The 57,671-nt window shown below is 62.0% G+C and carries 44 protein-coding genes and 2 pseudogenes (2 of these 46 running past the window's edge); 14 read left to right on the top strand and 32 right to left on the bottom strand.

Annotated elements, in window-relative coordinates:
• On the top strand, nucleotides 1–441 hold the 3' portion of the coding sequence (locus V9K84_RS17190) for an amidohydrolase (protein WP_088515315.1). Its footprint begins 351 nt before the window's first position; the window shows 441 of its 792 coding nt (coding positions 352–792); the start codon falls outside the window, past its left edge; its stop codon occupies nucleotides 439–441.
• Nucleotides 442–519: 78 nt separating this feature from the next.
• Here the strand turns inward: V9K84_RS17190 and V9K84_RS17185 are convergent, their stop codons facing one another.
• Nucleotides 520–3,069 carry a sulfite reductase flavoprotein subunit alpha gene (locus tag V9K84_RS17185; protein ID WP_088515316.1) on the bottom strand — a complete coding sequence of 850 codons (2,550 nt, stop codon included), beginning with the start codon at nucleotides 3,067–3,069 and terminating at the stop codon, nucleotides 520–522.
• Between the two features lie 106 nt (nucleotides 3,070–3,175).
• The gene (locus V9K84_RS17180) at nucleotides 3,176–5,467 is read right to left on the bottom strand and encodes a TonB-dependent siderophore receptor (protein ID WP_058541413.1); all 2,292 of its coding nucleotides are present in this window, start codon (nucleotides 5,465–5,467) and stop codon (nucleotides 3,176–3,178) included.
• A gap of 217 nt (nucleotides 5,468–5,684) precedes the next feature.
• Here V9K84_RS17180 and V9K84_RS17175 point away from each other — a divergent pair, with 217 nt between their 5' ends.
• From V9K84_RS17175 to V9K84_RS17165, 3 genes are all read left to right on the top strand, one after another.
• Nucleotides 5,685–6,365, top strand: coding sequence for a Fe2+-dependent dioxygenase (locus V9K84_RS17175; protein WP_043862512.1), 681 nt, complete (start codon nucleotides 5,685–5,687; stop codon nucleotides 6,363–6,365).
• Between the two features lie 3 nt (nucleotides 6,366–6,368).
• Nucleotides 6,369–7,151: a tetratricopeptide repeat protein gene (locus V9K84_RS17170; protein ID WP_088515317.1), complete on the top strand. Its 783-nt coding sequence runs from the start codon at nucleotides 6,369–6,371 to the stop codon at nucleotides 7,149–7,151.
• A gap of 111 nt (nucleotides 7,152–7,262) precedes the next feature.
• Complete coding sequence (locus tag V9K84_RS17165) at nucleotides 7,263–7,742, top strand: hypothetical protein (RefSeq protein ID WP_054916403.1); 480 nt, start codon at nucleotides 7,263–7,265, stop codon at nucleotides 7,740–7,742.
• Nucleotides 7,743–7,808: 66 nt separating this feature from the next.
• On the opposite strand, the gene V9K84_RS17160 is transcribed toward V9K84_RS17165, so the two are convergent.
• Nucleotides 7,809–8,972: a type III PLP-dependent enzyme gene (locus V9K84_RS17160; RefSeq protein ID WP_043862509.1), complete on the bottom strand. Its 1,164-nt coding sequence runs from the start codon at nucleotides 8,970–8,972 to the stop codon at nucleotides 7,809–7,811.
• A gap of 620 nt (nucleotides 8,973–9,592) precedes the next feature.
• Here V9K84_RS17160 and V9K84_RS17155 point away from each other — a divergent pair.
• From V9K84_RS17155 to V9K84_RS17145, 3 genes and pseudogenes are all read left to right on the top strand, one after another.
• Nucleotides 9,593–10,081, top strand: coding sequence for a sigma-70 family RNA polymerase sigma factor (locus V9K84_RS17155; protein ID WP_043862508.1), 489 nt, complete (start codon nucleotides 9,593–9,595; stop codon nucleotides 10,079–10,081).
• Between the two features lie 17 nt (nucleotides 10,082–10,098).
• A complete protein-coding gene (locus V9K84_RS17150) occupies nucleotides 10,099–11,073 on the top strand; it encodes a FecR family protein (RefSeq protein ID WP_054916402.1) in 975 nt (324 codons plus the stop codon).
• 107 nt (nucleotides 11,074–11,180) lie between these two features.
• Nucleotides 11,181–11,855 (top strand): annotated as a pseudogene (locus V9K84_RS17145) (secretin and TonB N-terminal domain-containing protein); the annotation flags it as partial.
• A 384-nt stretch (nucleotides 11,856–12,239) separates the two neighbouring features.
• On the opposite strand, the gene V9K84_RS17140 reads toward V9K84_RS17145, so the two are convergent.
• Nucleotides 12,240–12,623: a hypothetical protein gene (locus V9K84_RS17140; protein ID WP_043864217.1), complete on the bottom strand. Its 384-nt coding sequence runs from the start codon at nucleotides 12,621–12,623 to the stop codon at nucleotides 12,240–12,242.
• A 946-nt stretch (nucleotides 12,624–13,569) separates the two neighbouring features.
• Nucleotides 13,570–14,484, bottom strand: coding sequence for a replication initiation protein (locus V9K84_RS17135; RefSeq protein ID WP_338791582.1), 915 nt, complete (start codon nucleotides 14,482–14,484; stop codon nucleotides 13,570–13,572).
• A gap of 374 nt (nucleotides 14,485–14,858) precedes the next feature.
• Between V9K84_RS17135 and V9K84_RS17130 the strand changes: the two genes are divergently transcribed.
• Nucleotides 14,859–15,404 (top strand): type 4 pilus major pilin, encoded by a 546-nt coding sequence (locus tag V9K84_RS17130; protein ID WP_338791580.1) that lies wholly within the window; start codon nucleotides 14,859–14,861, stop codon nucleotides 15,402–15,404.
• Nucleotides 15,405–15,648: 244 nt separating this feature from the next.
• Here V9K84_RS17130 and V9K84_RS17125 read toward each other — a convergent pair whose 3' ends face one another.
• The 3 genes from V9K84_RS17125 to V9K84_RS17115 all read right to left on the bottom strand — a co-directional run bounded on the left by V9K84_RS17125 (nucleotide 15,649) and on the right by V9K84_RS17115 (nucleotide 20,910).
• Complete coding sequence (locus V9K84_RS17125) at nucleotides 15,649–16,773, bottom strand: DnaJ domain-containing protein (protein WP_338791577.1); 1,125 nt, start codon at nucleotides 16,771–16,773, stop codon at nucleotides 15,649–15,651.
• A 103-nt stretch (nucleotides 16,774–16,876) separates the two neighbouring features.
• Nucleotides 16,877–18,715 (bottom strand): hypothetical protein, encoded by a 1,839-nt coding sequence (locus V9K84_RS17120; RefSeq protein WP_338791575.1) that lies wholly within the window; start codon nucleotides 18,713–18,715, stop codon nucleotides 16,877–16,879.
• Between the two features lie 521 nt (nucleotides 18,716–19,236).
• Entirely contained in the window at nucleotides 19,237–20,910 is a 1,674-nt protein-coding gene (locus tag V9K84_RS17115) for a recombinase family protein (RefSeq protein ID WP_017736445.1), read from the bottom strand.
• Between the two features lie 46 nt (nucleotides 20,911–20,956).
• On the opposite strand from V9K84_RS17115, the pseudogene V9K84_RS17110 reads away from it, so the two are divergent.
• Nucleotides 20,957–22,720, top strand: a pseudogene (locus V9K84_RS17110) (TonB-dependent siderophore receptor); the annotation flags it as partial.
• 93 nt (nucleotides 22,721–22,813) lie between these two features.
• Here V9K84_RS17110 and V9K84_RS17105 read toward each other — a convergent pair.
• Genes V9K84_RS17105 through V9K84_RS17090 form a run of 4 tightly spaced genes read right to left on the bottom strand, consistent with a single transcriptional unit; the run spans nucleotide 22,814 to nucleotide 26,251 of the window.
• On the bottom strand, nucleotides 22,814–23,968 hold the full coding sequence (locus V9K84_RS17105; RefSeq protein ID WP_058541415.1) for an ABC transporter ATP-binding protein: 1,155 nt from the start codon (nucleotides 23,966–23,968) through the stop codon (nucleotides 22,814–22,816).
• Nucleotides 23,965–24,618 carry an ABC transporter permease gene (locus V9K84_RS17100; protein ID WP_043862504.1) on the bottom strand — a complete coding sequence of 218 codons (654 nt, stop codon included), beginning with the start codon at nucleotides 24,616–24,618 and terminating at the stop codon, nucleotides 23,965–23,967. Before V9K84_RS17100 ends, V9K84_RS17105 begins: the two co-directional genes overlap by 4 nt.
• On the bottom strand, nucleotides 24,615–25,523 hold the full coding sequence (locus tag V9K84_RS17095; RefSeq protein WP_088515319.1) for a glycine betaine ABC transporter substrate-binding protein: 909 nt from the start codon (nucleotides 25,521–25,523) through the stop codon (nucleotides 24,615–24,617). Before V9K84_RS17095 ends, V9K84_RS17100 begins: the two co-directional genes overlap by 4 nt.
• Nucleotides 25,524–25,537: 14 nt before the next feature.
• Nucleotides 25,538–26,251 carry an ABC transporter permease gene (locus V9K84_RS17090; protein ID WP_054916398.1) on the bottom strand — a complete coding sequence of 238 codons (714 nt, stop codon included), beginning with the start codon at nucleotides 26,249–26,251 and terminating at the stop codon, nucleotides 25,538–25,540.
• 342 nt (nucleotides 26,252–26,593) lie between these two features.
• Here V9K84_RS17090 and V9K84_RS17085 point away from each other — a divergent pair, with 342 nt between their 5' ends.
• Nucleotides 26,594–28,177, top strand: a complete 1,584-nt coding sequence (locus V9K84_RS17085) for a peptide chain release factor 3 (RefSeq protein ID WP_043862501.1) — start codon at nucleotides 26,594–26,596, stop codon at nucleotides 28,175–28,177.
• A 53-nt stretch (nucleotides 28,178–28,230) separates the two neighbouring features.
• On the opposite strand, the gene V9K84_RS17080 is transcribed toward V9K84_RS17085, so the two are convergent.
• From V9K84_RS17080 to V9K84_RS17010, 15 genes are all read right to left on the bottom strand, one after another.
• Entirely contained in the window at nucleotides 28,231–30,927 is a 2,697-nt protein-coding gene (locus tag V9K84_RS17080; protein ID WP_338791568.1) for a DUF6543 domain-containing protein, read from the bottom strand.
• Between the two features lie 293 nt (nucleotides 30,928–31,220).
• Complete coding sequence (locus tag V9K84_RS17075; RefSeq protein ID WP_338791566.1) at nucleotides 31,221–33,698, bottom strand: hypothetical protein; 2,478 nt, start codon at nucleotides 33,696–33,698, stop codon at nucleotides 31,221–31,223.
• Nucleotides 33,699–33,815: 117 nt separating this feature from the next.
• Nucleotides 33,816–34,895: a polyamine ABC transporter substrate-binding protein gene (locus tag V9K84_RS17070; protein WP_054916396.1), complete on the bottom strand. Its 1,080-nt coding sequence runs from the start codon at nucleotides 34,893–34,895 to the stop codon at nucleotides 33,816–33,818.
• Nucleotides 34,896–34,949: 54 nt separating this feature from the next.
• Nucleotides 34,950–35,291 (bottom strand): cupin domain-containing protein, encoded by a 342-nt coding sequence (locus V9K84_RS17065; RefSeq protein WP_043862498.1) that lies wholly within the window; start codon nucleotides 35,289–35,291, stop codon nucleotides 34,950–34,952.
• 25 nt (nucleotides 35,292–35,316) lie between these two features.
• A complete protein-coding gene (locus V9K84_RS17060; protein ID WP_088515321.1) occupies nucleotides 35,317–36,723 on the bottom strand; it encodes an FAD-dependent oxidoreductase in 1,407 nt (468 codons plus the stop codon).
• A 38-nt stretch (nucleotides 36,724–36,761) separates the two neighbouring features.
• Nucleotides 36,762–37,595, bottom strand: coding sequence for a nuclear transport factor 2 family protein (locus tag V9K84_RS17055; RefSeq protein ID WP_043862496.1), 834 nt, complete (start codon nucleotides 37,593–37,595; stop codon nucleotides 36,762–36,764).
• Nucleotides 37,596–37,725: 130 nt separating this feature from the next.
• Entirely contained in the window at nucleotides 37,726–38,694 is a 969-nt protein-coding gene (locus V9K84_RS17050) for a peptide ABC transporter ATP-binding protein (RefSeq protein ID WP_043862495.1), read from the bottom strand.
• Complete coding sequence (locus V9K84_RS17045) at nucleotides 38,694–39,662, bottom strand: oligopeptide/dipeptide ABC transporter ATP-binding protein (protein ID WP_043862494.1); 969 nt, start codon at nucleotides 39,660–39,662, stop codon at nucleotides 38,694–38,696. Before V9K84_RS17045 ends, V9K84_RS17050 begins: the two co-directional genes overlap by 1 nt.
• A gap of 10 nt (nucleotides 39,663–39,672) precedes the next feature.
• Entirely contained in the window at nucleotides 39,673–40,602 is a 930-nt protein-coding gene (locus tag V9K84_RS17040; RefSeq protein ID WP_338791557.1) for an ABC transporter permease subunit, read from the bottom strand.
• An 11-nt stretch (nucleotides 40,603–40,613) separates the two neighbouring features.
• On the bottom strand, nucleotides 40,614–41,624 hold the full coding sequence (locus V9K84_RS17035) for an ABC transporter permease subunit (protein WP_043862492.1): 1,011 nt from the start codon (nucleotides 41,622–41,624) through the stop codon (nucleotides 40,614–40,616).
• Nucleotides 41,625–41,696: 72 nt separating this feature from the next.
• On the bottom strand, nucleotides 41,697–43,292 hold the full coding sequence (locus tag V9K84_RS17030; RefSeq protein WP_054916391.1) for an ABC transporter substrate-binding protein: 1,596 nt from the start codon (nucleotides 43,290–43,292) through the stop codon (nucleotides 41,697–41,699).
• A gap of 74 nt (nucleotides 43,293–43,366) precedes the next feature.
• Nucleotides 43,367–44,764 (bottom strand): OprD family porin, encoded by a 1,398-nt coding sequence (locus tag V9K84_RS17025; RefSeq protein WP_088515323.1) that lies wholly within the window; start codon nucleotides 44,762–44,764, stop codon nucleotides 43,367–43,369.
• 71 nt (nucleotides 44,765–44,835) lie between these two features.
• Nucleotides 44,836–46,431, bottom strand: coding sequence for an ABC transporter substrate-binding protein (locus tag V9K84_RS17020; protein WP_088515324.1), 1,596 nt, complete (start codon nucleotides 46,429–46,431; stop codon nucleotides 44,836–44,838).
• A gap of 237 nt (nucleotides 46,432–46,668) precedes the next feature.
• On the bottom strand, nucleotides 46,669–48,294 hold the full coding sequence (locus tag V9K84_RS17015) for an ABC transporter substrate-binding protein (protein WP_058541423.1): 1,626 nt from the start codon (nucleotides 48,292–48,294) through the stop codon (nucleotides 46,669–46,671).
• 133 nt (nucleotides 48,295–48,427) lie between these two features.
• Nucleotides 48,428–49,141, bottom strand: a complete 714-nt coding sequence (locus V9K84_RS17010) for an SIMPL domain-containing protein (protein WP_088515325.1) — start codon at nucleotides 49,139–49,141, stop codon at nucleotides 48,428–48,430.
• Nucleotides 49,142–49,340: 199 nt separating this feature from the next.
• Here V9K84_RS17010 and V9K84_RS17005 point away from each other — a divergent pair, with 199 nt between their 5' ends.
• The 4 genes from V9K84_RS17005 (at nucleotide 49,341) to V9K84_RS16990 (ending at nucleotide 53,668) form a co-directional block, all read left to right on the top strand.
• Nucleotides 49,341–50,597 (top strand): ATP-binding protein, encoded by a 1,257-nt coding sequence (locus tag V9K84_RS17005; RefSeq protein ID WP_054916388.1) that lies wholly within the window; start codon nucleotides 49,341–49,343, stop codon nucleotides 50,595–50,597.
• Entirely contained in the window at nucleotides 50,597–51,157 is a 561-nt protein-coding gene (locus V9K84_RS17000) for a response regulator transcription factor (RefSeq protein WP_043862485.1), read from the top strand. The genes V9K84_RS17005 and V9K84_RS17000 overlap by 1 nt, the downstream gene beginning before the upstream one ends.
• Nucleotides 51,158–51,302: 145 nt before the next feature.
• A complete protein-coding gene (locus V9K84_RS16995; protein WP_054916387.1) occupies nucleotides 51,303–52,244 on the top strand; it encodes an AEC family transporter in 942 nt (313 codons plus the stop codon).
• A gap of 50 nt (nucleotides 52,245–52,294) precedes the next feature.
• Nucleotides 52,295–53,668 carry an amino acid permease gene (locus V9K84_RS16990; RefSeq protein ID WP_043862483.1) on the top strand — a complete coding sequence of 458 codons (1,374 nt, stop codon included), beginning with the start codon at nucleotides 52,295–52,297 and terminating at the stop codon, nucleotides 53,666–53,668.
• A gap of 20 nt (nucleotides 53,669–53,688) precedes the next feature.
• Here V9K84_RS16990 and V9K84_RS16985 read toward each other — a convergent pair whose 3' ends face one another.
• The 5 genes from V9K84_RS16985 to gatA all read right to left on the bottom strand — a co-directional run.
• Nucleotides 53,689–54,066 (bottom strand): carboxymuconolactone decarboxylase family protein, encoded by a 378-nt coding sequence (locus V9K84_RS16985; protein WP_043862482.1) that lies wholly within the window; start codon nucleotides 54,064–54,066, stop codon nucleotides 53,689–53,691.
• A 10-nt stretch (nucleotides 54,067–54,076) separates the two neighbouring features.
• Nucleotides 54,077–55,120, bottom strand: a complete 1,044-nt coding sequence (locus V9K84_RS16980; RefSeq protein WP_043862481.1) for a calcium/sodium antiporter — start codon at nucleotides 55,118–55,120, stop codon at nucleotides 54,077–54,079.
• 62 nt (nucleotides 55,121–55,182) lie between these two features.
• A complete protein-coding gene (locus V9K84_RS16975; RefSeq protein WP_043862480.1) occupies nucleotides 55,183–55,557 on the bottom strand; it encodes a septal ring lytic transglycosylase RlpA family protein in 375 nt (124 codons plus the stop codon).
• A 107-nt stretch (nucleotides 55,558–55,664) separates the two neighbouring features.
• Entirely contained in the window at nucleotides 55,665–57,110 is a 1,446-nt protein-coding gene (gatB, locus tag V9K84_RS16970) for an Asp-tRNA(Asn)/Glu-tRNA(Gln) amidotransferase subunit GatB (RefSeq protein ID WP_054916385.1), read from the bottom strand.
• A gap of 11 nt (nucleotides 57,111–57,121) precedes the next feature.
• Nucleotides 57,122–57,671: the end of an Asp-tRNA(Asn)/Glu-tRNA(Gln) amidotransferase subunit GatA gene (gene gatA / locus V9K84_RS16965; protein WP_043862478.1), read on the bottom strand. Its footprint extends 902 nt past the window's final position; 550 of the gene's 1,452 nt are visible here — the last part of the coding sequence; its start codon lies off the right edge, out of view — the gene reads right to left on this strand; its stop codon occupies nucleotides 57,122–57,124.

The following is a 57,671-nucleotide window of genomic DNA, read 5'->3' as shown; positions in this document are numbered from 1 at the left end:
CTGTTCCGCATGGCCGGCGAGCACAAGCACTACACCCCCGGCGAGCGCCAGGTGCAGTTCGAGCTCAAGGGGTGGCGGGTGCGCCCGCTGATCTGCTACGACCTGCGCTTCCCGGTGTGGAGCCGTGATGCACAGGACACCGACCTGCTGCTGTACACCGCCAACTGGCCGGCGGCGCGGCGACTGCACTGGAACCGCCTGCTGCCGGCACGGGGCATCGAGAACCTGTGCTACGTGGCGGCGGTGAACCGCGTGGGCACCGATGGCAAGGGCTTTGGTTACAGCGGCGACAGCCAGGTGCTGGACTTCCAGGGCGAGAGCCTGCTCAGTGCCGGCGAGGCCGATGGCGTGTTCACCGTGGTGCTGAGTGCGGCGGACCTTGCTGCATACCGCACGCGGTTTCCGGCCAACCTGGATGCCGATACCTTCGACCTGCACTGACCCCTTCGCCGGCAAGGCCGGCGCCTACGGGCATCCACCAGCCCCGTAGGCGCCGGCCTTGCCGGCAAAGAGTGACGCTCAATACACATCCCGCCGGTACCGCCCCAGCTCGATCAACTGCTCAAGCTCTTCAGCCCCCAGCACCTCGGCCAGCACCGCATCCACACCCGCCGCCATGCCTTCAAGGCTGCCACAGATATAGATCGACGCTCCCTCCGCCAGCCATCGGCGCAGCTCATCAGCCTGTTCGCGCAGCCGATCCTGCACATACACCTTCTGCGCCTGGTCCCGCGAGAACGCCAGGTCCAGCCGCGCCAGTTCACCACTTGCCAGCCAGCCCTGCAGTTCTTCCTCGCACAGGAAGTCATGCGCCCGGTTACGCTCGCCAAACAGCAGCCAGTTGCGTTGCTCGCCGTCCACGATTCGCGCCCTCAGCAGGCTGCGCAACCCGGCCAGCCCGGTACCGTTGCCGATCAGGATCATCGGTACCGGAGCCGTCGGCAGATGGAAACCGCTGTTGCGGCGCAACCGCACGCTCACGCTCGCGCCCAGCGCCAGGTGTTCGGTCAACCAGCCCGAGCCCAGGCCCAGCGTGCCGTCCGGATGACGCTCCTGGCGCACGATCAGCTCCAGCACACCGTCACTGGCAATCGAGGCGATGGAGTATTCGCGCGCTGCCACCGGGATCAACGCATCCACCAGCGCCTGCGCGTGCAGGCCGATCAGGTGGCCGCGGCTGGCCGGCAACAGCCGCCCGCCCAGTGCATGGTCCAGGCGCTCCTCCAGGCCGTCCACCCGCACAGGCGTGTGAGGCTCAAGGCCAAGCCCGTCGAGCAACGCCTTGACCGTCGAACCGGCATTGCGCGGCAGTACATCGACCAGGTCCCCGGCATCCCAGCGCTCTGGCTGCGACGGTTGCAGACCGAGCAAGTACACCGGTGCGCCCTGGCTGCCGGGGTTGAGCAGCTCGCGTCGGGTCAAGGTCCAGGCGCTGAACTGCGGCGGCTGCCAGGCAGACAGCGGCGCTGCGCCGGTCAATGCCGCCAATTGCTGCTGCCATTGCTGCAAGGCAGCAGGATCTGCACTGTCGACTTCCACGGCAGAGAAACTGGCGGTGGCACCGCGAGCCTCCAGCCAGTGCTGCAAGCTGCGCGCAAACCCGCAGAAATGCGGGTACTGGCGGTCTCCCAGTGCGAGCAGGGCGTAGTTCAGGTTACCCAGCGTCCACGGCTGGCCAAGCACCTTGCGCTCGAAGCCGCGGGCGCTGTCCGGCGCCTCGCCGTCGCCAAAGGTGCTGACCACGAACAGCGCGCGTTGCGCCTGCTGCAGATCGGTTTCGGTCAGCGTCGCCAGGGGCTGCACGCGCACCGCCAGGCCCGCCGCCTGCAGTTGCCCGGCGCTCTGCCAGGCCAGTTGTTCGGCGAAGCCGCTCTGGCTGGCAAACCCCACCAGCCATCCGTTGCCTGTGTCGCCGGCTGGGTTCAGGCCCTTGCGCGCCTCGCGTACCTGGCGCTTCTTGCGCCTGCGGTCCAGGTACAGCAGCCAGCCGGTGATGAAGAACAGCGGCATGCTCAGGCTGGCGAGGGTCACCAGGATGCGCCCGGTGAGCCCGAAGTAGCTGCCCACATGCAGGGCATACACGCTGGCCAGCAGCTGCGCCTTGAACGACTTGTCGGTGTAGCGATCGTGCTGGCGTACCACGCCGGTGGCCGGGTCCAGGATCAGGGTGTTGAGTGCGCGCTCGTGCTCGGCGTTGTCGAGCAGGTAGAACAGGGTGGCGGGCTGGCCGCCGGCCGGTGGCAGGCGCAGGTTATAGGTGCGCAGGCCCGGGCCGGCCGCTGCCTGCAGGCTGGTCCAGATGGCGTCGTAGTCCACCACCAGCGGCGCCGCATCCTTGCCGGGTGCGGGCGGGCGGCCACGGCCTTCGCCGCGCTTGCGCTGTTCGCCAGCGGCCGGTGCATCGCCCAGCAACCGGTTCAGCCCCTCGCGGTACCACTCGTAGGACCAGAACAACCCGGTCAGGGCAAACAGCAGGTAGAACAGCAGGCACCAGGTACCGGCCACCGCGTGCAGGTCCCAGTTGAAGGCACGACCTTTCTTCGCCCAGTCCAGGGTCAGCCAGGTTCGCCAGTTCAGCGCCTGACGCGGCCAGCGCAGGTACAGCCCCGACAGGCAGAAGAAGATCAGCATCAGGGTACAGGCGCCGGTGATCTGCCGGCCGGTGTCGCCCATGGCGAGGAAGCGGTGCAACTGCAGCATCAGATCGAAGAATCCCTGGCCACTGACCGGGGGCTGCAGCTTGCCGGTGTAGGGGTCGGCATAGCGCAGGGTGCCGCGGCGCTCGCCCGGCGGTGGGGTGAAGAAGATGCGCGCAGCTTCGTCGCTGCGCACGTTCACCCACAGCATCGACACCTTGTCGCCCTGTTCGGCCTCGACGCGGCGCACCAGTTCGGCCGGCGGCAGCACGCCTTCGTCGCGCACCTGCACCTTCAGCACCTGTGGGTTGAACAGGCGCAGCAATTCGTCCTGGAACGACCAGGTTGCCCCGGTCACTCCCATCAGCGCCAGCACCAGCCCGGCGGTGATGCCGAAGAACCAGTGCAGTTGAAACAGGCTTTTCTTCACCACATCGACCACCTTGTGTTGCGGGTTGCGTGAATGCGCCGCGCATTATGCCTTGATACACAAAGGCCCCGATCACCGAAGTGAACGGGGCCGGGCCTGCCAGCTGCCGTCAGAAGTGGAAGCTGGTGGTCAGCAGCGCCGTGCGACCGGCCGCCTGGTTGGCGTAGTGCGCCGCGTAGGCCTTGTCGTAGTAGACCTCGTTGGTGAGGTTCTGCACGTTCAGCTGCAGGTCGACATTCTTGGTCAGCTTGTAGCTGGCCATGGCGTCGTAGCGCCAGTACGAATCGACCATCACGCTGTTGGTCACGTTGCCGAACACGTCGTCGACGTAGAAGGCACCACCGCCGAGGGTGAGTTTTGGCGTGACGTTGTAGGTGGTCCACAGGGTCAGGCTGTTGTTCGGCGTGTTGGGCATCTGGTTGCCGTCGTTGTAGCCGTCCACCAGCACACCGCCGACCGACTGCGCGCCACCGTCGACCAGCTTGGCGTCCATGTAGGTGTAGCCGGCGAATACCTGCCAGTCATTGGTCAGCTTGCCGGTGGCGGTCAGCTCCAGGCCATCGACGCGGCTCTTGCCGGCGTTCTGGTAGGTGTTGGCATCGACCAGTACGCGGGCGTTTTCCTTCTCGGTGCGGAAGATCGCGGCGGTCAGGTTCAGACGCTGATCGAGCAGGTCCCACTTGGTGCCGATTTCGTAGTTGGTGGTCTCTTCGGCCTTCAGGTCGCTGGTGGTGGTCGGCGTCAGCAGCGGGTTGCCGTCGCTGCCTTCACCCAGCGAAGCGCCGGCCGGGGTGGCCGAGGTCGCATACGAGATGTACACGCTGCCGTTGTCGGTCGGCTTCCAGGTCAGGCCCAACTGGCCGGTCACGAACTCGCTGGTGTCTTCGGTCTTGAAGCTGGTCGCACCACCCGCCACCTTGGTCTTGGCCTTGGTGTCGAAGTGGTCGTAGCGCAGGCCCATGGTCAGCAGCCAGGCCGGGTTCAGCTCCAGGGTATCGGTCAGGTAGATGGCGCGGGTGCTGCTGGTGGTGTCGGCGCCGGCATCGGTACGGGTCACGTCGCCGCCCCAGGCCTCGTTCGGGTTGGGATTGGGGAACGAGGTGCACACACCCGGGATCTGGCCGGTGGCCGAAGAGCAGTTGCCGGAACGGAAGCCGGTGATGTCGTAGCCTTCCTTGGTGGAGGCCTCGCGGCTCAGCTCGATACCGGTGGAGAAGGTGTTCTTGAACCCGCCGATGTACACCTCGCCGAACAGGTCGGTCTGGTTGGTGGTGGTGCGGGTGTTGGCCACGCGGTTGTTCGGGCGGCGCCAGACTTCACCGTTGAGGATGTTGCCCTTGCTGTCGTCGGGCTGGCTGTAGATGAAGTCTTGCAGGGTGTTGCCGTGGCGCAGGGTGTTCTTGAGGGTCAGCGCATCGTTCAGGTCGTGCTCGACGGCGATGGTCGCGATATCGGCACGGGTCTTGTAGAAGTCGCGATCGACCAGGCCGTAGTAGTTGCTGCTGCGGCCGCCATCGTCAGGCTTGTCCGGGTTGGCCGAGGTGCGCCCGGCGGTGCTGCCCGAGCGCAGGCCGTAGGGGATGCCCGAATCCGGCAGGTCGTCGCTCTCCACGTGGTAGTAGTCCAGGCTCACGCGGGTCGGGGTACCCAGGCCGAATACCAGGGACGGGGCCACGCCCCAGCGGTCGTAGTTAACCTCGTCGCGACCGGCCACGTTGCTTTCGTGGCTCATCAGGTTCAGGCGAAACGCTGCGGTGTCGAGGAACTGGTAGTTGCCATCGAAGGTGTAGCGCTTGGTCTGGTCCGAGCCCCAGGTGAAGGCACCGTCGGTGCTGTTGCCCAGGTGGGCCTTCTTGGTCACCAGGTTGATGGTGCCACCGGCTGCACCGCGCCCGCCGATGGTCGAGTTGGGGCCCTTGGCCACTTCAACCGATTCGATGGCGAAGATCTCGCGGGTCTGCGAGCCCACGTCACGCACGCCGTCCAGGTACATCGAGCCTTGCGAGTCGAAGCCGCGAATGAACGGGCGATCGCCCGACGGGTTGCCGCCTTCGCCGGCGCCCATGGTGATGCCAGGCACGGTACGCAGGGCATCCTGCAGGGTCAGGGCGTTGGTGTCCTTGATGACCTGTTGCGGCACCACGGTCACGCTGCGCGGGATGTCCACCAGCGGCGCCGTGTACTTCTGCGATGAGGACTTCTCGACCTTGTAGTCGGTGCTGGCGGTATCGGCCTGGCCATTGATGCTGGTGGCATCCAGCGCGATCGAGCCGCTTGTGGCCGGGGCTGCGTCGGCCGCATAGGCCAGGTGGCCGGCGGACGTGGCGCTCAACGCGACCCCGATGGCAGAAGCAAGCAGGCGTGGTGAACTGACAGCGGTAGGCACGTAATGGCGCGACATCGGAAGGTCCCCAAGGTGTGAAGGCGCCGAAATATAATGTAAACAAATATGAGTAACAATTGAGATCAATTGCTATTCGTACTGAATTTACATTCTTTACACCTTTGTGTGGCGGTTTATGCCTGCTGAAACGTCCCGCCCCTCGCAAGGGGCTTGTACTGGTTCAATAAGAATCAATACCATTGACTCCCTTTAGCCGACCCCTGGTGCCTGCGCCATGCTTTTACACATTCCCGGCCTGTTCACCCGCGAAGAAGTGCAGCGTATTCGCCAGGCGCTGGAGCAGGCCGATTGGGCCGACGGCAAGATCACCGCGGGCTACCAGTCGGCCAAGGCCAAGCACAACCTGCAGCTGCCCGAGGCGCATCCGCTGGCCAAGGAAATCGGCAGCGCGATGATCGAGCGCCTGTGGAGCAACCCGCGGTTCATGTCGGCGGCGCTGCCGTTCAAGGTGTTCCCACCTTTGGTCAACTGCTACCGCGAAGGGGGCAGCTTCGGCTTTCACATCGACAACGCCATCCGCCAGCCGCGTGGCAGCCATGAGCGGGTACGTACCGACCTGTCGTCGACACTGTTCTTCAGCGACCCCGACGAATACGACGGTGGCGAGCTGGAGATCCAGGACACCTATGGCCTGCAGCAGGTCAAGCTGGCGGCAGGCGACATGGTGCTGTACCCCGGCACCAGCCTGCACAAGGTCAACCCGGTAACCCGCGGGGCGCGCTATGCGGCGTTTTTCTGGACCCAGAGCATGGTGCGCGAGGACAGCCAGCGGGCCTTGCTGTTCGAGATGGACAACGCCATCCAGCAGCTCACGGTGGATGTGCCCGACCACCCGTCGCTGATTCAGCTCACCGGCACCTACCACAACCTGCTGCGCCGCTGGGCAGAGGTCTGAGCCGTGACCTTCAACCTGCGTCGCGAAGAACAGGTCGATATCGACCAGTTGCATCAACTCATCGAACACAGTCCGGGCAAAGCGGCCCAGGCCCTTCTGGCGGCTGCCGCGCAGAACGTTGTCGAGGCCCAGCTGCTGCTGGGGCAGATCCTGCTCGACGGGCGTGGCATCGAGCAGGACCCGGCACTGGCGCGGACCTGGTTCGGCATTGCCGCCCGCCAGGGCAGTGCGATGGGGCACAACATGCTCGGGCGCTGCCTGGAGCATGGGTGGGGAGGGCAGGCCGACCTGGCGGCGGCGGCCGGTCACTACCGTGCGGCCGCTGCCGCAGGGCTGGACTGGGGGCAGTACAACCTGGCCAACCTGCTGGCCACGGGGCGGGGTGTGGGCCAGGACCATGCTGCGGCCCTGCACCTGTATCAGCAGGCCGCCCACGCCGGCCACGCCAAGTCGATGAACCTGCTGGGACGTTACCTGGAGCAGGGGCTGGCCTGCGCGGCCGACCGGCACGCCGCCATGCACTGGTATCGTCTTTCTGCCGAGGCCGGCGATTTTCGCGGGCAGTTCAGCCATGCGGCGATCCTCGCCGAGCAAGGCCACATGGAGCAGTCGCTGGTGTGGCTGCAAAAGGCCCTGGAGCAGGGTAACGGCAACTTCCTGCGTGCTGCAGTGGCCAGCCTGGAGCAGGCCGAGCAGCCGCAGATCCAGGCGATGGCGGGGGCCTATCGGCAGCGTCTGGAGCAGGTGTCGCGGCAGGCCACGGAAAGCCTTCACTCTCGGGTTTAGCCTGCCGCCTTTCTATGCTCGATCACTCCCATGCTTCTCAAGGAAGATCGACCATGAACAGCAACCACCGTCTTGCCAGTCACCCGGGCCTTGCCTGCGCAGGGGGTCGCCATGAGTGACACCTGGAATTTCTCATTCATCGCCAGCCTCTACTCGGTGACGCCGGGCCACAAGGGCCGTATCGGTATCAGCCTGGTCGAAGGCGGCATCGACAACGATGGCTGGTTGCAGGTGATGACCGACACCCGGCTCATCAAGCCGGTCAATTTTCGTTTCGACTACGTCTCCCACACCGACCGGCGCATTACCTACAACATCTCCAGCTCTTCGGATACCGGGTTCTATCGGGGTGCGGCAGTGGGCAAGAACTTCAATCACTATGTGGGCCTGTTCCCGGGGGGTACCAGCGAGCCCTGGCTGGTCAAGCCCATGGGGGAGTGGGGCGACCATGACGTGCTGCGACTGAAGCTCTATGACACCTACGAGTGCAGCATCGGCAACTACCGTCACTCCGACGGCATGGATTACCTGAATGTGATCAGCGGGGAGAACCTCGAGTTCGAGGCACATGTACTGCGTGTGCTGAGCTGACCGCGTGGGCCCATGAAAAAAGGCGACGGTTGCAACCGTCGCCTTTCGTGTGCAACTGACCCGTGGTTACAGGTAGTACGCCTTCAGCGGCGGAAAGCCGTTGAACTCCACCGCGCTGTAGCTGGTGGTGTAGGCGCCGGTCGACAGCCAGTACAGGCGGTCACCGATGGCCAGGTTCAGCGGCAGGCCGTACTTGTAGTGTTCGTACATGATGTCGGCGCTGTCGCAGGTCGGGCCGGCGATCACCACCTCTTCCATCTCGCCTTTCTTCTCGGTCCAGATCGGGAACTTGATCGACTCGTCCATGGTTTCGATCAGGCCGGAGAACTTGCCCACGTCGGTGTATACCCAGCGCTCCACGGCGGTACGCGACTTGCGCGCCACCAGCACCACTTCGCTGACCAGGATGCCGGCGTTGGCGATCAGCGAGCGGCCAGGCTCCAGGATGATTTCCGGCAGGTCGTCGCCGAAGTCTTCCTTGAGAAAGCGAATGATCTCTTCGGCGTAGGTTTCCAGGCTGTTGGTACGGGTGATGTAGTTGGCCGGAAAGCCGCCACCCATGTTGATCAGCTTGAGCACGATGCCGTCTTCTTCCTTCAGGCGCTCGAAGATCACCTTGACCTTGGCGATGGCCGCATCCCACACGCTGATGTCGCGCTGCTGCGAACCCACGTGGAAGGAGATGCCGTAAGGCACCAGGCCCAGGTCGCGGGCCAGGATCAGCAGGTCCATGGCCATGTCGGTCTGGCAGCCGAACTTGCGCGACAGCGGCCAGTCGGCGGTGGTGGAGCCTTCGGTGAGGATGCGTACATACACTTTCGAGCCCGGTGCGGCCTTGGCGATATTGCGCAGGTCGGCTTCGGAGTCGGTGGCGTACAGGCGCACGCCCTTCTCGTAGAAGTAGCGGATGTCCTTGGATTTCTTGATGGTGTTGCCGTAGCTGATGCGCTCCGGGCCGATGCCGCGGGCCATCACCTTGTCCAGCTCGTAGATCGAGGCGATGTCGAAGTTCGAGCCCTTGTCCTTGAGCAGGTCGATGATTTCGACCGCAGGGTTGGCCTTGACCGCGTAGTACACCTTGGCGAATTCGAAACCGGCGCGCAGGTCGTCATAGGCCTTGCTGATCATGGCCGTGTCGATGAGCACGAACGGGGTTTCTTGCTTGTCGGCGAACGCCTTCATTTTGTTGAAGGTATCGCGTGCGAAGTAGTCTTCGACCTGGATCGACATGCTGGGGGACTCCATGGGCAAACTGAATGAATAAGTGGCTGCAACTGAGCGCCCTCCGTATCCCCACTTTGGTTCGCCTACTTCCCAAGGCATGTCGCCGAAAGCAAAAAGGTCAACCGGGTCGCAGAAGCTGCGCAGCGGGTGACCTTGCTGTCTCGTCGTCAGTACTTGAGCCGGATGGATCGTTTCCAGCATGGACGCTCGGCGCGAACTTTAGGACCTGAAGGATTCAAGATCAACAAAAAATCTCGCGTTTTTTCGCTACGCTGACGCACGTTGCAGACACCCCTCGTTTTAACCGACCCGGATGACAGGCAGATGTTCCCGAAGTTTTGCGAAGCGTTAAAAATACCCGCACGTTCGCAGCTTTTGCAGGCCAACTCAGCTAAAACAACGATGGCGTCAACTTCGGCGACGATGGCCCCAAAAGGTTGGGCAAGCGCACGCAAACAGCTTGAACGGGCAGGGCACGGGCACCGTTCACAGCGGGGCGTGTGTGCATATTTTTAGCCGCTCGCATGGGCGCTGTTGCAGGGCAATCGCCCGGCGGTGATTGCCGGGTTTAATAAGAAACATTACTATTCGCAACCTCCCTCCCGCCTAGCGACGACCCCCGCACCGTGTCTCGACACAAAGGCTTCCTCGACCACTACCATGAGCTGATCGGCACCTGGACACGCAAGCTGCGCAGTCGTCAGCAGGCCGAGGACCTCGCGCACGATGCCTTTGTGCGGGTGCTGGAAAACCCCGCCCTGCCAGTCGAGCAGCCGCGCGCCTATCTGCACCAGACGGCACGCAACATTGCCGTGGACGGCTACCGGCGCGAAGACCGGCGCCAGGCCCTGGAGCAGGAAGGGCTGGACCTGTCGCCCACCCCGGGCGATGACCCCGAGGCCTATGTGCATGCACTGGAGCTGGCCGACAGCGTGGAACGCGCCCTGGCCGAGCTGCCGCTCAACTGCCGCAAGGTGTTCATCTGGCAGAAGCTCGAAGGCCTGACCCAGGCCGAGATCGCCGAGCGCATGGGCTTGACCAAGAACATGGTCGAAAAGTATATGATCCGCACGCTCCGGCATCTGCGTGAGCACCTGGATGTGTCAACGAGATGAGTCAGGCAAATGTTTTCATGAATCAGGGCACATGCCCCTGCGGCGATGACGCCGTGCGCGACCAGGCCGCCGAATGGTTCGCCCGTGGCCGCGATGCGCCCCTGACGCCCCAGCAGCAGGCGCAACTGCATGCCTGGCTGGCGCAGCACCCCCAGCATAAATATGAGTACGACCTGCTCGGGCGCCTGTGGGGCGCGGCCGACCTGCTGCCGCGCGAGCGCCTGCAGGCCTTGTGCGCGCCCGACCCGGTACGCCAGCTGCCGCGTCGACGCCTGTTGCGCCAGGCCCTGGCAGCCAGTGTGGTGGCGGTCGCGGCAGGGCTTGGCTGGTTCGGCTGGCAGCAGCACCAGCTCAATTACCAGGGCCAGATGCAGACCGGCCTGGGCGAGCGTCGCCAGCTCGACCTGCCCGATGGCTCGCGCCTGGAGCTCAACGGCCGCACGCGGGTGCAGGTGAGTTTCAGTGCCGGGCAGCGGGACATTCGCCTGGAGCAGGGCGAGGTGATGTTCAGCGTTGCCCATGATACGGCCCGCCCCTTCGTGGTCAGCACCGGCCATGGCAAGGTCACGGTCACCGGTACGCGCTTCGATGTGCGCCGCGACAGCGAGCAGACCCGCGTGGCGGTCGAGCAGGGTTCGGTGCGCGTGCAGGGCGACGGCCAGGGGCAGGCGCTGCTGAGCGCCGGCCTCGGCTCGCACATCGATGCCCATGGCGCGGTGGCAGCGCCCTATACGGTGGACGCCGCCGCGTTGACCGCCTGGCGCGGCGGCAAACTGGTGTTCAACGATGTGCCGCTGGGCGAGGTGGTGCGCGAGGTCTCGCGCTACCGCGAACACCCGCTGCGCGTGGCTCCCGGCAAAACGGCGGCGCTGCGCCTCAGCAGCAGCTTCAGCACCGATGACACCGACGCCCTGCTGCGCGCCTTGCCCAGCATCCTGCCGGTGGCCATCAAGGCCCATGCCGATGGCTCGCAAGAAATAATCGCAAAATAGATTCAGGTTTTTTTCCCGTTGTTCGTCTTCCTGCCCAACTGCAACTGCCAAGCATTTTCATTCGCAGGCGGTGGCCGATTTTCTGACCCTCAGGACTTCTCGACGACGTGAACAACAACAAGGTTTCCAAACGCTGGCTGCCGCTGGCACTGGCATTGGCCGTCAGCGGCGGCATCGCCAACAGCTACGCCGATTCGGCACCCACCAGCATCCAGATCCAGGCCCAGCCGCTGGCCGCGGCGCTGGGCCAGCTGGGCCGGCAGACATCGCTGCAACTGTTCTTCAGCCCCGACCTGGTGGCCGGCAAGCAGGCCCCGGCGGTGTCCGGCAACCTGGCCCCCGAGCAGGCGCTGCAGGCCCTGCTGCAGGGCAGCGGGCTGACCTACGAGATTTCCCAGGGCACCGTGGTGCTGCACGCGGCGCAGCCGGTGAGCACGGCGCCCGGCACCCTGGAGCTGGCGCCTACCGACATCAGCATGGTCGGCGACTGGCTGGGCGACGCCCAGGAAAGCGTGGTGCAGAACCACCCCGGTGCGCGCACCGTGGTACGCCGTGAAGCCATGGTCGAGCAGGGCGCGCTGAGCGTGCGCGACGTGCTGCGCGGGGTGCCGGGTGTGCAGGTGCAGGACTCCAACGGCACCGGCGGCAGCGACATCGCGCTGAATGTCGGCGTGCGCGGGCTCACCTCGCGCCTGTCGCCGCGTTCCACGGTGCTGATCGACGGCATTCCCGCCGCATTCGCCCCGTATGGCCAGCCGCAGTTGTCGATGGCGCCGATTTCGCAGGGTCTAGCTGTTTCTAATAATTGTGATCTAGGTCGCCAAGCGGGTGGAGGCTCTGCATCCGCCTGATTGGGGGCCGGATACGGAAATAGCCAACGGAGTGATAATGGAAGGGGGGGTGAGGCTGTGGGTGATAGCTAATGGTTTGGAGATATATCCTTGAACCTATGGCTGCTTAGCTCAACGAAAAGATAGGCGGTATTTTCTACTCTGTGTGAGTAGGATATATGTCCGTGAAGGTCATTATTTGGTTTAAAGATACAAGTATGTATCGTGGCAGGATACATAGTGGTTGTAAATTCCTACGGTGTAGGAATGTGTATATCCGCAAAGCGAAAAATAGCTTCACGGGTATAAGTATGTAAAGTGGGGCTTTACATGTATTTATAGTTTAATGTCCAGCTTTTCGATAATAGATTGCTTGTATTCGTCGGCTTCAATGTCTATTTTTATTTTTGCTTCTTTCCACTGTTCTTCATAAAGGTCTTGCCATCGTGCTACTAATGAATGGACAATCATATCAAGGTTTTGTTGTTTTACACTGTTCCCGCTTCTTGCAAACTCCTTGATTAGAACATCATTGGATATTGATTTGCAGCCTGAAAATGCTGCTATTAGCTTTTTAGCGAGGTTTGAGGTCATTCGGATATCATGAAGCTCATCCATTTCTACTATCTTTACGAACATGATTAAAAATTTTTGACGCTCACGTCTTTTAAATCCACCAACCATACCGCCTATTTTTCCTGCATATTCCATCCTGTTCATAATTAGAACTCCTATGTTGTTATAATACCAATACCATAGGGTTTTGATATGTCAATGCTTCAAGGTCATATCTCCAAAGCTTTAACTGTTTCGGGTTTTGCTTCCGGGATACATATTGTAGGAAATTGGCTAGTTTCGGTTTTTTAAAATTTTAACGTGACCAATACCCCATGTTTTTTTGTGAAGTAAATCTGGGGGCGATTTTTAATTTTCCGTGGTTGATTTTATGATGTGCTTTGTTGCAGAGCCCAACTAAGTAATTTAGTTATAGTCGAACCCTATTTACTCATTAACCTCCGACCTTATATTTATTTTCGTTTTGCTATTGACAAGGATTTTTGCTGTAAGTACGCAATAATTCAATGGTTGGAAAAATTAAATATCTAAAAAATCCGATAAAAAAGTTAAATTTTCATGATGGTTTTTTCAAGAAAATCATTTTTGTAAAAAGTCGATTTTTGGTTACTGCCCCAAATCGCTTTCGGGATATTTACGCTCACCAGCCGAGTGAATGGTATTCACCGTTTTCGATGAATTTGGAAAAGTGTGAATTTTTCATCAGGAAAGAAATTTGATATGTATGTATACATACATATAGGTTGGAGGATATATCTCCAAAGCATGGTAAGTGATGGGTTGAGTGGTTAACGCTGTTTGGGACTGTTTTTGATATAGGCTTTTCACACTAACCATAATGCTGCGAGGTGTAACGTAATTAGTCATTTTAGGCGTGCGGGGTGGCTTCGTGGTGTCTTTGTATCAATCGAGTATATACAGGCCGATTTTGACCATTTTCGTGCGTTCTATGGCTATCGGTGGGGCGGTGTATATATATGTGGGTGGATATGGGGAGGAGATATGGGGAGGAAAGGGGGGATGGGGTGGAAAGAAGGAACACCCGGTGGGGTGCTATTATCTGATATAGGCTTTTGCACTAATTATAATGCTAGGGTTGCTTTCTCCAATAAAATACAGTTCTACGGCTTACATTTAACTCCTTCATGACTTCCTTAATGGTTGCTCCTGCTTCAAGTAAGATAATACCTCGTTCTCTCTTGGTCTTGCCCTTCTGTTTACCCCTGAAAGCCTGTATCTCGCTTGTATGGGTTCTTGCGACATAATCGTCAAAGGTGCCCCGGTTAAAGTTTCTATGCGTCCACTTCGCCACGCTTTTGGCCGTGTGCTTTACTTCGGAAATGTCCAACGGCGTAGTAAAATTAACGTTGTAGCCGGTGGCACGGTCTAGGCAAGCGTTTAGCCATTGTTCATAGGTCGGCCAACCCTGACGAATCGCCTTGTATGCCCACGCTCTTAATTGGTCAAAAAGCATACAGTTACGACCCAAGCCATAATCCTCTATGGGCTTTTCTTTGGCCTTTTCAGGGGTTAGGTCGATGTAGTCGGCCAAGTCGTCCAACGTGTATGGATCGGCCTGCCATTGGTGGACGATCCAGTGGGAATTGATCGGGTTCTTGCAGATCAACCCGGAATAGCCTCTGTCGGCTCCCAGACGACTACGCAAGCCTGCCTCAACGGCTGCAGCGTATCGTAAAGCGGCGGTTTTGCCGTCGATTGCGGTTCGGACAGGTGTTTGTAGGAGGTAAAGCAAATGAGCGTGCCCATTGGCCGGATTTCGAGCTATTAGGTTTGGGGCTGGTGCTCCCACGTCATCCCAGTGCATCCCTGCATTAGATTTATCGAGGTCAAAAACCATCCAATATCTATGTGTAGGCCCATTGGGCTGAACTAGTCTTGCAAGTTTAGCTTTTTCTTTTTTGTTGATTTTTAAGCCGCTGATTAAATCATCGGTGTGATAAGGTCTCTTTGGTAAGTAGTCCTCAAATAGTTTTACGCATCCCATTGTTATCCTCTTCTAATAGTTATTTAGAAAAAGAAACCTTGGGAAGAGACTTGACAATAAAATTTTTGATGATTAAATAGTTTGTGTAGATTAAATTTTTATCGCTGTATCCAGACCACCTTGCCCAAGGTGGTTTTCTTTTTCTGCTCTATTCAAAGTGCCATAGAAATAATAATTGTCAATTAGCTATTGACTTTAGTTTGTGGCGGGTTAGTTTGTAATTGTGCATCAGCTCTTTGTAATTCCAGATTCCTCTGGTTGATGCCGTCTTGTTAAAAAGGCCAGCAAATGCTGGCCTTTTTTATTCCCCGCTCTTCCATTATCGTTTTCTTACTATATATTAAAGTATAAGTAAACATAAAAAGGGAATTGCGATGTTAATAAATAGTAAAGGAAGGCGTAAAGGTTTGACGTTGATAGAGTCATTGGTGGTTGTAGGTATACTGTTGGGTATCGTTGCGGTTGCGTTAACGCTATATGGGACAGTTAAAAATAGATTGGACGTAAAGAATGAGTCCGAAAATATATCAATTATATATTCACAAATTAAAGATTTGTATAGTGATGAAGGCACTAAGGATTTAACCAATACGGTGGCGGTTCAGCTCGGCGTCATACCAAAAAAAATGAATGTAAACAGCGATGGCAAGACTGTTTATAATACATGGGGTGGGAAGGTGGATATTAAGGGCAATGGAGATAATGGGTTTATACTAACTTATCCTAAGGTGCCGTCTGGCAGTGTTTGCGTTGACTTAATACGAAACCAAAGGAAGGTCGGCTGGGATAACTATGGGGTCGGAAGCTCTGCGAACACACAATTCAGTGGCTTGAGTAATAAAGATTTGACAGTCAGTTGTGCAAGTACTAAGGATTATGTAGATGTTGTGTTTCAATCAGGAGAGGATAGTGGTTTGTAATTTTGTAAAGTACGGATAATAAAAGCCCGCAATTAAGTGGGCTTTTCTATTTTATTCTTTTGGGAATTTTCTTTTGCACATGTCGTAGGCTATTTGTGCGTGAAATTTGCTGCCTCCATTCTTTGCATTATACAAAACACAATCTTCAAAATTTCTAGGAGTGGTAAATAAGGTATAGGCGATTACCATCATGAAAATCGTTCCGGTAAGTATAACGGCATTTCTTAAGCTTGCATTTGAAAACTCAAAACGCATTTTCTGGTAACCTCTCGAAGTCCATGTTTCCGTTGAGCATTGTGTAGATTGTCAGGGATATATCGCTATATTGAATGCCTTGAGCTGTTTGGATTTGCTCAACGTCAAAAGGGTCTGACTTTGAGTTGCACCCATTCTTAATGTCTTTGTATTTAATTACATAGTTGCCCGGTTCAATTTTATTCATTTTGAATGTGCTCCCTGCTGGAATGTACGCCTCTCGGATTCCAGAAGATTTTCCATCAGTAGGGCGAGCAAGCTTAATGTAAATGTTTGAGTTGCCCTTACCATTGTCAATCGTAATAGTCGAATAACCATTGGCTCTAGTAATCGGCCCTACATAGGCAGCACGAGCGGGCCAAGCCTGTCCATTAGGGGCTTTTGTCATTTCAGGAGAGCACATGGTAGGAGCTGTTGGCTTTGTAGGAGCTTTAACAGTCGGTGCTTGAGTGCCTGTGGTGCCCGTTGGTTTGATATTAGTTTGTGTTAAAAGCTTTTTACTTTGTTCCGGTGTTAAATTATATGCTTGCTGAAATGGCGATGTTTTCGTGGTTTCACTACTTTCTGTTGTTGATTTAGAATTGTTATAATCAAAAAAGTGATCCCAGTATCCGGCAATCTTGTTTTTCATATCTGTTGGAGTAAGCGAGTACCCCCAACCTAGAAGTATCAGTAAAGGTAGTATTGTCCTTGACCATTGAAACGGTTGTTTTTTTGAACTGGCGGGTTCTACCGGCTTTTTTTCCCGCCATTTATCTGAAGAGGCCGATGCTTGTGGCTGTGGCTGTGGCTGTGGCTGTGGCTGTGGCTGTGGCTGTGGCTGTGGCTGTGGCTGTGGCTGTGGCTGTGGCTGTGGCTGTTCTTTTTTTGGATCAACTCTATGAGCAGCTTTCCATTCTTCAAATCTTATCCATTTATCATGGTTATCTCGTTTTTCTGGATCAGAGAGAACCTCATATGCTTCATTGAGATGCAGCATAATTTTAGCTGCTTGCGGATCGGGGTTACGATCAGGGTGGTATTTCTGTGTTAACGACTTGTAAGCTGCACGTATAACCTCTGGAGGGGCGTCCCGTGAAACTTTTAAGTTATCGTAATGGGTGCGGATTTTCATTGGCATATCCGTTGCGTTCAATGCTGGCATTCTACCATTGAGATGCCGTCAATCCAAGAATTGCGTTGAAGGGGATAGAGGCTATAAAGCCGCTATATTGCGGCTATTGATAGGGGTCGTAAGGGTCTTGGAATGGGCTTGGCGGTTTGAGCTTTAGCAATCTTCGCCTTCTGGCTTCTTTTGCCTGCAAGGCTTCCTCTTTGTCAAATTCAACCACTTGTTTTTTTGTGAAGGTGTCGGATGCCCAAAGTTTTACTTTTTCTGTCAATCCAAGCTCCACTTTAACATGGTCTAATCCTTGCTTTTTTAGTTGTTCTCCGACATTAAATAGGTAATCCTTTCGCTTCTCGGAACCCAACCGGCTTGCCATTTTATAGGTGTTTTCTCTAAGTCTTTGGTAGTATTGCTCTGGATTTTCATGGAGCCTCTTAGCTTCAAGTATTCTATCAACGAGAATGTCAAATTTCTTGATTAATGGTTCTAACTCTACCTCGTAGACCTTAATTGCTCTTTCTAACACTGATTTTCTTTCGGTATCCTCTTCTATTTTCTTCCTTAGCTCGCGTAGTTCCTTGGTCATTTTTTCTTTGGCGGTTTTGAAGTTTACCCTAAGCTCTTCGGTTTTGTTTGTCTTCTTGGTTATGTCCTCGGACAGTATTTGCCTATCGTGGTCGAGCTTCGCATTTTCTTTCTGCTGCTCCGTGGCGTGCATCTCTAAATTTTGGATTGTATTCTGGTATGTTGAAACAGTATTTTGAAGGTTGCTTATCGTGGTGTTAAGTCTGACGACAGTGGTCTTTTGCTCGGTCAGCTCTTCTTTCTTCTGTGTAAGCTCCTGCTCAAGTTTTTCTACTTGTCTGGTGTAATAGTTATGGCTTCGCTCGCTCTTGGGCTTCTTGGCCTCCTGCTCAATCTTGCTTAGGAATTCTTGTTTTTCCTTGGTTTTAGGTAGGAATTTTGCTTGTAATCCATATGCAGCGGCTAATCCGTTAAAGTGTTCATAAAAGGCTGCCTGCATTACTTTTGACTTCCATGACTCGCGTTCTCGGATAAACCTATGGTTTTGCTTTTCTTCGCTACGGTTGGGAAGTTTGAAGTCTTCTAATATTGGTGGCTCAGATATTTTGTCAAGGTGAGCTTTATTTCTCGCATAGTATTGTGATGCGAATTCAAATTCTTGGGCTGAAAAATCATATTTCTCAGTTTTTGTATTTTGAAGGTCAAGGAAGGCGTGGACATGGTTTGTGGTTTCGTCCAAGTGACTGAACGAAAATAGAATGTCGTTGTTGGGGAAGTTCTTTTGATAGAACTGGTGCATGGCTTTCTGCAAAAGGTCCGTGTATCCCTTTGTGATAGCCAATTTATTGGGTTCAGGTATCACAAGGATGATTTCTTTAACCCTGTTGACCGTCCTTGATACGGCTCGATTTGGTGCGTTTTGCTCGATCTCTCGCTTTTTGGTGGTGTAGTTCTCTAAAAGGTCGATACGTTGGGATATACGGCTGATTTTGTGCTGATTGAGTAGGGCGGCGTAGTCTTGGGCTACTAACGGCCTTTCTCCTTCCATTACCGATGTGACGTATTCTTTTATCTCAGTCGGTTCGGCTGCGTTGATGAATTTGACCAGCTTCGATTTTAGTTTTCGGAGCTTTTCTTTTTCTGCTGCTATCTCGTCAGTTGCTTCTGTTGCTTTGAGTTTGGTTTGTAGTTGGTCGTTGAAGTTGGCCAGCAATTGCTCTGCCAATGCCCTAGTTAATACCTGTTCAACGCCACCTACAATGGCGATATTTGGGTGGTCTGGATTGGGGTTGAATTCAAAGTCGTCATACTCGTTTTGGTCCAGTCTAAGCGAGTGTTTCAGCGAACTGTCCAGCCCCTTGAGGTTGGAATAGTTCCTGTCTCTTTTGGTCAGTGTGATTGTCTGCAAATTGGTGTCATTCATTTTATCCTCAGTGGTGGGTTTGTTTTTGCTCTTGGCTTTTGCTTCTGTCCTGCCGACTAGGCACCTGCGTTAACCGTCACATCTTTTGCGTAGCAAAAGTGGGATGGTTAACATAGCAGGTATGTTTCTAAGGGCTTCTTTGAAAACTTGAACCATATGCATATATTGAACCACATAAAAAATGTATATCAAGCATGATGGTGTGGGTGGTTTTGTATAGTGGTGTTGGTTGGGTATGTGCGTGCGGTGTAGTAATCTTTATTATAGTTATCTAGTGTATATGATATCTATATATAGATAACTAAAGACGTGTGTGGGTGCGTGCGTATACATGAGGCGTGTGCGGGGGAGTGCATTATGCGAGAGATTTTTTTAAAAAAGTTTTTTTGAAGAAAGTCAAAAGCTATTCTGGTGATTAAGAGCGTGGTGCCTTTTGTTTTTGCTCTGGTTTTTAACGTGTAACGCCTTGGATTGTTAATGTGTAACCCCTCCAATTTTCGGTTTATTAGAGGGGCTTAATTTTATTTTATGATGTGGGAAAGGTCTGGTATTCCAAATGGCGTTAGTGGAGCTTTTTGTTTGAAAAATTGATGGGTATAAAGATTAAAGTCTTTTTCACCTTTTATACGAATGTCCATGCCGACGAGGTTTGTTTCTTTGTCAATTTTAACGTCGAAGGTGATTCCTCTGGTGATGAAAAATGTGTTGAGTTTCAATCGGCCTTCTTCTGTTTCGTATAGGGCTATTATGTCTTCGTAGGTGGTGATTTCGAGCGTTTCCGCTTCGATTGCTAACGTGCCTTCAAGTTTTTGGATCTCGCTTTCTAACACGGTGATCCGTGCTTCGCTATCGGCCACACGCCTGATAAATGTATTTGGAATTATTCCGTCAAACTGAGCTAGCGAAGCCTCTAACATCTCCAATGTGGATTTTTCGGTTGTTAGCTTGGCTTTCTTGGCTCGTATTTCTTCTTTTGGTGCCGAAGTATCACGAACGGAAAAGAAACGGCTGAATGCGTCGTTTACGGTGTCCATTTGCTTGTATTGGTCTTGGCTGAACCAAGTGAAGTCTTTTCGCTTCTTGTCTGTCCGCTCGTCAATGTAACGATTTTCCGATAATTGCCTAACGAAAGCGAGGAATGTGCCGAAAACAAGCTCAAATCTAATTCTGTTACTACATTCGCATACTCGTTCGGCTCTGTTAGAGCAAACAAGGTAGGCGTAGCGTTTTTTCTCGGTTCCTAATATTTGTAAGTTGAAAATCATCCCGCATTTATGTTCTTCGCATTGGATGCAGTGCCGGAAAATATTGTAATGGTGGGGTGTTCTACGTCCGTAATTTCGCCCATTTAATCGGGTTTTCATCGCAGCAACGGCTGCACTGAATTCTATTTCATCAATGATTTTTGGAAAATAATTGGGAACATAACGATCAAACGCTTTGGTGCCGTTCTCGTTGCGTCGTTGCAAACGTAGCACGCCAATTGGGCTTTTGCTGTTTATAAGTTGAAGGACTGCTGTTCTAGTCCAACGGCGTTTTGAATGTTTATTTACTTGCTTAACGCTCTCCAATACTCCAACGTGTTTGAGTAGGTCGAAAATCTGGCGAATTTCTTGGGCTTCATCTTCAACGATGATAAAAGATTGACTTTGTTCATCAAAGCGAAAGCCGTAGGGGCATCGTTTACCTATAACGTTGGTTTCTGCAGTGTCTCGCTTCTTTACCCACACGGATTTCAGGCGTTTGCTCTTGGTGTCGCTTTCTTCGTGTGCCCGTTTTGCGATTACACCTACTAGGATCAAGGTTTCGAGGTCGCGGCTTGGATCGTCGTAGGAATATGTCTTGTTGTCGAAAACGGTGTGTAGTCGCACGCCTTTTTTGAGAATTGATTGGATTAGATCAACGGAGTCGGTGAGTTTCTGGCGGGTTAGTCGGTCGATTGATTCGACAATGATGTAGTCGCCATGCTCAATTTCTCCACTCTCTATCCTGTCCAACAACCCTTTTAACTGGCCGATCCGGGCGTTTGCACCACGGAATGCACTGATCCCCTTGTCGATAACGGTTTCGACCACGGGGACGCCTGTGACCTCTGTAAATGCTTGGAGTGGGGTGGTTTGACGGTCGTGGCTGTCTCGGCCTTCTTCGCCTTGCGAGGCGGTTGACCATCTGACGTATGCGTATGCCTTGGGCATTGAATCGGCTCCGGGTAGGTTCTATCTCATTTTATTAGAAAATAGCTTACCGTGGTCCTCGGGCAACCTGGACAGCATCGACGTGGTGCGCGGCGCAGGCTCGGTGCGCTATGGGCCGCAGAACGTCGGCGGGGTGATCAACTTCGTCACCCGAGCCATCCCCGAGAAGGCCACCGGCGAGCTGGGCACCACGATCCAGACCTCGCGTCATGGCGGCTGGAAGCACATCGAGTCGGCCTTCCTTGGCGGCACCGCCGACAATGGCCTGGGTGCGGCGTTGCTGTACTCCGGGGTCAAGGGCAATGGCTACCGCAGCAGCAACAACAGCAACGACATCGACGACGTGCTGTTCAAGACCCACTGGGCGCTGACCGACCGTGACGAGCTGTCGCTGAACTTCCATTACTACGATGGCAAGGCCGACATGCCCGGCGGCCTGACCCAGGCCCAGTTCGACAAGAACCCCTACCAGTCCGACCGCGACCACGACAACTTCACCGGTCGGCGCAAGGATGTCTCGCTCAAGTACCTGCGCCAGATCGACGACGTGACCCAGTTCGAGGTGCAGACCTACTACACCGACAGCTTCCGTGGCAGCAGCATTGCCGCGCGCGACCAGCAGACGCTGTCGTCGTACCCGCGCAGCTACCACACCTTTGCCGTCGAGCCGCGCCTGTCGCGGGTGTTCGTCACCGGCCCGGCCACCCAGGAGGTCAGCGTCGGTTATCGCTACCTCAAGGAAGCCATGCACGAGCAGGCCACGCGCCTGGCGCTGATCGACAACGTGCCCACCGTGACCCCGGAATCCGACGGCCACGTGTACCAGGACCGTACCGGCGGCACCGAGGCCAGCGCCTACTACATCGACAACAAGATCGACGTGGGCAACTGGACCATCACCCCGGGCGTGCGTTTCGAGCACATCAACACCGACTGGAACGATCGCCCGGTCATGGGCCTGGGCAACAAGCCGGTGGTGGCCAAGAGCCGCAGCGTGACCAGCAACGAACCGCTGCCGGCATTGAGCGTGATGTATCACCTGTCCGATGCGTGGAAGCTGTTCGCCAACTACGAGACCTCGTTCGGCAGCCTGCAGTATTTCCAGCTGGGCCAGGGCGGGCAGGGCGACCAGACCGCCAACGGCCTGCAGGCCGAGAAGGCCAAGACCTACGAGATCGGCACGCGCTATGACAACGGCAACTGGGGCGGCGAGCTGACCGCGTTCTACATCGACTTCGATGACGAGCTGCAGTACATCAGCAACGACGTGGGCTGGACCAACCTGGGCGCGACCAAGCACCAGGGCATCGAGGCCTCGATGCACTACGACCTGGCAGGGCTGGACCCGCGTCTGCAGGGCTTGAGTGCGAACGCCGGCTTCACCTACACCCGCGCCACCTATGAAGGGGCGATCCCGGGCTTCGAAGGGCGCGACCTGCCGTTCTACTCACGCCAGATCGCCAATGCCGGGCTGCGTTACCAGGTGGACCGCTGGACCTGGAATGTGGACGCCTATGCGCAATCCAAACAGCGTGCTCCGGGTACCGGCATGACCAGCAAAGGTGCCTTTACCGGCGACTACATCACCGAACCGACGGCTGATGGGCAGTATGGCGACATTCCGGGGTATGTGACCTGGAGTGCGCGGGGCGGGTATGACTTTGGTGCCCAGCTGTCGAACCTGAAGCTGGCGGCGGGGGTGAAGAACATCTTCGACAAGCAGTTCTTCACCCGTTCCAGCGACAACAATTCGGGGATCTACCTGGGCGAGCCGCGCACGTTCTATGTGCAGGCCAGTGTAGGGTTCTGACAACGCCTTCGCTACGCCGATAGCACAGGCCATGGCCTGCCGGACCGGCGTTGTCAGCCTTGTCTGTTCGGCAGTAGATCGCGGTGGAGCTATTCAGGCCACCGCCTCAGCCGGCGACACGATGCTGGTCTTCATGCCCCGCGAACGCCCCGAGCTCAGGTACGCGGCAATCGATTCCTGGGTGACCTCGCCCAGGAACACGTTCTCGGCGTCCAGCACCGGCAACCACGAACGGTTGAACTCGTACATGCGCGACAGCAGGATGCGCAGGTGCTCGTCATGCGCGGCGGTGGCGTTGAACGTGCGCAGGAAGTCCGCGCAGGTGCCCTGCTGACGGTGCAGGTCGCGCCGGCGCACATAGCCCATCGCCTTGTTCTGGCCATCGGTGACCACCACGTAGCGACGGTCATGTTCGTCCATCAGCTCCAGCGCATCGGCCACCGACGTCTCGGGGCTCACCGATGGCGCGTTGTCCGCCGCATCCTCGGCACGCACCAGCAGCAGGCGCTTGAGGGTGCTGTCCTGGCCCACGAAGTTGCTCACGAAGTCATCTGCCGGGTGCGCCAGCAAGGTGTCGGGGTGGTCGATCTGGATCAGCTTGCCGGCGCGGAAGATGGCGATCTTGTCGCCCAGCTTGATCGCCTCGTCGATGTCGTGGCTGACCATGATCACGGTCTTGTTCAGCGCACGCTGCATTTCGAAGAATTCGTTCTGGATCATCTCGCGGTTGATCGGGTCGACCGCACCGAACGGCTCGTCCATCAGCAGCAGCGGCGCATCCGCCGCCAGCGCGCGGATCACGCCGATACGCTGCTGCTGGCCACCGGACAGTTCACGCGGGTAGCGGTGCAGGTACTGCTTGGGCTCGAGCTTGATCATGCTCATCAGCTCGCGGGCCCGCTCGTGGCACTTGTGCTTGTCCCAACCGAGCAGGCGCGGCACCACGGTGATGTTCTCCTCGATGGTCATGTTGGGGAACAGGCCGATCTGCTGGATCACATAGCCGATGGTGCGACGCAGCGTCACCGCGTCCAGGTCGGTGGTGTCTTCGCCATTGATCAGCACCTTGCCCGAGGTGGGCGCGATCAGGCGGTTGATCATCTTGAGGGTGGTGCTCTTGCCGCACCCGGACGGGCCGAGGAACACGCAGATCTCGCCTTCGTTGACCGTCAGGCTTACCGAGTCGACGGCCTTTACGTCCTTGCCGTTGCTGTGGAAGGTCTTGCACAGGTTCTGAAGTTCGATCATTTGAGCAGTCCTTTTGGAGTCAGCGAGCGTTGCAGGGCTTGCAGCAGCAGGTCGGCGAAGATGGCCAGCAGGCTCACCAGCACGGCGCCGACTAGCAGCATCGACATGTCGCTGCGGCTGATGGAGGTCAGGATAAGTACGCCAAGGCCACCGGCACCGATGGTCGCGGCAATGGTCATCACGCCGATGTTCATCACCACGGCGGTGCGTACACCGGCCAGAATCACCGGTACCGCAATCGGCAGCTCGACCATGCGCAGGCGCTGGCCGAAGGTCATGCCGATGCCGCGGGCGGCTTCGCGTATGCCGGGCTCGACGTTGGTCAGCGCCAGGTAGGTGTTGCGCAGAATCGGCAGCAGTGAGTACAGAAACACCGCGGTGATCGCCGGCAGCGGGCCCAGGCCCTGGCCGAACTTGGAATAGAACGGCAGCAGCAGGCCGAACAGGGCGATCGACGGCACGGTCAGCAGCACCGTGGCGCTGGCCTGCAGAGGCCCGGCAAGCACCGGAAAGCGGGTCATCAGGATGCCCAGCGGTACGCCGATCAGAATGGCCAGGGTGACCGCGATGCCGACCAGGGTGATGTGCTCCCAGGTCAGTTGCAGCACCTGGGCCCAGTCCAGGTGGGCGAAGGTATCAAGCAGACTCATGGTTGCTCCTCGGCAGGTGGATGCTGGCGCAGGTAGGCGGCGGCGACTTTGCTCGGGCTCTGGTGCTCGACGTCCACCTTGGCATTGAGCTGGCGCATGGTCTCGTCATCCAGTTGCTCGGCCAGCGGCTTGAGCAGCCCGGCCAGTTGCGGATGGGCGTCGAGTACGGCCTGGCGCACCACCGGGGCGGCGGTGTAGTCGGGGAAGTAGTGCAGGTCGTCGTCCAGCAGCTTGAGGTCGAAGGCGCTCAGGCGCCCGTCGGTGGTGTACACCAGCCCGCTGAACACCTGGCCGTTGCGCAGCGCGGTGTACACCAGCCCGGCGTCCATCTGGCGGATGTCGCGGCGGGTGAACTGCAGGTCGTAGGTCTGGGTCAGGCCCACCAGGCCGTCGGGGCGGTTGGCGAACTCGGTGTCCAGCGCCAGTACATGGCTGCGGTCGGGCTCGTCGCGCAGCACCTGATTGAGCTGGCTGATGCTGTTGACCTGCGGGTACTGCTCGGCGATGTTGCGCGGCAGCGCCAGGGCATAGGTGTTGCTGAACTTCGAGGGTGCCAGCCACACCAGGCCCTTCTTCGCGTCCAGCTGCTTGACCCGGGCGTAGGTGGCCTCGGCGCTGTCCATGCGTTCGTCGATATGGTTGTAGGACACCAGCGACACGCCGGTGTATTCCCACACCATGTCCAGCTGGCCGCTTTCCTGCGCGCTGCGCGCCAGGGTGCTGCCCAGGCCGCCGGTGATGCGCACGTCGAAGCCGTGGCTGCGCAGGTACTGCGCGGTGATTTCGGCCAGCACGGTCTGTTCGGTGAACACCCGCGCGCCGAGGCGGATCAGGGGTTTGTCGGCGGCCTGGGCGAATCCTGCGAACAGCAGGGCCGCGCCCAGCAACAAGGCGATTCTTTTCATGGGGGTTCCTTCGCTTAGTTGGCCAGGCCGCGTTCGAGCCAGCGGCGACTGCATTGGCTGACCAGCGCATCGAGCAGCAGGGCGAGCAAGGCCGTGGTGGCGGCGCCTAGCAACAGTTGCGGCTGGTTGTTAAGGGCGATGCCGGGGAAGATCAGGCTGCCCAGGCTGTTGGCGCCGATCAGGAACGACAGCGGCGCGGTACCCACGTTGATTGCCAGTGCCACTCGAACGCCGCCGACGATGATCGGTACCGCGTTGGGCAGCTCGACCCGCCACAGCGTCTGGCGCGGGGTCATGCCGATGCCGGTGGCGGCTTCCTTGAGCGAGGCGGGGACGTTTTTCAGGCCTTCGTAGGTGTTGCGCACGATGGGCAGCAGGGAGGCGAGGAACAGCGCGAAGATTGCCGGGCCTGCGCCGATGCCCAGAAAGCTCAGGGCGATGGCCAGAACGGCCAGGGGGGGAACGGTGTTGCCAATGTTGAAGATCTGCATGAAGCGTTCGGCGCGGTCGACCCGGTGCGGTCGACTCAAGGCAATGCCGGCGGGGATACCCACGGCCAGCGCCGCAACCATCGAGCACGCCACCAGCATCAGGTGCGCTTGCAGGTAGAACCACAGATCGGCGCGGTAGTGCGCGATCGTATCGATGCCGATCCAGTGGATCAGCAGGGCCAGGATGACGAGCGCGGCGGCCCATCCCATCAGCCCCTTGCCATAGCGTTTAGCCACAGGCGGACTCCTTTTTTTGTCGGCGGGCACACTCCCGTGGCGGCTGCCGGTCCAGGCAGCAGGCAGTGTGATCGCGATAAGCAGCGGGTCGCTCCGGTAGAGCGGAACACGCCATGAGCGCAGCCTCGTCAGGCGCATGTTGCCGATGAAACCCACCCTGACGAACGGTTGAAAACCGTATACGTAACATCTCGTAACAGGGCAGTGGACGTCTCCGCAGATGCAAAGGTTCCCATCCGAAGCGGCATTTGGCCAGCGCAGATCGACCCAGTGGTTCAGTTAGGGGGTGAGTTTGGGCTATAATCGCCGCCCTTTTTTGAATCTCCAGTCAGGCGATTTCCCATGACCAACCAGGCCGCCGAAGTCGCGAAACGCCGCACCTTCGCCATTATTTCCCACCCCGATGCGGGTAAGACCACCATCACCGAGAAGCTGCTGCTGATGGGCAAGGCGATTGCCGTCGCCGGTACGGTGAAATCGCGAAAGTCCGACCGCCATGCCACCTCCGACTGGATGGAAATGGAAAAGCAGCGCGGCATCTCCATCACCACCTCGGTGATGCAGTTCCCGTATCGCGACCATATGGTCAACCTGCTCGATACCCCCGGCCACGAAGACTTCTCCGAAGACACCTACCGCACCCTGACCGCAGTGGACTCGGCGCTGATGGTGCTCGACGGCGGCAAGGGCGTAGAGCCACGTACCATCGCCCTGATGGACGTGTGCCGTCTGCGTGACACGCCCATCGTCAGCTTCATCAACAAACTCGACCGCGATATCCGCGACCCGATCGAGCTGCTCGACGAGATCGAGGCGGTTCTCAAGATCAAGGCCGCGCCGATCACCTGGCCGATCGGCTGCTACCGCGACTTCAAGGGCGTGTACCACCTGGCCGGTGACTACATCATCGTGTACACCCCGGGCCACGGCCACGAGCGTACCGAGGTGAAGATCATCGAGAAGCTCGACTCGGATGAAGCCCGCGCCCACCTGGGTGACGAGTACGAGCGCTTCATCGAGCAACTGGAACTGGTGCAGGGCGCCTGCCATGAGTTCGACCAGGACGAGTTCATCAACGGCCAGCTGACCCCGGTGTTCTTCGGTACCGCGCTGGGCAACTTCGGTGTCGACCATGTGCTCGACGCGGTGGTCGACTGGGCGCCACGTCCGCTGCCACGTGTGGCCCATGAGCGCACCGTGGAGCCGACCGAAGAGAAGTTCAGCGGCTTCGTGTTCAAGATCCAGGCGAACATGGACCCCAAGCACCGCGACCGCATCGCGTTCATGCGCATCTGCTCGGGCAAGTACGAGAAGGGCATGAAGATGCGCCACGTGCGCACCGGCAAGGACCTGCGCATCGGCGACGCACTGACGTTCTTCTCGTCCGAGCGCGAGCAGCTCGAAGAGGCGTTCGCCGGCGACATCATCGGCCTGCACAACCACGGCACCATCCAGATCGGCGACACCTTCACCGAGGGCGAGAGCCTGGGCTTCACCGGTATCCCGCACTTCGCCCCTGAGCTGTTCCGCCGCGTGCGCCTGAAGGACCCGCTCAAGTCCAAGCAGCTGCGCCAGGGCCTGCAGCAACTGGCCGAAGAGGGCGCCACCCAGGTGTTCTTCCCCGAGCGCAGCAACGACATCATCCTCGGCGCCGTGGGTGTGCTGCAGTTCGACGTGGTCGCCAGCCGCCTGAAGGAAGAGTACAAGGTCGAGTGCGGCTACGAGCCGATCACCGTGTGGTCGGCGCGCTGGATCAGCTGCGACGACAAGAAGAAACTCGAGGAATTCAGCAACAAGGCCGTGGAAAACCTGGCAATCGACGGTGGCGGTCACCTGACCTACCTGGCGCCGACCCGGGTCAACCTGGCGCTGATGGAAGAACGCTGGCCGGACGTGAAATTCCGCGCCACCCGCGAACACCACTGAGTTTTCGCACGCCTCACGCCCGCGCAGCCCCTGGCTGCGCGGGCGTTTTCGTTTCAGCCTCCCGCCGCCGGTGGGCGATGGCTTGCCTGGCCCAGGCGGTAGACCAGCAGGGTCAGCGAGTCGGCGTTCTTGAGCATGATTCGCGAGCGCACCACCGCATCGTCCAGAAAGCGCTGGCGCGCGACCGCCAGGTCATGGGTGTCGGCGATCTTGAGGATCAGGCTCAGGCCCTTGTTGTCGTCACGGGTGATGTCGCGTCGGGTACCATCGCGTGAGCGCACCACGAACAGGCGCCGGGCCGGTGAACGGTGAGAGAACGCCTCGTCGTGCTGGCGCCTGAGCCAATCCTGCTGCTCGCCGGGCATGAGCAGGTCGGCAAACGCCAGCGAGGCATCCAGGTAGCGCATGTCGCGTGTGTCATAGGCGATATGCGAGAACTCGTGCAGCAGGCAGTTGGCACGCGCAATGGCATCGGCTTCCTGCCAGGACAGCTCGGGCCTGAGCTGGAGCCTGCCCAGGTAGCTGACGTCGAAATAGGCGTCCAGCAGAAACAGTTGCCGGAGCGGGTCATGGGGCGAGGTGAAGGCGATGCCGGTGTAGTTGCCGATATTGCTGGCCAGGATGTAGCGCCTGGACGTGGCGACCGAATAGTCCTGCGAGGTCATCAGTTCGAAGAGTTTTTCCACCGGTTCGCGTACGCGCTGCAGCAGGGCTTCGTCGGGTTCGACGCCGAAGAAATCGCTGAGGATCGTGCGGGTCTGTGCCGGCATGCGTTGCACCGGGCTGGCCTGCTGCAGGTTGTCCAGGCAGATGCCCAGGTAGTCGAGCGCCGTGCGGTGTGCCTGGCGCAGCATGCGCGCACGGGCCGGCATGAGTCGCTGGATCTGGCGCATGCCCACGGCCCGGATGACGATATCGTTGCCGGCCATCACCTGACGCGAGGCCCACCCGCCCAGCCTGCCGATGATGCCACCACTTAGCACGGGTATGGCCTGCTGCGGGTCGATCTGCCAGCGGCCGTTGCCTTCGCTGAGCAGGCGTGGCCCTGGTTCGTCGATGTCCGGCGCACTCAGGTGCCAGCGCTGGTCCAGCTGGCGAACGCCGTACACCTTGCCCTCCAGGCAGGCGAACTGCGTCTGGCCATCGACGTCGGTATAGATCTGCTCGCGGCTGGCCAGGCCATCGAGGGACTGCTGCGGCACTTCGTAGGCGGACAGCCGCTGGTGCGACGCCTGCCCCAGGCGCCGCCAGAATTCGCCTTCGTCGGCCGGCAGCGCGCCAGGGCCCTGTTCGCGCACGCCATGCCCGGCCAGCAGGCCCTGCACCAGGGTGCAGGTCAGTTCCGACAAGGCCTGCGCCCAGTCGCCCGAGGGGCGCTCGGCCAATTGCAGCAGCGACAGTTCGCCCTGCCACGCGGCCAGCAGCAGGCCGATGCGGCCGGGGATGAACAGGGTCAGTTGGCTCCAGAGCAGCCCGAGTACCTCTTTCAGGGTGGCCCAGCGGGCTTCGGCGGTACTCACCAGTTGCGTATGGGCCATGCCCTGCAGCAGCGCTGCATTGGTCTCGAACAGGTACTGCAGGGCGTTGCCATGCACCGGGCGCCAGGCCAGGGTCACCGGCTGCTGGGCATACAGGGGCAGCTCGAAATCGAATTCGGCGCTGTAGGGCAGGTGGGCCTCGGTGAACCCACCGTGGTCGTAGCGCGGGCGCATCGTGTCGGGCATGCAGGCCAGTATCCGGGCCTGCAGGGTTGGCACGCTGCGAAGCTGCTGCAGCAGGTCGGCCGAACTGCTGAAGGCCTGGAACAGACCGCCGGCCTGGTACGGCGTGTACATCACCACGGGGCCGGGCGCGGGGCTGGCGTACATGAACAGGTACACCCCGGGCACGGTATCGGGGGGCAGGCCGCTGTCGGCGATCAGTTCCAGGGGCACCAGTTGTGCGGCGGGGGCTGGCAGCTGGTCACGGGCGGTGGCGTCGGGCTGCTCGACGACGGCGCGGATGCACTCGACGTCGGCTGCGCCCAGTTGCCCCTGGAGCCGGGCGCGCCACGCCGCCTCCAGCAGTTGCCCCGGCAATTGCCGGCAGAACAGCCGCAGGCGCCTGGGGTAGCTCGCATGGTTGCGGTCCAGTTGCTCGGCCAGCAGCTGGCGATAGCCTTGACCCAGGTCCAGTTCGCGCACCAGCGCCCGCAGGTAGGCGGCATCGATGCGCGCAGGCACGGTCATGTCGCCCTCGAGCGTGATTGCGGTGATGGCGTGGTCCCAGTCGCGGTAATGGTTGAGCGCGTAGTCGACCAGCGTCTGGCGATGCTGGATGCTGGCGGCCGCTTCGCCTGTGGGGACCTCGCCGGTGGGCGGCAACGCGGTGACCCAGCGCGTGGTGGTGATCAACAGCTGGTCGGCAGGGTAGCGGCCGGCCGCGAAGTCCTGGTCCAGGCGGGCCTGAACCCGTTGGCGGGCATAGTCGGTCACCGCCGGGATGTCGAACAGGTAGTCCTGTGATGACGGGCTTTGCAGCAGGTTGCGCCCCAGAACCTGCAGGTAGCCGTACTGTTCGCTGGGGGCGGCCTGCGCCTGCCAGTCAGGCAGTTGGGCACGCAGGCGCCGGGCACTGGCCAGGCGCTGCAGACGCTGCAGGTAGCGCAGCGTGCCAGGCGTGTCGAGCGTGCCGCGCAGCAGGTCGGGCAGGTGTGCGGCAGGCAGGCCGCGCCGGGTGAGCCGGTCGAAGGCGCGCCGCGTTGCGGCCACGTCGTGTTCGGCCTGCCAGCTCTGCAGGTGGTGCGCAGGCGCGCCTGCCAGCGCCAGCCATTGAAAGCGTTGCGCGGCGGGGTAGCGCGCTGCGATGGCCTGCTCCAGCGCAAGGCGCGAGGTGAATGCGGCAAAGCCCTGGTCGAGGGTCCACAGCAGCCACAGATCGGGCTGTGCCTCGAGCGGCTGGCGGGTCAGCAGCAGGGCCTCGCTGCTGGGCGCCTGGTCCAGGGCCAGTTGCCAGGCCCAGGCCGGCGCTGCCGGCGAGGGCGCCGGAAACAGGGCGGCGTGAATCAGCGCGCGTGCCGGGGCTGGCAGCAGGCTGTCGTGGTCGTGGTGGTGATCAACAGCTGGTCGGCAGGGTAGCGGCCGGCCGCGAAGTCCTGGTCCAGGCGGGCCTGAACCCGTTGGCGGGCATAGTCGGTCACCGCCGGGATGTCGAACAGGTAGTCCTGTGATGACGGGCTTTGCAGCAGGTTGCGCCCCAGAACCTGCAGGTAGCCGTACTGTTCGCTGGGGGCGGCCTGCGCCTGCCAGTCAGGCAGTTGGGCACGCAGGCGCCGGGCACTGGCCAGGCGCTGCAGACGCTGCAGGTAGCGCAGCGTGCCAGGCGTGTCGAGCGTGCCGCGCAGCAGGTCGGGCAGGTGTGCGGCAGGCAGGCCGCGCCGGGTGAGCCGGTCGAAGGCGCGCCGCGTTGCGGCCACGTCGTGTTCGGCCTGCCAGCTCTGCAGGTGGTGCGCAGGCGCGCCTGCCAGCGCCAGCCATTGAAAGCGTTGCGCGGCGGGGTAGCGCGCTGCGATGGCCTGCTCCAGCGCAAGGCGCGAGGTGAATGCGGCAAAGCCCTGGTCGAGGGTCCACAGCAGCCACAGATCGGGCTGTGCCTCGAGCGGCTGGCGGGTCAGCAGCAGGGCCTCGCTGCTGGGCGCCTGGTCCAGGGCCAGTTGCCAGGCCCAGGCCGGCGCTGCCGGCGAGGGCGCCGGAAACAGGGCGGCGTGAATCAGCGCGCGTGCCGGGGCTGGCAGCAGGCTGTCGTGGTCGAGCAGGCGGTATTCGAGGGTCAGGGCCAGTTGCCACAGGTGCTTGAGGTACGTGCGTCGCTGCGCTTGATACTGCGTCAGGGCGCTCGCCAGTTGGCTGCCGGTGGCATCGGCGACCTGTGCGACAGCCTGTCGGGCCAGCGCCAGGTCGAGCGCAGGCAAGGCCACAGGCTGTTCGGCCACCACCGGGCCGCTGACTAGCCAGCGTTCATCCAGCGAGGTACCGATACCGCCGAGCCGCTGCCACACCAGTTCGGCCAGGCTCAGCCAGGTGCGCCCGGCGCCGGGCTGGCCCAGGCGTACTTGGGGCACTGGCGGGCCCTTGTCCAGCACTGCGGCAAGGGCCTGGTCGAGCCCTGCCGCAGTCACCGTCTCCAGGCCTGGTACCTCTTCGAACAGTGCCTGCGCGTGGCCGGTCAGTGCGCTCACCAGCCGGTTCAGTTCCTCCAGGTCAGCGCCGGCTGCCTGTGCCGACGCTTGCAGCCGGGCCAGGGTGGCCGGGCTGTCGTGGGCGTGGGGCGAGGTGCCCAGACGCGCGAGTTCGCCGGCCAGTCGACTGTCGAGGTCCAGTGCCTGGCGACATGCCTGATAACCGTCGTGGCCGCTGTCAGGGCGCAGTTGTGTTTCGATGTCCTGTTGCTGGGCGCTCAGCACCTGGCCAACCCAGCTGTCCAGTGCAGGGGCGGCCAGCGGTTGCAGGTGCAGGGCGCTGATGCGCAAGGCGCCCAGTTGGCTCTGCCGCGATGGGCTGACCACCGGGCGCCAGCTGTCGCGCAACCGGGGGGCGGTCAGCGACGATAACAACGCCCGCTTGCTGGCATGGCGCTCCAGCCCGCGTGCAGCACACCAGGTGAACACCGGGCCGGCACGGGTGCCAAGCGCGAGCACGCCCTCCAGCAGTTGGCTGCGGCCTTGCGCGGTGGTGACGTTGAGGCTGAACGCCTGCAGGGACGAGAGGGCCTCGGTGTCCAGCCATTGCAGCAGCGCTGCATGGTCGGTTTCGGCAAGGGCGCCGGCCCAGGCCTGGCGCGTGATCGCCTCGCGCACGCGCGCGCCCATCAGGCGGGCCAGTTGCCGGGCCGGCGTTTCGCTGCCGGCCTTGGCGGTATGCCAGTACCGGTGCAGTTGCCGTTGGCAGTCGCGTGCCGCCGCCAGGCGCTGCGGCGCCGCTGCAGCGGTAGCGGTGGTGGTGGCCAGGGCATGCTCCCATAACGAGTCGGCTGGCGGCTGGCCCAGTACCTGCTGCTGCAGCTCGCCCAGCGCCTGGCCCTGGCGAGCGGCGATGACCAGCATCAGGTACTCGAACACCTCGTCCTCCAGCCGTTCGACCTGAACATCCACGATGCCGCCCTGGCCTTCCAGCAGGCGATCCCTGGGGGCGATGTAGTGCAGCAGTACGTGCGGGTGGCCGCTGCTCAGCAGTTCAACGAGGTGGTGCTTGAGCTGGGTACGGTCTTCGAAGCGCAGCAGCCCCAGCAACGGGTGGTAGAAAAAAACACGGGGGTGCGTGCTGCGGCTCAGCAGCAGGCTGGCGGTCAGTTCGCTGGCGTGGGCGCTGGCGGTGATCGCGCTCAGGCGGTCGATTCGCGGCGCGTCGGGCCCTGGCGCCTGCAGCCAGCCTTGCAGCCAACGATGCTCCTCGTCATCGAGGCTGTCTCGGGCCTGTGCCAGGTGATCGGCAAAGCGCTGGCGCAGCGCAACGCGGTGAAAGTACGGCAGGGTCTTCAAGGGCATGGTGTGTGCTCGGCAGTGGGTGGGCGCCGGGCAACGGGCGGGCTGCGCTGTTGCCCCGGCAAGGGCTTCAGGCTGCCGGGGCACACAGGCCGAGGGTGGTATCTATTGCAGGGTGGCTCAGTTGCCGGCCTTGATGCTGGTCCAGATGCGGGTGCGCAGGCGATCGATCTTGGCCGGCATGGCCTGCAGGGCGAACAGCTTGCCGAGCATGGCATCGGTCGGGTAGATCATGCTGTTGGCCTTGAGCGCCGGGTCCACCAGGCGGTCGGCTGCCTGGTTGCCGTTGGCGTACTGCACATGGTTGCTGATGTCGGCCATCACCTCGGGTTGCAACAGGTAGTTCATGTAGGCATAGCCGGCCTTTTCGTCCGGGGCATCGGCGGGCATGGCGACCATGTCGAACCACATCGGCGCGCCTTCCCTGGGAATCTCATAGCCCACCTTCACCCCGTTTCTGGCCTCTTCTGCACGGTTTCTGGCCTGCAGCACGTCGCCGGAGAAGCCCACCACCACGCAGATATCGCCGTTGGCCAGGTCGCCGGTGTATTTGGAGGAGTGGAAGTAGCTGATGTACGGGCGCACCTTCATCAGCAGGGCCTTGGCCTTCTCGTAGTCGGCCGGGTCCTGGCTGTGGTGCGGCAGGCCCAGGTAGTTGAGCGCGATCGGCAGCAGTTCGGGGCCGTTGTCGAGGATCGCCACGCCGCAGCTCTTGAGCTTGCTGATGTTCTCGGGCTTGAAGATCAGGTCCCAGGAGTCCACCGGGGCATTCTCGCCCAGCGCCGCCTTGACCTTGTCGATGTTGTAGCCGATGCCGGTGCTGCCCCACAGGTAGGGGAAGCCGTAGCGGTTGCCCGGGTCGTTGACTTCCAGCGCCTTGAGCAGCACCGGGTTGAGGTTCTTCCAGTTGGGCAACTGGCGCTTGTCCAGCGCCTTTAGCGCCTTGCCCTGGATCTGCCGGGCCATGAAGTGGTTGGAGGGGAACACCACGTCGTAGCCCGAATTGCCGGTCATCAGTTTGCCGTCGAGGGTCTCGTTGCTGTCGAACACGTCATAGGTGGGCACGATGCCGCTGGCGGCCTGGAAGTTCTTAAGGGTGTCGGGGGCGATGTAGCTGGACCAGTTGTAGATTTTTACCGAGTCGGCCGCCTGGGCGATGGAGGCGGCCAGCAACAGCGGGGCGAAGAGCAATGGGCGCATGTCCGGATTCCTTGCTTGGTCTGTTTTTGTCGAAGGAGGCAGGCGATCAAAGGATCAGAAAATCAATACGTAGGTCTTGCGCACGGTCTCGTGGATATCCCAGATACCGGTGCTGTTGGCCGGCAACATCAGTGCGTCGCCGGCTTCTATGGTCAGCGGCTCGCCGCCATCGGGGGTGAAGGTGCAGCGGCCCTTGATGAAGTGGCAGAACTCCTGCTGCTCGATCTGGCGCCGCCAGCGGCCCGGGGTACATTCCCAGATGCCGGTTTCGACGCCGTCGTTGCGCTCCACGCAGGTCACCGAGGTGACCGCCACCGGCTCGCCCAGGGGCACGGCCACCGGGTTTGACTGTTCGAGAGCGACGCTATGGGTGTGCTTGAACTGGGTAATGCGCATGCCGGTGGTCCTGTGCAGGGGGAAGTCAGTGCATCAGGCTTTCCATGAAGTCCGCCACACCGCTGGCCAGGCGCCGGCGCCAGGGGGCGCTGGCCGGGTTGGCAAGGGTCTGGTCTTCGTGGACGAAGCTCTTGATGATCGCGTTGTAGCCGAGCCAGCGGCATGGCTCGGGCTCCCAGCGCGCCAGGCTGGTCAGGCGCGCCGCGGGGTGTACCCAGGGCTGGGCGGTGAGTGCGTTGCGTTGGCCCAGGATCAGCGCCGCCACGGTGCGCCCGCCCAGGTTGCTGGCGCCCACGCCTTCGCCGCCATAGCCACCGGCCAGGGCGATTCCCTGCTCGGCATCGCACAGCATGTGCGGGCGAAAGCGCCGCGCCATGCCCAGGTTGCCGCCCCAGGCGTGGGTGATGTCGACGTTCCTGAGCTGCGGAAACAGCTCGCCGAACAGGTAGCGGCGCAGGCCGATTTCGCTGTCGCTGAGGGTGAAGTCTTCGCGCAGGCGCCCGGCGAAGCGATAGCCGCCGCGGGCGCCGAACACCAGGCGGTTGTCGGCGCTGCGCTGGCCGTAGGTGACCTGGCGGCTGTTTTCGCTGAAGGCCTGACCGGCGTTCAGGCCGATCTGCTCCCACACCTGCTCAGGCAGCGGCTCGGTGGCCACCAGCAGGCTCTGTACCGGCAACTGATAGCGACCCAGCGGCGGCAGCCCGACGGCATAGCCTTCCACCGCCGGCACCACCCACTGGCAGCGCACCTGTGCCTGGGCGGTGCGTATCTGCCCCTTGTGCCAGTCGATGACCGGGCTGTTCTCGTAGAGCTTCACCCCCAGACGCTCGACGGCCCGGGCCAGGCCGCGCACCAGTTTGGCCGGGTGCACGGTGGCCACGTTCGGCGTGTAGATCGCCCCATAGGGCTTGGCGATGCGCAGCTGCGCGGCCAGCTCGACCGTGCTCAGCCAGCGATACTCGGCCTCGTTCAGGCCCTGCCGGTAGAGCTTTTGCAGGTAACTGCGCAGGCTCGCTTCCTGCTCGGGGTAGCGCGCCGCACAATAAAGGGCGCCGCCCTTGCGGTAGTCGCAGTGGATGCCTTCGCGCTCGAGTACCGTTTCCACTTCGTCGGGGATGCCGTGCAGCAGGTCATAGGCGTCGCGGCGCCGTTCGGGGGAGCAATCGGCCAGCAGGCGGTCTTCGCCCAGCAGGTTGCCCATCAGCCAGCCGCCGTTACGCCCCGAGGCGCCGAAGCCTGCGATGTTGGCCTCGACGATGGCGATGTTCAGGTGCGGTGCCTGGCGCTTGAGGTAGTAGGCGCTCCACAGGCCCGTGTAGCCGGCGCCGATGATGCATACATCCACGTCCAGGTCCTGGCGCAACGCCGGGCGCGCGATCAGCGGCTCGTCAAGCTGGTCCATCCAAAGGCTGATACTGCGCCATGCCTGCATTGTGTTCGGCTCCACATCCGTAACGGTGTGGGCCGATGCTAGGGCTGGGCGGGCGGATTGTCTTGCGTGCGTGTCCGCAGAGAAATCTGTTGCACGTAGGCCTTGGGCGACAGGCCGGTGTGTTGGCGAAAGCACTTGTAGAACGCCGACAGTGAATTGAAGCCGGCGGCGAAGGCCAGGTCATCGACCTTGGGCGCCGGGCCTGCGCGCTCCAGTTCAGCCAGCAGATGCTGCAGGCGGGCCTGGTTGACGTAGCGGTAGAAGCTCTGGCCCAGCACCTGGTTGAGCAGGTAGGAGATCTGGTTGCGGCTGTAGCCGCACTCGCGGGCGACCTGTTGCAGGTCCAGTTGCGGGTCCAGATAGGGCTGGCGACGGGTGAAGTAGTGCTGCAGGTCCTGGGCCATGAAGCTCAGCTGGCGCGGTGACAGGCCCAGGCGGCTGGTGGCCGGGCGCAGGCTGGGGTGGCCGGTGTGGCGTGAAGGCTCGCGCACCAGCGAGGCGTATTCGTTGACCTGCCAGATCAGGCCGTCGCGCACGGTGATCGCCTCGCTGGCACGAAACGCGGTGATGCCGTCGCCGCCGCGCAGCGTTACCTGGTACTGGATGAAGGCGGTGCAGCCGTCGGTGCGGATGCGGTCGCTGTGCACGATGTCCTCGCCATCCTGGCGCGGCATGCTGGCGGCCACGTATTCGCGCAGCTCGGCCAGGTGCAGTACGCGGTTCTGGAAGAAGTCGTTGTACTGGATGTCGGGGTGATAGAGCGCCATCACACCGTCGAGGTCGCGGTGTTTCCAGCACAGGTGGTAGCGCAGCACGGTGGCGGCGGTTTCGGCGGTGTGTTCGGGGCCGTCGGGGATCGGGTGTGCGGCCATGGGGCTGGCTCATTGGAGGTAGGAAAGCAGAATACCTGCAGGGCCCTATCGCGGGTCAAGCCCGCTCCCACAAGGACAGCAGTGATCCGTGTGGGAGCGGGCTTGACCCGCGATTGCTGGCGCAGCAGTTCTAGAGAAACTGCTCCGCATAGTGGCACGCCACCTGCCGTGTACCCACTGGCCGGAACGCCGGCTCTTCACTGGCACAGCGCTCGGTGGCATACGGGCAACGCTTGTGGAACGCGCACCCCGGCGGTGGGTTCAGCGGGTTGGGCAGCTCGCCCACGATCCTGATCTTTGGCTTGAGCGGGTCGGGGTGAATGGTCGGGGTCGCCGACAGCAGGGCCTGGGTGTAAGGGTGCAAAGGCCTGGCATAGATATCCTCCTTGGGCCCCATTTCCGCCGGGCGCCCCAGGTACATCACCAGTACCTGGTCGGCCACATGCCGCACCACCGCCAGGTTGTGCGAGATGAACACGTAGGCGGTGTTGAACTCCTTCTGCAAATCCATGAACAGGTTCAGCACCTGCGCCTGGATCGACACGTCCAGCGCCGAGGTCGGCTCGTCCGCCACCAACACCTTGGGTTGCAGCATCATGGCCCGCGCCAGGGCGATGCGCTGGCGCTGGCCACCGGAGAACATGTGCGGGTAGCGCTGGTAGTGCTCGGGCCGCAGGCCCACCTGCTGCATCATCGCCTGCACCTTTTCGCGGCGTTCGGCCCTGGACAGCCGGGTGTTGATCAGCAGCGGCTCGGCCAGTTGGTCACCGACCTTCTGGCGCGGGTTGAGCGAGGCATAGGGGCTCTGGAACACCATCTGCACATCGCGGCGCAGTTGCCGGCGCTGCTGCTTGCTGGCACCGGCCACCTCCTGCCCGGCGATCTGCAACGAGCCCGACGACGGTTCCTCGATCAGGGTCAGGGCGCGGGCCAGGGTCGACTTGCCGCAGCCGGATTCGCCGACCACGGCCAGGGTCTTGCCGGCCTCCAGTTCGAACGACACCCCATTGAGGGCGCGTACCAGGGCATGGCCCTTGAACAGGCCCAGGGACACTTCGTAATGACGGGTGAGGTCACGGGCGGTCAGTACGACGCTCATCACGCCACCTCCTGGTTGAGCGGGTAGAAGCAGCGGGCCAGGCTGTGGGCCTTGGGGTCCAGGCTCGGACGTTGCTGGCGGCAGTGGTCCTGCACGTAGGGGCAGCGCGGCGACAGCAGGCAGCCGTGGGGCCGGTCGTAGCGTCCGGGCACGATGCCGGGCAGGGTCGCCAGGCGCTCGGCGCCTTCGCTGTGCTCGGGGATCGCTGCCAGCAGGGCTTCGCTGTAGGGGTGCGCAGGCACCTCGAACAGCTCGGGCACCTGGCCGACTTCCACTGCCTGGCCGGCATACATCACGCACACGCGGCGGGCGGTTTCGGCCACCACGGCAAGGTCGTGGGTAATCAGGATCAGCGCCATGTCCTGCTCTTTCTGCAGGTTGAGCAGCAGCTCCATGATCTGCGCCTGAATGGTCACGTCCAGGGCCGTGGTGGGCTCGTCGGCGATCAGCAGCTTGGGTTCGCCGGCAATCGCCATGGCGATTGCCACGCGCTGGCTCATGCCGCCGGAGAGTTGGTGGGGGTAGGCATCCAGGCGGCTTTCCGGGGCCGGGATCTCGACCTTCTTCAGCAGCTCCAGCGCACGCTGGCGCGCCGCCTTGCCGCGCAGCCCCAGGTGCTGGCGCAGCACCTCCTCGATCTGGAAACCCACGGTGTAGCTGGGGTTGAGTGCGGTCATGGGGTCCTGGAAGACCATCGCCATGTCCTTGCCGACCACCTTGCGCCGCTGCCGGCCGCTCAGGGTGAGCATGTCGCTGCCGTTGAAGGTCAAAGCGTCGGCGGTGATGCGCCCGGGGGCGTCGATCAGGCCCATCAGCGCCATCATGGTCACCGACTTGCCCGAGCCGGACTCGCCCACAATCGCCAGCACCTCGCCCTTTTCCACGCTCAGGTCGAGGCCGTCGACCACCGGTACCGCCGAGGCGTCGCCGAAGCGCACGCTCAGGTTCTTGATGTGTAGAAGTGACATGGGCTTCTCCTCAGGCGGCATTCTTGAGTTTCGGGTCCAGCGCATCGCGCAGCCCGTCGCCCATCAGGTTGATTGCCAGCACGCTGAGCAGGATGGTCAGGCCCGGCAGGCTGACCACCCACCAGGCGCGTTCGATGTAGTCGCGGGCCGAGGCCAGCATGGTGCCCCACTCCGGGGTCGGCGGTTGCACGCCCAGGCCCAGGAAGCCCAGCGCGGCGGCATCGAGAATCGCCGAACTGAAACTCAGGGTGGCCTGCACGATCAGCGGCGCCATGCAGTTGGGCAGCACGGTGACGAACATCAGGCGCGGCAGGCGTGCCCCGGCCAGGCGTGCGGCGGTGACGTAGTCGCGGTTCAGCTCGCCCATCACCGCGGCGCGGGTCAGGCGCACGTAGGCCGGCAGCGAGACGATGGCGATGGCGATCACGGTGTTGATCAGGCCAGGGCCCAGGATCGCCACGATGGCCACCGCCAGCAGCAGCGAGGGCAGCGCCAGCATCACGTCCATCAGGCGCATGATGGACGGGCCAAGCAGGCGTGGGAAAAAACCGGCCAGCAGGCCCAGCAGCACGCCCGGGATCAGCGAGATCATTACCGATGACAGGCCGATCAGCAGCGACAGGCGCGAACCCTGGATCAGCCGCGAGAGCAGGTCGCGGCCCAGCTCGTCGGTACCCAGCAGAAACTGCCACTGGCCGCCTTCGAGCCATACCGGCGGGGTCAGCAGGAAGTCGCGGTACTGCTCGCTGGGGTTGTGCGGCGCCACCCACGGGGCGAACAGTGCGCAGAACACGATCAGGCACATGAACAGCAGGCCGGCCACCGCGCCCTTGTTGCGCGAGAAGGCGTGCCAGAATTCCTTGTAGGGGGAGGGGTAGAGCAGGCTCTGGTCGAGCGGCGCGGCGTCGACGGCAGCGGTTTTTGCAAACGGATTGGTCATGAGCGAAGGCCTCAGCGCTGATGTCGGATGCGTGGGTTGGCCAGGCCGTAGAGGATGTCCACGACGAAGTTGACCAGGATCACCAGGCAGGCAATCAACAGGATGCCGTTCTGTACCACGGGGTAGTCACGGGCGCCGATGGCTTCGATCAGCCATTTGCCGATGCCCGGCCAGGAAAAGATGGTTTCGGTAAGCACCGCGCCACCGAGCAACGTGCCGACCTGCAGGCCGACCACCGTAAGCACCGGGATCAGCGCGTTGCGCAGGCCGTGCACGAACACCACCCGTGCCGGCGACAGGCCCTTGGCCCGTGCGGTGCGGATGTAGTCCTCGCGCAGCACTTCGAGCATCGAGGAGCGGGTCATGCGTGCGATCACCGCCAGCGGGATGGTGCCGAGCACGATGGCCGGCAGGATCAGGTGCATCAACGCGTCCTTGAACGCGCCTTCCTCGTCGCTGAGCAGGGTGTCGATGAGCATGAAGCCGGTGGTCGGCTCGATGTCGTAGAGCAGGTCGATGCGCCCGGACACCGGCGTCCAGCCCAACCCGACCGAGAAGAACATGATCAGGATCAGGCCCCACCAGAAGATCGGCATCGAGTAGCCGGCCAGTGAGATGCCCATGACCCCGTGATCGAACAGCGAGCCGCGCTTGAGCGCGGCGATCACCCCGGCCAGCAGCCCGACGATGCCGGCGAACAGCAGCGCGGCCATGGCCAGTTCGAGGGTGGCGGGGAACAGCGCGAGAAACTCGTGCCACACGCTTTCGCGGGTACGCAGCGACTCGCCCAGGTCGCCCTGGGCCAGCTTGCCGACGTAGTCCAGGTACTGCTGCGCCAGCGGCTTGTTCAGGCCGAGCCGTTCCATGGCCTGGGCGTGCATCTCGGGGTCGACCCTGCGTTCGCCCATCATCACCTCCACCGGGTCACCGGGGATCAGGCGTATGAGCGCGAACGTGAGCAGGGTGATGCCGAAGAACGACGGGATCAACAGGCCCAGACGCCGTGCAATAAAACTAAACATCGTGTGGTGTACCTCATCAGCCTAAGGCATGCCTGCGAGCGCCCGGGGGCGGGCGCTGCAAGCGTTATCGTTCTACTTCACCCGCGTGGTGGCGAAGTTGTTGTTGGTCATCGGGTTGATGACGTAGCCCTCGACGTTCTCGCGCAGGGCGGTGAACACCTTCGGGTGGGCCATGTTGATCCACGGTTTGGCCTCATCGTACACCGCCAGTGCCTGGACATAGAGTGCGGCGCGTTGATCGGGGTCGGCGGTTTCGCGGGCGTGGTCGATCAGCACCTGGAATCGCGGGTTGCACCAGCGTGCGTAGTTTTCCCCATTCTTCGCTGCGGCGCAGCTGAGCAGCGGGGTCAGGAAGTTGTCCGGGTCGCCGTTGTCGCCCGCCCAGCCGGCCGACACCATGTCGGCTTCGCCGGCCTTGGCGCGGCGCAGCATCTCGGCCCATTCCATCACGCGGATGTCGACCTTCAGGCCGACCTGGGCGAGGTCGGCCTGAAGCATCTCGGCGCTCAGGCGCGGGTTGGGGTTGGTGGGTCCGCCGCCGTTGCGGGTGAACAGGGTGAGCACGGTGCCTTCGGGTACGCCAGCCTCCTTGAGCAGCGCGCGGGCCTGGTCCAGGTCGCGGGGCGGGTTGCGGTTCTGGCTGTTGTAGCCCATCAGGGTCGGCGGGTAGGGGTTCACCGCCAGCAGGGCGTTGCCCTTGCCGAACAGTTGCTCGACATGGTGTTCGCGGTCGAAGGCCAGGTTGATGGCGCGCCGTACGCGCACGTCGCTCAGGTACCTGTGCTCGGTGTTGAGCGAGATGTAGCCGGTGGTCAGGGCCTCCATTTCGGCCACCTTCAGGCGCGCGTCGGCCTTGATGCCGGGTATGTCGTCGGGCTTGGGGTACAGCGCCACCTGGCATTCGTTGGCGCGCAGCTTCTGCAGGCGCACGTTGTTGTCGGGGGTGATGGCGAAGATCAGCGCATCGCTCGGCGGCTTGCCGCGAAAGTAGTCCGGGTTGGGCCTGTAGCGCACCTGCGCGTCCTTGTTGTAGCGCTGGAAGATGAACGGGCCGGTGCCGACCGGCTTGCTGTTGAGTTCGGCGGTGGTGCCGGCCTTGAGCAACTGGTCGGCGTATTCGGCGGAATAGATCGAGGTGAAGGCCATGGCCAGGTCGCGCAGAAACGGTGCCTCGGGGCGGGTCAGGTGAAACGCCACGGTGTGCGGGTCGAGCTTTTCCACCGATTTGAGCAGGTGCTGGAAACCCATGCTCTCGAAATAGGGGAAGCCGATGCTGGTCTTGTCGTGCCAGGGGTGGGCGGGGTCGAGCTGGCGCTGGAAGCTCCACAGCACGTCGTCGGCGTTCAGGTCGCGGGTGGGGGTGAAGTAGTCGGTGGTGTGGAACCTGACCCCGCTGCGCAGGTGAAAGGTGTAGGTCAGGCCGTCGGGGCTGACCTCCCAGCGTTCGGCCAGGGCCGGCTGCACCTCGGTGGTGCCGGGCTTGAAGTCCACCAGGCGGTTGAACAGGGTTTCTGCGGCGGCATCGGCGGTGACGGCCGTGGTGTACTGCACGATGTCGAAGCCCTCGGGGCTGGCCTCGGTGCACACCACCAGGGGCTTGGCCATCAGCGGGGCTGCGGCGCTCAACAGGATGGCTGCAAGGGCAGCCTGTAGGGTTGACTGTTTCATGACACTTCCCTGCATTCGATTAAACCAGCGTAGCCATCGCGGCCGATTCGGCGAATCGGCCGCGACCTGCCGCCCTAGAGGATGTTGAACGGAATGGTTGTGACCACGCGCACCTCGTTCAGGCTCCCGTCACCCTGCAATTTGCTGGCGCGGTGGGTGGTGTAGGTGGCGCGCACGGTGGTGTCCTTGAACGCGCCGCCTTGTACGGCATAGCTGGTGCCGATGCCCCATTCGTCGTGGTGCTCTCCGTCGAGGTTCTTCACGTCGTAGCCACCGCCCTTGTAATGGGTGCCGTCGATGCCCCAGCCGCGGGCGTTGTACAGGTTGAACTTGAGGCCGGGCACGCCGAAGGGGGCCATGTTCAGCACGTAGCCGATCTGTAGTGATTTCTCGTTGGGGCCGTTGAAGTCCGACAGCAGCGAGTTGGCCAGGAAGATCGCGTTGGTGTCGTGCAGGTAGTCGAAGTACTCGTTGCCGTTGACCTGCTGGTAGGAGACCGACACGGTGTGCGCCTGGTGGGTCAGGGCCAGCGACAGGCTGAAGGTGTCGTTGTCGATGGCGCCCAGCTTGCTCCGGCCGGCGTCGCGGGTCTTGTAGTAGTTGAGCCCGGTGTTCAGGCCCAGCACCGCGTTGTCGCCCAGCAGGTGGTTGGCGCCGAAGTAGTACTGGTTCCACAGGTCCTCGACCTTGGACACGTAGAGGCTGGTGCTCAGGCTCTGCAGCGGCTGGTAGTTGACCCCGGCCATGCTGACCCGGTCGGTGAACTGGCGGGAATCGCCATACTCGGAGCGAAACTTGCTCTGGCCCTGCTCGGTACGCATCGACACGCGGTCGAAGGTGCCCAGGTCGAGGCTCAGGTTGTCGAACTCGGCGCTGTGCAGGCTCACGCCCTGGAAGCTGGAGGGCAGTGCGCGGTTGCCGATGTAGGCGATCACCGGGGTGTCGATGGACTGGCGGCCGGCGGTGAGGGTGGTGTTGGACACCCGGGCCTTGAGGTTGGCCAGGCCGACCTTGCTCCACTGGTCGAGCACCTCGCCGTCGCCGTGGGTGAGGGTGCGGTTGTTCGGCCCGGCCACGCTGGCGCGGCCGCGCTGCAGGGCCACCGCGTTGTACAGCGCCACTTCGGTGCTCAGGCCCACGGTGCCCTCGGTGAAGCCGGAGGTGTAGTTGAGGAGGGTGCCCTGGACCCAGTTGTCGCGGCTGCTGGTGGGGTGGCGGCTGCCGTCGCGCTTGCTGTAGGACCACAGTGGCCCGCGGGTGGCGTGCTCGTGGGCGTACCAGTTGCGGGTCGAGCCGGACAGGCGCTGGCCGTCGAGAAAGCCGCTGGCCTGGGCCTGGTCGGAGGTGGTGCGCAGGGTAAGCGCAACGAAATCCTGGCTGACGGGTTCGGCCTGGGCCAGCGCGCTCAGGCCGCCAAGGGCCAGGCAAAGTGCTGCGTGTCGGGTAGGTCTCAAGGTGATGCTCCTTTGCATGTTTTATTAGCCGCCGGGCCTCGTGAGCCCGGCGGGTGCGGCGGTGAACCTTGGGAGGGGGCGGGCAGAGGTCAGTCGACGCTGACGCCCGAAAAACTGTTGCGCCCGAACGGGCTGACCTTGAAGTCCTGTACCCGGACGCTCAGCGGTTGATGCACGGTGGAGTGGGCGACCGGGGTGATCGGCACCTGCTGCTTCATGCGCTGCTGGGCCTGCTGGTACAGCGCGGTGCGCGCGGCGGGGTCGGTGATGCGCTTGGCCTGCTGCACCAGGGCGTCGTATTCGGGGTCGCACCACATCGACACGTTGTTGCTGCCGATGGCACCGCAGCTGTAGAGGGTGCCCATCCAGTTGTCGGGGTCGCCGTTGTCACCGGTCCAGCCCAGCAGCATCACGTCGTGCTCGCCGTTCTTGGTGCGCTTGATGTACTCGCCCCATTCGTAGCTGACGATCTTCACGTCCAGGCCGACCTTGCCCCAGTCGGCCTGGAGCATCTCGGCCATCAGCTTGGCGTTGGGGTTGTAGGGGCGTTGCACCGGCATGGCCCACAGGGTGATGGGCGTGCCGGGCTTGACCCCGGCGTCCGCCAGCAGGGCGCGGGCCTTGTCGGGGTCGTAGCCGGCATCGCGGATGCTCGGGTCGTAGGACCACTGGGTGGGCGGCATGAAGTTCACGGCCAGTTGGCCGGCATCCTGGTACACCGCCTTGACGATGGCCGCCTTGTTCACCGCCATGTCCATGGCCTGGCGCACCTGCAACTGGTCGAACGGCGGGTGCTGCACGTTGTAGGCGATGTAGCCCAGGTTGAAGCCGGGCTGGTCGAGCATGTTGATCTTCGGGTCGGCGGCCAGGGCCTTGAGGTCGGCGGGGCGCGGGTTGACGGTGACCTGGCATTCCCCCTTGCGCAGCTTCTGCACCCGCACCGAGGCGTCGGTGTTGATCGAGAAGATCAACTGGTCGAGCCTGACCTGCTGCGGGTCCCAGTAGTCGGGGTTGGCCCGGTAGCGGATCTGCGCATCCTTCTGGTAGCGCTGGAACACGAAGGGGCCGGTGCCGATCGGCTTCTGGTCGAAGTCGCTGAGCCGCCCGCTGGCCATCAGCTGGGTGGCGTATTCGGCCGAGACGATCGAGGCAAAGCCCATGGCCAGGTTCTGGATGAAGGCGGCATCGACGCTGTTGAGGGTGAAGACCACCGTGTAGGGGTCGCGCTTTTCGACCCGGGCGATGTTCTTGTCCAGGTCCATGCTGACGAAGTAGGGGAACTCGGCCGGGTAGGCCACGCGAAACGGGTGCTGTGGGTCGAGCATGCGCTGGAAGGTGAGCAGCACGTCGTCGGCGTTGAAGTCGCGGGTGGGGGTGAAGTCCTTGTTGGCGTGGAACTTCACGCCCTGGCGCAGGCGGAAGGTATAGGTCAGGCCGTCATCGGAAACGTCCCAGCCGGTCGCCAGCGAGGGGATGACGCGGGTGGCGCCGCGTTCGAATTCCACCAGGCCGTTGTACAGCGGTTCGGCGGCGTCGTTTTCGATGGAGGTGGTGTACTGGGCGATATCGAAGCCGCCCGGGCTGCCCTCGGAGCAGAACACCAGGTTGCCCTTGGCCAGGGCTGTCGGGCCATAGGCCAGTGCCCCCAGGCCCAGCAGTGCGGCGAAAACCGGAGAAATACGCATGCGGTCCCATTCCTTTGTTGTTGTACGAGGCGTGGGGGGCGCGGCGACAGCAGGGTGCCAGCACCACCACGCGCTCCACGGTAGGGACGCGGGCGGCGGGCGTGCAGGTAAGGAAGTGGGTGTGAGGCGTGGGAAAAATCTTGGTGTGGTGTCGTAATTTTCAAGCAGGTATCAGTGCCCCGCGTGCACCGATGAGCTCGGGGCCCGCAGGGACAGGCTAAACATCGCGTTGGGTGTCTATTGGCTGACGCTTACGCCGTAGAAGGCATTCAGGCCGAAGGGGCTGATCTTGAAGTCCTGCACGGTCTTGCGCATCGGCTGGTACACCGTGGAATGGGCGATCGGGGTGATCGGCACCTGCGCCTTGATGATGTGCTGCGCCTGCTTGTACAGCTCGGTGCGTCGGGCCTGGTCGGGGGTGGCCTTGGCCTGCTTGATCAGCGCGTCGTAGGCAGGGTCGCACCATTTGGAGAAGTTGTTGCCGTTCACCGCGTCGCAGCCGTAGAGGGTGCCCAGCCAGTTGTCCGGGTCGCCGTTGTCGCCGCTCCAGCCAATCAGCATGGCGCCGTTCTCACCGGCCTTGGCGCGCTTCATGTATTCGCCCCACTCGTAGCTGACGATGCTGGCCTTGATGCCGATCTTCGCCCAGTCGGCCTGGATCATCTCGGCCATGAGCCGGGCGTTGGGGTTGTAGGGGCGTTGCACCGGCATGGCCCACAGGGTGATCTCGGTGCCCTCCCTGACCCCGGCCTCCTGCACCAGCGCCTTGGCTTTGGCCGGGTCGTAGGGCACGTCCTTGATGGTGTCGTCGTAGCTCCACTGGGTGGGCGGCATGGCATTGACCGCCAGCTGCCCCGCGCCCTGGTACACCGCGTCGATGATCTGCTGCTTGTTCACCGCCATGTCCAGGGCCTGGCGCACCTTGAGCTGGGCCATGGGGTTGGGCGCGGTGGTGCCCTTGATCGGGTCGGTCACGTTGTAGGCGATGTAGCCCAGGTTGAAGCCGGCCTGGTGCGGCAGGTTCAGGTTGGGGTCCGCTTCCAGCGACTTGAGGTCGGCCGGGCGCGGGAACAGGGTGATCTGGCATTCGTTCTTCTTGAGCTTCTGCATGCGCACCGACGGGTCGGTGGTGATGGCGAAGATCAGGTTGTCGATCTTCACGTCCTGCGGTTGCCAGTAGGCCTTGTTGCCCTTGAAGCGGATCTGCGCGTCTTTCTGGTACTTGGCGAACACGAAGGGGCCGGTGCCGATCGGCTTCTGGTTGATGTCGGCCGGCTTGCCCTGCTTGAGCAGTTGCTCGGCGTATTCGGCGGACTGGATCGAGGCGAAGCTCATGGCCATGTTCTGGATGAACGCGGCGTCCACGCTGGCCAGGGTGAACCTGACCGTGTGTTCGTCGAGTTTTTCGAGCTTGACGATGTTCTTGTCCATGCCCATGTCGGTGAAGTAGGGGAACTCGGTGGGGTAGGCCTTGCGAAACGGCAGGTTCCTGTCGAGCATGCGGTTGAAGGTGAACAGCACGTCATCGGCGTTGAAGGGGCGGCTGGGCTTGAAGTAGTCGGTGCTGTGGAACTGCACGCCTTCGCGCAGGTGGAAGGTGTAGCTCAGGCCGTCGTCGCTGATGTCCCATCGTGTGGCAAGCCCGGGGATCACCGCCGTACCGCCGCGTTCGAACTGGCTGAGGCGGTTGAAGACGGTCTCGGCCGAGGCGTCGAAGTCGGTACTGGTGGTGTACTGGCCCGGGTCGAAGCCCGCCGGGCTGCCCTCGGAGCAGAACACCAGGTTGCTGGCCGCATGGGCCAGCGGTGCGCCGGCCAGCAGGCCTGCGCCGAGCAGGTAGGGAAGGACCGCGTGTTTGAGCATTGTTGGCCTCATCGATGTCATTGGTGCGCCGGGCGGCCAGTGGGGCCGCTCGGCGGGCAGGGAGGCTGGCCTGTTGACCAGCGCGACCCTCAAACCATAGCTGACAGCGATGCAGGCGTTGCCCGCGGGTGAATCAGGGCATCAGCACTTCGATGGTGCCGTCGGCGCTGAGGCTGACCTGGCTGGTACCGGCTTCGATTTCCGGGCTTGGCGCGGCTTCGGCGTCCATGCTGGCCTTCATCATCATGGCGCCGCGGGCGTAGGGGTGCGGGTAGCCGCTGCTGTTGAGGTTCAGGTTGACCACCTTGTAGCCCTTGCCGCCGAGGGCTTCGGTGGTCAGCTGGGCGCGGGCCTTGAAGGCGTCGATGGCATCCTTGAGCAGGGCGTCTTCGCTGCTCTTGCGGGTGGCCGGGGCGATGGCGAAATCCATCCCGCCCATCTTCAGGTCCTGCAGCAGCTCGCCGGTGAGCTTGGACAGCGCCGGGAAGTTCGCGCTTTCCAGGCGCAGCTCGGCACGTTCGCGCCAGCCGGTGATCTTCTGGTTCTTGTTGTCGTAGATCGGGTAGCTGTTGCGGCTGTCCTGGCTGAGCTTGACGTCCTTGACCGCACGGGCCTTTTCCAGCGCCTTGTTCATGCTGGTGGTGATCTCGTTGGCCAGCTTGGCCGGGTCGGTGTTCTGCGCCTCGGTGTACAGTGTCACGACCATCAGGTCGCGGGCGACTTCCTTGCTGGCTTCGGCGCGCAGTGAAACCTGGTTGTAGCGAGGCTCGTTGGCCAGTGCCGCAAAGCTGGCAAACAGGCCGGTCGCGAGGACGAGGGTGGTACTGGCGCGAGACACAGTGTGCATGGGCAACTCCTTGAAATTGAGGCGTGGCGGCGGTCGATCCCGACCACGCAGACCCCATCAGACTCGCACAAACCGACGAGGTTCAAAAAGCCATCATCGATGCCGGTGTGCCTGTGGCGCTTTGCCGCATTGCTGCAGCGCGGGGTGCAGCTTGGGTATACTCGCCACGATTCACCTGGAGCACTCATCAGGAGAGCTCATGCTCGCCCCCGTACTCATGCTGTCTGCCACACGTCAGAACCTCTGGCGCCTGACCTTCATCCGCACCCTGGTGCTGGCCGCCCAGGCCGGTTCGGTGGCGGTCGCCTACTGGACCGAACTGCTGCCACTGCCGTGGCTGGCGCTGAGCATCACCCTGGGGTTCTCCATGGTGCTGTGCGTGCTCACGGCCATCCGGCTGCGCACCTCGCTGCCGGTCACCGAGCTGGAGTATGCGGTGCAGCTGGCCTGCGACCTGCTGATCCACAGTGCGCTGCTGTATTTTTCCGGGGGCTCGACCAACCCCTTCGTGTCCTATTACCTGGTGCCCCTGGCGATTGCCGCGGTGACGCTGCCATGGCTGTATTCGCTGATTCTGTCGGGCATTGCGCTGGTGGCCTACACCCTGCTGCTGGTGCAGTACTTCCCGCTCGAAACCTTTCCCATGGCCCGCGAGAAGATGCAGATCTACGGCATGTGGCTGAGTTTTGCCCTGGCCGCCGGGGTGATCACCTTCTTTGCCGCCAAGATGGCCGAAGAGCTGCGTCGCCAGCAGCAGTTCCAGGCCCAGCGCCGCGAGGAAGGCCTGCGCGACCAGCAACTGCTGGCCGTGGCCACCCAGGCCGCCGGTGCCGCCCATGAGCTGGGCACGCCGCTGGCGACCATGAGCGTGCTGATCAACGAGATGCGCCAGGACCACACCGACCCGCTGCTGCAGGAAGACCTGGAGACGCTGCAGGAGCAGGTCAAGCAGTGCAAGCACACCTTGCAGAACCTGGTGCGCGCCGCCGAGGCCAACCGGCGCATGGCGGTGCAGGAGCAGGAGGCGAGCTTCTGGCTGGACGAGGCGCTCAACCGCTGGCACCTGATGCGCCCCGAGGCCAGCTATCGCTTCCAGCGCCTGGGCCAGGGTACGGTGCCGCGCCTGGCGCCGCCGCCGGACCTGACCCAGGCCCTGCTGAACCTGTTGAACAATGCAGCCGATGCCTGCCCCAATGACCTGGAGGTGTACCTGGACTGGGACGCCGAGGACATCGTGATCAGCATTCGCGACCATGGCCCCGGCGTGCCGGTGGCGATCGCCGAGCAGATCGGCAAACCCTTCTTTACCACCAAGGGCAAGGGCTTCGGCCTGGGCCTGTTCTTGAGCAAGGCCAGCGTGACCCGTGCTGGCGGCTCGGTAAAACTCTATAGTCATGAGGAAGGCGGTACGCTCACCGAGCTGCGCCTGCCGCGTGACGCGCGAGGAGACGTGTGATGAGTGATGAAATTCAGGCTGAAGGCGAGGAGCTGCCGCACCTGCTGCTGGTGGATGACGACGCCACGTTTACCCGGGTGATGGCCCGGGCCATGAGCCGGCGCGGGTTTCGCGTGAGCACGGCGGGTTCTGCCGAAGAGGGCCTGCAGATTGCCCAGCAGGACGTGCCGGACTACGCCACGCTGGACCTGAAGATGGAGGGCGACTCCGGGCTGGTGCTGCTGCCCAAGCTGCTGGAGCTGGACCCGGAGATGCGCGTGGTGATCCTCACCGGCTATTCGAGCATTGCCACCGCGGTGGAGGCGATCAAGCGCGGCGCCTGCAATTACCTGTGCAAGCCGGCCGATGCCGACGACGTGCTGGCGGCGCTGGCGTCCGAGCACGCCGACCTGGACACGCTGGTACCGGAAAACCCGATGTCGGTGGACCGCCTGCAGTGGGAGCACATCCAGCGTGTGCTGACCGAGCATGAGGGCAATATCTCGGCCACGGCGCGGGCGCTGGGCATGCACCGGCGTACCCTGCAGCGCAAATTGCAGAAGCGCCCGGTTCGGCGCTGAACCTCAGGGCCTCTTCGCCGGCAAGGCCGGCTCCTACGTGGTCGGTGTGAACCTGATGGCGCCGGCACTGGCGGCGAAGGGCTGCATGGCAGCCCCAAGGTTGACGTATGATTAGCTCCCTAACGACGCCGACGGGACCACCTGCATGCTCGCCCTTTTTCTCCAGACCCTGAACATCACCGCGCCGGTGTTCGCGATGATGTTCATGGGCGTGCTGCTGCGCCGCATCAACGCCATCAACGACAGCTTCATCCAGACCGCCTCGGCCCTGGTGTTCAACGTGAGCATGCCGGCGCTGCTGTTTCTGGGCATCTACCACGCCGATCTCGAGGCGGCGGTCCAACCCTCGCTACTGCTCTACTTCACCGTCGCCACCCTGGGCAGCTTCGGCCTGGCCTGGCTGATCGCGATCTGGCGCTGCCCCCGTGAAGATCGCGGCATCTACGCCCAGGGCGGCTTTCGCGGCAACAATGCGGTCATCGGCCTGGCGCTGGCCGGGAGCATGTACGGCGATCATGGCATCTCCATCGGCGCGGTGCTGGCCGGGCTGGTGATCCTGCTCTACAACTCGCTGTCGGCCGTGGTGCTGGCGGTGTACAGCCCGACCATCAAGTCCGACCCCTGGAGCATCCTCAAGAGCATCCTGCGCAACCCGCTGATCATCAGTGTGCTGGTGGCCGGCGTGCTGGCGTATGCCAAGGTGGGGCTGCCCAACTGGCTGCTGACCTCCGGTGACTATCTGGCGCAGATGACCCTGCCGCTGGCGCTGATCTGCATCGGCGGCACGCTGTCGATGGCCTCGTTGCACGCCAGCGGGCGCATGGCGCTGAGTGCCAGCCTGGTGAAGATGGTGTGGCTGCCGCTGCTGGCCACCTTCGGTGCCTGGTTGTGCGGCTTTCGCGGCGCGGAGCTGGGGGTGCTGTTCCTGTACATCGCCAGCCCCACCGCCGCGTCCAGCTACGTGATGGCGCGCGCGGCCAACGGCAATCACCAGCTGGCCGCCTCGATCATCGTGATTACCACGCTGATGGCCGCAGTTACGACGAATATCGGCATATTTATCTTGCAGTGGGGCGGCTGGATCTAGATCCTGTCGCCCACACTCAAAATAACGGCCTCCCTGCCTGAGGACACTTCATGCAAGACCAGATCACGCCCGAGCGTTTGCATCGCGGCCTGAAGAACCGTCACATCCAGTTGATCGCGCTGGGCGGCGCCATCGGCACCGGGTTGTTCCTGGGCATCGCCCAGACCATCCAGATGGCAGGCCCTGCCGTGCTGCTGGGCTACGCCATCGCCGGCCTGATGGCCTTTTTCATCATGCGCCAGCTGGGTGAGATGGTGGTCGAGGAACCGGTGGCGGGCAGCTTCAGCCACTTTGCGCACCGCTACTGGAACGAGTTCGCCGGCTTCGTCTCGGGCTGGAACTACTGGGTGGTCTATGTGCTGGTGGGCATGGCCGAGCTGACGGCGGTGGGTATCTACGTGCAGTACTGGTGGCCGGACTTCCCCACCTGGGCCACTGCAGCGATCTTCTTCGTGGCGATCAACCTGATCAACCTCACCCAGGTCAAGGTGTACGGCGAGCTGGAATTCTGGTTCGCGCTGGTCAAGGTGATCGCCATCGTCAGCATGATCGGCTTCGGCGCCTGGCTGCTGGCCAGCGGCAGCGGCGGGCCGGATGCCAGCGTGGCCAACCTGTGGCAGTACGGCGGGTTCTTCCCCAATGGCATCACCGGGCTGGTGATGGCGATGGCGGTGATCATGTTCTCCTTCGGCGGGCTGGAGCTGGTCGGCATCACCGCGGCCGAGGCGGACAACCCGCGCTACAGCATTCCACGCGCGACCAACCAGGTGGTGTACCGCATCCTGATCTTCTACATCGGCGCACTGGCGGTGCTGCTGTCGCTGTACCCCTGGCAGAAGGTGGTGCAGGGCGGCAGCCCGTTCGTGATGATCTTCCACAACCTGGACAGCAACCTGGTGGCCACCATTCTCAACGTGGTGGTGCTGACTGCCGCGCTGTCGGTGTACAACAGCTGCGTGTACTGCAACAGCCGCATGCTGTTCGGCCTGGCCAGCCAGGGTGATGCGCCGCGCGCACTGCTCAAGATCAACCGTCGTGGCGTGCCGCTGGCGGCGCTGGGCGTATCGGCGGTGGCCACCGGCCTGTGCGTGCTGATCAACTATCTGATGCCGGGCGAAGCCTTCGGCCTGCTGATGGCGCTGGCGGTGTCGGCACTGGTGATCAACTGGGCGAGCATCAGCATCACCCACCTGAAGTTTCGCAAGGCCAAGATCGCTGCCGGCGAGTCGACCTTCTACAAGAGCTGGGGGCACCCGGTGACCAATTACCTGTGCCTGGCGTTCATCGTGCTGATTCTGGTGGTGATGTACCTGACCCCGCCGATCCGCATCTCGGTACTGCTGATTCCGGCCTGGATCGCCACCCTGGGCGTGGCGTTCTGGCTCAAGAAGAAGGGGCAGAAGGCCGCCGCCGTCGCCGGCTGACGGCCCTGCGGGGTGATCGGTCAGCCCTGCTGGTAGCTGTCGATCACTTCCTGGGCGGCGCGAAACGCATCGATCGCCGCCGGTACGCCCGCGTACACGGCGCAATGCAGCAACGCCTCGCGAATCTCTTCCACCGTACAGCCGTTGTTCAGGGCGCCACGCACGTGGCCCTTGAGCTCCTGCGGGCACTTGAGCGCGGTCAGCGCCGCCAGGGTGATCAGGCTGCGGGTTTTCAGCGGCAGGCCCTCGCGGCTCCACACGCTGCCCCAGGCGTGCTCGTTGACGAACGCCTGCAGCGGCTCGGTGAACTCGGTGGCATTGCCCAGTGCACGGTCCACGAATGCATCGCCCATGACCTGGCGGCGAACCTGTTCGCCGGTTTTGTTGCTCTCGCCCATGTTGTTTTCCTTAGTGTTGGCGGCGCCAGGCGCGCACGGTGGTGTACATCAGCACCACCGCCAGCGTCGGCAGGACATAAAGCAGCATCAGCTGCTCCAGACGGTTGGCCAGCGGCATGCCGGTGGTGAAGGCCACCACGTGCAGACCATAGGCCAGGTAAAGACACAGGAACACCAGACCTTCGGCGCGGGTGACGCGGTAGCCGGAATAGAACACCGGCAGGGTCAGCACGGCCACGCCGAGCATCACCGGCAGGTCGAAGGCCAGCGCGTTGGGCGAGATCGACAGCGGCACCGGGGCCACCAGCGCGGTCAGCCCGAGCACCGCCAGCAGGTTGAACAGGTTGCTGCCGATCACGTTGCCCACGGCGATTTCCCGCTCGCCGCGCAAGGCGGCGATCAGCGAGGTGGCCAGCTCCGGCAGCGAGGTGCATACCGCCACCACGGTCAGGCCGATCACCCGCTCCGACAGGCCCAGGTCGACGGCCACTTCCACTGCTGCCTCCAGCAACAGGTGCCCGGCCAGGCTCAGCAGGCCCAGGCCGGTGAGCATCAGTGCCAGGGTGCCGAACCAGAAGCCGACGCCACGCTGCGGCCGCGGGCCGGGGGCGGGGTAGGTGCGTGCGTGGTGGCGTGACTGGTGCCACAGGATGGCCAGGTAGGCAACCAGCCCGAGCAGCAGCAGGGCGCCTTCGAGGCGGCCGATGCGTTCGTCCAGGGCCAGCAGGTACACCAGCAGGCTGGCGCCGATCATCAGCGGGATGTCCAGGCGTACCAGTTGCCGCGAAACGCGCAGGGGGATGATCAGAGCGGCCAGGCCCAGGGTGACCAGCACGTTGAAGATGTTGCTGCCGATCACGCTGCCCACCGCCACGTCGGGTGCGCCGGTGTAGGCCGCCTGCAGGCTCACGGTCAGTTGCGGGGCGCTGCTGCCGAAGGCCACCAGGCTCAGGCCGATGATCAGCGGACGCACCTGCAGGCTGGCGGCCAGGCGCAGGGCGGCGCGCACCAGCAGTTCGGCGCCGGTGATCAGCAGCAGCAGGCCCAGGGCCAGTTGCAGCAGGCTGAAGGTGGGTAAAGCGGCCAGGTCGAAAATGGTCGTGCTCCGAAGCAGGGTCAGTTGCTGAGACTTTGTACCCGTACCCGCGCGGTTCCGCTACGGAGCATGCCCAGTTGGTCGGCGGCGGCGCGTGACAGGTCGATGAGTCGACCCCGGGTATGCGGGCCGCGGTCGTTGATGCGTACCACGACGCGGCGGTCGTTGGCGAGGTTGGTGACCTGCACGCGGGTGCCGAAGGGCAGGCTGCGATGGGCGGCGGTCAGGCCGTGCTGGTCGAAGGGTTCGCCACTGGCGGTGCGTTTGCCGTGATGGCGGGAACCGTAATAGGAGGCGGTGCCGGTCTGGTCGTAACCGCGGGGGTCGAGGGTGTGGCTGGCACAGCCGGCGAGCAGGGTGAAAAGCGCGAGCAGTGCGCTGAGGGGACGCCACATGTATCCGGTTACTCCGTGGTGTGGCCTTCGCCGGCAACGCCGGCTCCTGCAGGGATTGGTGCGTCCTTGTAGGAGCCGGCGTTGCCGGCGAATGCAGGCGACGCGGTTCAGCCTTCGAGCTTGCTCTTGAGCAATTGGTTCACCTGTTGCGGGTTGGCCTTGCCCTTGGACGCCTTCATCGCCTGGCCGACGAAGAAGCCGAACATCTTGCCGCGCTTGGCCTCGTCCGCCGCGCGGTACTGCTCGACCTGCTCGGCGTTGGCCGCCAGCACTTCGTCCAGCACCTTCTCGATCGCGCCGGTGTCGGTCACCTGTTTCAGGCCTTCGGCCTCGATGATCTGGTCGGCATCGCCTTCACCGGCGGCCATCTTCTCGAACACCACCTTGGCGATCTTGCCGCTGATGGTGTTGTCCAGAATGCGCTGCAGCATGCCGCCCAGTTGCGCGGCGCTGACCGGCGCCTGGTCGATCTCCAGGCCCAGCTTGTTCAGCAGGCTGCCCAGCTCGACCATGACCCAGTTGGCCGCGAGCTTGGCATCGCCGCACACACCGACCACCTGCTCGAAGTAGTCGGCCTGCTCGCGGCTGGAGGCCAGCACGTTGGCGTCGTAGGCCGACAGGCCGAACTGGCTCTGGAAGCGCTCGCGCTTCTGCGGCGGCAGTTCGGGCAGGGTGGCGCGGATGGCGTCGAGGAACGCCGGCTCGATGACCACCGGCAGCAGGTCCGGGTCGGGGAAGTAACGGTAGTCGTTGGCCTCCTCCTTGCTGCGCATGGAGCGGGTCTCGTCCTTGTTCGGGTCGTACAGGCGGGTTTCCTGGATCACCCGGCCGCCATCCTCGATCAGTTCGATCTGGCGCTGCACCTCGGTGTTGATCGCCTTCTCGATGAAGCGGAACGAGTTGACGTTCTTGATCTCGCAGCGGGTGCCGAACTCGACCTGGCCCTTGGGCCGGATCGACACGTTGCAGTCGCAGCGCAGCGAGCCCTCGGCCATGTTGCCGTCGCAGATGCCCAGGTAGCGCACCAGTGCGTGGATCGCCTTGACGTAGGCCACGGCTTCCTTGGCGCTGCGCATTTCCGGCTCGGAGACGATTTCCAGCAGCGGCGTGCCGGCGCGGTTCAGGTCGATGCCGGTGGCGCCGCTGAAGTCTTCGTGCAGGCTCTTGCCGGCGTCTTCCTCCAGGTGTGCGCGGGTGATGCCGATGCGCTTGACGGTGCCGTCTTCAAGGGCGATGTCCAGGTAGCCCTTGCCGACGATCGGCAGCTCCATCTGGCTGATCTGGTAGCCCTTGGGCAGGTCGGGGTAGAAGTAGTTCTTGCGCGCGAACACGTTGTGCTCGCCGATTTCGGCGTCGATCGCCAGGCCGAACATGCAGGCCATGCGCACGGCTTCTTCGTTGAGCACCGGCAGTACGCCGGGCATGCCCAGGTCGATCAGGCTGGCCTGGGTGTTCGGCTCGGAGCCGAACGTGGTGGCGCTGCCGGAGAAAATCTTCGACTGGGTGGCGAGCTGGGTATGAATTTCCAGCCCGATCACAACTTCCCATTGCATGTGTCTGTCCCTCAGAAGCCGGTAGGTGCGCGGGTGTGCCAATCAGTCACTTGCTGATAGCGGTGCGCGACGTTGAGCAGGCGGCCTTCCTGGAAATACGGGGCCAGCAGTTGCACGCCGACCGGCAGGCCGTCGACAAAACCGGCCGGCATCGACAGGCCTGGCAGGCCGGCGAGGTTGGCGGTGATGGTGTAGACGTCTTCCAGGTAGGCGGCGACCGGGTCGCTGTTCTTGGCGCCAAGCTTCCAGGCCGGGTTGGGCGTGGTCGGGCCGAGAATCACGTCGACCTCTTCGAAGGCGGCCATGAAGTCGTTCTTGATCAGGCGGCGGATCTTCTGCGCCTGCAGGTAGTAGGCATCGTAGTAGCCGGCCGACAGCGCGTAGGCGCCGACCATGATGCGCCGCTGCACCTCGGGGCCGAAGCCTTCACCGCGCGAACGCTTGTACAGGTCGGTGAGGTCCTTGGGGTCTTCGCAGCGGTAGCCGAAGCGCACGCCGTCGAAACGCGAGAGGTTGGACGAGGCTTCGGCCGGGGCGATGACGTAGTACGCAGGGATCGCG

The organism is Pseudomonas sp. AE27 (assembly GCF_037113495.1).
Classification (GTDB): Bacteria; Pseudomonadota; Gammaproteobacteria; order Pseudomonadales; family Pseudomonadaceae; genus Aquipseudomonas; species Aquipseudomonas palmensis.
This window is presented reverse-complemented; position numbering and strand designations above follow the sequence as displayed.

What these genes read in the sequence shown, in the direction of transcription:
- V9K84_RS17175 (WP_043862512.1), top strand. Translation starts at nt 5,685, where the DNA reads ATGCTTTTACACATTCCCGGCCTGTTCACCCGCGAAGAAGTGCAGCGT.
- V9K84_RS17130 (WP_338791580.1), top strand. Translation starts at nt 14,859, where the DNA reads ATGTTAATAAATAGTAAAGGAAGGCGTAAAGGTTTGACGTTGATAGAG.
- gatB (WP_054916385.1), bottom strand. Translation starts at nt 57,110, where the DNA reads ATGCAATGGGAAGTTGTGATCGGGCTGGAAATTCATACCCAGCTCGCC.
- V9K84_RS17100 (WP_043862504.1), bottom strand. Translation starts at nt 24,618, where the DNA reads ATGAGTCTGCTTGATACCTTCGCCCACCTGGACTGGGCCCAGGTGCTG.
- V9K84_RS17000 (WP_043862485.1), top strand. Translation starts at nt 50,597, where the DNA reads ATGAGTGATGAAATTCAGGCTGAAGGCGAGGAGCTGCCGCACCTGCTG.
- V9K84_RS16990 (WP_043862483.1), top strand. Translation starts at nt 52,295, where the DNA reads ATGCAAGACCAGATCACGCCCGAGCGTTTGCATCGCGGCCTGAAGAAC.
- V9K84_RS17135 (WP_338791582.1), bottom strand. Translation starts at nt 14,484, where the DNA reads ATGGGATGCGTAAAACTATTTGAGGACTACTTACCAAAGAGACCTTAT.
- V9K84_RS17160 (WP_043862509.1), bottom strand. Translation starts at nt 8,972, where the DNA reads ATGTCGATCCAGGTCGAAGACTACTTCGCACGCGATACCTTCAACAAA.
- V9K84_RS16985 (WP_043862482.1), bottom strand. Translation starts at nt 54,066, where the DNA reads ATGGGCGAGAGCAACAAAACCGGCGAACAGGTTCGCCGCCAGGTCATG.
- V9K84_RS16995 (WP_054916387.1), top strand. Translation starts at nt 51,303, where the DNA reads ATGCTCGCCCTTTTTCTCCAGACCCTGAACATCACCGCGCCGGTGTTC.
- V9K84_RS17085 (WP_043862501.1), top strand. Translation starts at nt 26,594, where the DNA reads ATGACCAACCAGGCCGCCGAAGTCGCGAAACGCCGCACCTTCGCCATT.
- V9K84_RS17095 (WP_088515319.1), bottom strand. Translation starts at nt 25,523, where the DNA reads ATGAAAAGAATCGCCTTGTTGCTGGGCGCGGCCCTGCTGTTCGCAGGA.
- V9K84_RS17075 (WP_338791566.1), bottom strand. Translation starts at nt 33,698, where the DNA reads ATGCCCTTGAAGACCCTGCCGTACTTTCACCGCGTTGCGCTGCGCCAG.
- V9K84_RS17140 (WP_043864217.1), bottom strand. Translation starts at nt 12,623, where the DNA reads ATGAACAGGATGGAATATGCAGGAAAAATAGGCGGTATGGTTGGTGGA.
- V9K84_RS17040 (WP_338791557.1), bottom strand. Translation starts at nt 40,602, where the DNA reads ATGACCAATCCGTTTGCAAAAACCGCTGCCGTCGACGCCGCGCCGCTC.
- V9K84_RS17115 (WP_017736445.1), bottom strand. Translation starts at nt 20,910, where the DNA reads ATGCCCAAGGCATACGCATACGTCAGATGGTCAACCGCCTCGCAAGGC.
- V9K84_RS17105 (WP_058541415.1), bottom strand. Translation starts at nt 23,968, where the DNA reads ATGATCGAACTTCAGAACCTGTGCAAGACCTTCCACAGCAACGGCAAG.
- V9K84_RS17060 (WP_088515321.1), bottom strand. Translation starts at nt 36,723, where the DNA reads ATGCAGGCATGGCGCAGTATCAGCCTTTGGATGGACCAGCTTGACGAG.
- V9K84_RS17045 (WP_043862494.1), bottom strand. Translation starts at nt 39,662, where the DNA reads ATGTCACTTCTACACATCAAGAACCTGAGCGTGCGCTTCGGCGACGCC.
- V9K84_RS17065 (WP_043862498.1), bottom strand. Translation starts at nt 35,291, where the DNA reads ATGCGCATTACCCAGTTCAAGCACACCCATAGCGTCGCTCTCGAACAG.
- V9K84_RS17050 (WP_043862495.1), bottom strand. Translation starts at nt 38,694, where the DNA reads ATGAGCGTCGTACTGACCGCCCGTGACCTCACCCGTCATTACGAAGTG.
- V9K84_RS16975 (WP_043862480.1), bottom strand. Translation starts at nt 55,557, where the DNA reads ATGTGGCGTCCCCTCAGCGCACTGCTCGCGCTTTTCACCCTGCTCGCC.
- V9K84_RS17180 (WP_058541413.1), bottom strand. Translation starts at nt 5,467, where the DNA reads ATGTCGCGCCATTACGTGCCTACCGCTGTCAGTTCACCACGCCTGCTT.
- V9K84_RS17030 (WP_054916391.1), bottom strand. Translation starts at nt 43,292, where the DNA reads ATGAAACAGTCAACCCTACAGGCTGCCCTTGCAGCCATCCTGTTGAGC.
- V9K84_RS17150 (WP_054916402.1), top strand. Translation starts at nt 10,099, where the DNA reads ATGAATCAGGGCACATGCCCCTGCGGCGATGACGCCGTGCGCGACCAG.
- V9K84_RS17125 (WP_338791577.1), bottom strand. Translation starts at nt 16,773, where the DNA reads ATGAAAATCCGCACCCATTACGATAACTTAAAAGTTTCACGGGACGCC.
- V9K84_RS17055 (WP_043862496.1), bottom strand. Translation starts at nt 37,595, where the DNA reads ATGGCCGCACACCCGATCCCCGACGGCCCCGAACACACCGCCGAAACC.
- V9K84_RS17035 (WP_043862492.1), bottom strand. Translation starts at nt 41,624, where the DNA reads ATGTTTAGTTTTATTGCACGGCGTCTGGGCCTGTTGATCCCGTCGTTC.
- V9K84_RS17165 (WP_054916403.1), top strand. Translation starts at nt 7,263, where the DNA reads ATGAGTGACACCTGGAATTTCTCATTCATCGCCAGCCTCTACTCGGTG.
- V9K84_RS17010 (WP_088515325.1), bottom strand. Translation starts at nt 49,141, where the DNA reads ATGCACACTGTGTCTCGCGCCAGTACCACCCTCGTCCTCGCGACCGGC.
- V9K84_RS17020 (WP_088515324.1), bottom strand. Translation starts at nt 46,431, where the DNA reads ATGCGTATTTCTCCGGTTTTCGCCGCACTGCTGGGCCTGGGGGCACTG.
- V9K84_RS17120 (WP_338791575.1), bottom strand. Translation starts at nt 18,715, where the DNA reads ATGAATGACACCAATTTGCAGACAATCACACTGACCAAAAGAGACAGG.
- V9K84_RS17025 (WP_088515323.1), bottom strand. Translation starts at nt 44,764, where the DNA reads ATGCAAAGGAGCATCACCTTGAGACCTACCCGACACGCAGCACTTTGC.
- V9K84_RS17015 (WP_058541423.1), bottom strand. Translation starts at nt 48,294, where the DNA reads ATGCTCAAACACGCGGTCCTTCCCTACCTGCTCGGCGCAGGCCTGCTG.
- V9K84_RS17005 (WP_054916388.1), top strand. Translation starts at nt 49,341, where the DNA reads ATGCTCGCCCCCGTACTCATGCTGTCTGCCACACGTCAGAACCTCTGG.
- V9K84_RS17070 (WP_054916396.1), bottom strand. Translation starts at nt 34,895, where the DNA reads ATGCGCCCATTGCTCTTCGCCCCGCTGTTGCTGGCCGCCTCCATCGCC.